At 34.2% G+C, this 56,186-nt stretch carries 63 protein-coding genes, 7 tRNA genes, 1 other RNA gene and 2 pseudogenes (2 of these 73 cut by a window edge); 19 read left to right on the top strand and 54 right to left on the bottom strand.

The annotated features are described in order from the left end of the window. A protein-coding gene (locus MG290_RS04685; protein ID WP_264562725.1) for a DUF5004 domain-containing protein crosses the window boundary here: on the top strand, positions 1-207 show its 3' end. 243 nt of this gene lie to the left of the window's left edge; only the last 207 of its 450 coding nucleotides appear in the window; the start codon falls outside the window, past its left edge; its stop codon occupies positions 205-207. Positions 208-256: 49 nt separating this feature from the next. On the opposite strand, the gene MG290_RS04680 is transcribed toward MG290_RS04685, so the two are convergent. Continuing rightward, entirely contained in the window at positions 257-700 is a 444-nt protein-coding gene (locus MG290_RS04680; RefSeq protein WP_257498531.1) for a hypothetical protein, read from the bottom strand. Positions 701-715: 15 nt separating this feature from the next. Continuing rightward, the gene (locus MG290_RS04675) at positions 716-2,230 is read right to left on the bottom strand and encodes a GH3 auxin-responsive promoter family protein (RefSeq protein WP_264562724.1); all 1,515 of its coding nucleotides are present in this window, start codon (positions 2,228-2,230) and stop codon (positions 716-718) included. A gap of 79 nt (positions 2,231-2,309) precedes the next feature. Between MG290_RS04675 and MG290_RS04670 the strand changes: the two genes are divergently transcribed. The 5 genes from MG290_RS04670 to gcvT all read left to right on the top strand — a co-directional run bounded on the left by MG290_RS04670 (position 2,310) and on the right by gcvT (position 8,437). Further along, on the top strand, positions 2,310-3,107 hold the full coding sequence (locus tag MG290_RS04670; protein WP_264562723.1) for a DUF2797 domain-containing protein: 798 nt from the start codon (positions 2,310-2,312) through the stop codon (positions 3,105-3,107). A gap of 129 nt (positions 3,108-3,236) precedes the next feature. Then, positions 3,237-3,965, top strand: a complete 729-nt coding sequence (ubiE, locus tag MG290_RS04665) for a bifunctional demethylmenaquinone methyltransferase/2-methoxy-6-polyprenyl-1,4-benzoquinol methylase UbiE (RefSeq protein WP_264562722.1) — start codon at positions 3,237-3,239, stop codon at positions 3,963-3,965. Between the two features lie 3 nt (positions 3,966-3,968). Beyond that, complete coding sequence (gene porT / locus MG290_RS04660; protein WP_257498527.1) at positions 3,969-4,682, top strand: type IX secretion/gliding motility protein PorT/SprT; 714 nt, start codon at positions 3,969-3,971, stop codon at positions 4,680-4,682. 197 nt (positions 4,683-4,879) lie between these two features. After that, the gene (locus tag MG290_RS04655; RefSeq protein WP_272586191.1) at positions 4,880-7,282 is read left to right on the top strand and encodes a heavy metal translocating P-type ATPase; all 2,403 of its coding nucleotides are present in this window, start codon (positions 4,880-4,882) and stop codon (positions 7,280-7,282) included. Positions 7,283-7,354: 72 nt separating this feature from the next. Next, positions 7,355-8,437 (top strand): glycine cleavage system aminomethyltransferase GcvT, encoded by a 1,083-nt coding sequence (gcvT, locus tag MG290_RS04650; RefSeq protein ID WP_264562720.1) that lies wholly within the window; start codon positions 7,355-7,357, stop codon positions 8,435-8,437. Positions 8,438-8,501: 64 nt separating this feature from the next. Here gcvT and secA read toward each other — a convergent pair whose 3' ends face one another. The 3 genes from secA to MG290_RS04635 form a co-directional block, all read right to left on the bottom strand. After that, positions 8,502-11,627 (bottom strand): preprotein translocase subunit SecA, encoded by a 3,126-nt coding sequence (gene secA / locus MG290_RS04645; protein WP_264562719.1) that lies wholly within the window; start codon positions 11,625-11,627, stop codon positions 8,502-8,504. Between the two features lie 88 nt (positions 11,628-11,715). Then, complete coding sequence (locus tag MG290_RS04640; RefSeq protein WP_014166495.1) at positions 11,716-11,937, bottom strand: DUF2795 domain-containing protein; 222 nt, start codon at positions 11,935-11,937, stop codon at positions 11,716-11,718. Positions 11,938-12,046: 109 nt separating this feature from the next. Then, positions 12,047-12,619 (bottom strand): cob(I)yrinic acid a,c-diamide adenosyltransferase, encoded by a 573-nt coding sequence (locus MG290_RS04635; RefSeq protein WP_264562718.1) that lies wholly within the window; start codon positions 12,617-12,619, stop codon positions 12,047-12,049. Between the two features lie 155 nt (positions 12,620-12,774). Between MG290_RS04635 and MG290_RS04630 the strand changes: the two genes are divergently transcribed. Next, positions 12,775-13,200: a DoxX family protein gene (locus MG290_RS04630; protein ID WP_264562717.1), complete on the top strand. Its 426-nt coding sequence runs from the start codon at positions 12,775-12,777 to the stop codon at positions 13,198-13,200. On the opposite strand, the gene MG290_RS04625 is transcribed toward MG290_RS04630, so the two are convergent. Beyond that, complete coding sequence (locus tag MG290_RS04625) at positions 13,197-13,670, bottom strand: hypothetical protein (protein ID WP_264562716.1); 474 nt, start codon at positions 13,668-13,670, stop codon at positions 13,197-13,199. The genes MG290_RS04630 and MG290_RS04625 overlap by 4 nt on opposite strands. A gap of 204 nt (positions 13,671-13,874) precedes the next feature. Further along, positions 13,875-15,230, bottom strand: coding sequence for a T9SS type A sorting domain-containing protein (locus MG290_RS04620; RefSeq protein WP_264562715.1), 1,356 nt, complete (start codon positions 15,228-15,230; stop codon positions 13,875-13,877). Between the two features lie 238 nt (positions 15,231-15,468). Between MG290_RS04620 and MG290_RS04615 the strand changes: the two genes are divergently transcribed. Continuing rightward, a tRNA-Arg gene (locus MG290_RS04615) sits at positions 15,469-15,542 on the top strand. A gap of 24 nt (positions 15,543-15,566) precedes the next feature. Then, a tRNA-Arg gene (locus tag MG290_RS04610) sits at positions 15,567-15,640 on the top strand. A gap of 149 nt (positions 15,641-15,789) precedes the next feature. On the opposite strand, the gene MG290_RS04605 is transcribed toward MG290_RS04610, so the two are convergent. After that, on the bottom strand, positions 15,790-16,230 hold the full coding sequence (locus tag MG290_RS04605; RefSeq protein ID WP_264562714.1) for an FKBP-type peptidyl-prolyl cis-trans isomerase: 441 nt from the start codon (positions 16,228-16,230) through the stop codon (positions 15,790-15,792). A 3-nt stretch (positions 16,231-16,233) separates the two neighbouring features. Beyond that, complete coding sequence (locus MG290_RS04600; protein ID WP_264562713.1) at positions 16,234-16,524, bottom strand: DUF202 domain-containing protein; 291 nt, start codon at positions 16,522-16,524, stop codon at positions 16,234-16,236. 118 nt (positions 16,525-16,642) lie between these two features. Between MG290_RS04600 and MG290_RS04595 the strand changes: the two genes are divergently transcribed. Then, a complete protein-coding gene (locus tag MG290_RS04595) occupies positions 16,643-17,179 on the top strand; it encodes a lipocalin family protein (protein WP_264562712.1) in 537 nt (178 codons plus the stop codon). Between the two features lie 499 nt (positions 17,180-17,678). On the opposite strand, the gene MG290_RS04590 is transcribed toward MG290_RS04595, so the two are convergent. Beyond that, complete coding sequence (locus tag MG290_RS04590) at positions 17,679-18,089, bottom strand: DUF4293 domain-containing protein (protein ID WP_257499510.1); 411 nt, start codon at positions 18,087-18,089, stop codon at positions 17,679-17,681. 218 nt (positions 18,090-18,307) lie between these two features. Between MG290_RS04590 and rho the strand changes: the two genes are divergently transcribed. Both rho and MG290_RS04580 read left to right on the top strand, forming a co-directional pair. After that, positions 18,308-19,945: a transcription termination factor Rho gene (gene rho, locus MG290_RS04585; RefSeq protein WP_413614616.1), complete on the top strand. Its 1,638-nt coding sequence runs from the start codon at positions 18,308-18,310 to the stop codon at positions 19,943-19,945. A gap of 17 nt (positions 19,946-19,962) precedes the next feature. Then, positions 19,963-20,391, top strand: a complete 429-nt coding sequence (locus MG290_RS04580) for a rhodanese-like domain-containing protein (RefSeq protein ID WP_264562710.1) — start codon at positions 19,963-19,965, stop codon at positions 20,389-20,391. A gap of 48 nt (positions 20,392-20,439) precedes the next feature. Here the strand turns inward: MG290_RS04580 and scpA are convergent, their stop codons facing one another. From scpA to MG290_RS04465, 23 genes and pseudogenes are all read right to left on the bottom strand, one after another. Continuing rightward, the gene (scpA, locus tag MG290_RS04575; protein WP_264562709.1) at positions 20,440-22,566 is read right to left on the bottom strand and encodes a methylmalonyl-CoA mutase; all 2,127 of its coding nucleotides are present in this window, start codon (positions 22,564-22,566) and stop codon (positions 20,440-20,442) included. A gap of 28 nt (positions 22,567-22,594) precedes the next feature. After that, the gene (locus MG290_RS04570) at positions 22,595-23,248 is read right to left on the bottom strand and encodes a hypothetical protein (RefSeq protein ID WP_264562708.1); all 654 of its coding nucleotides are present in this window, start codon (positions 23,246-23,248) and stop codon (positions 22,595-22,597) included. A gap of 124 nt (positions 23,249-23,372) precedes the next feature. Continuing rightward, positions 23,373-23,666, bottom strand: coding sequence for a type II toxin-antitoxin system RelE/ParE family toxin (locus tag MG290_RS04565; RefSeq protein ID WP_264562707.1), 294 nt, complete (start codon positions 23,664-23,666; stop codon positions 23,373-23,375). Next, positions 23,656-23,886, bottom strand: a complete 231-nt coding sequence (locus tag MG290_RS04560) for a hypothetical protein (RefSeq protein WP_264562706.1) — start codon at positions 23,884-23,886, stop codon at positions 23,656-23,658. The genes MG290_RS04565 and MG290_RS04560 overlap by 11 nt, the downstream gene beginning before the upstream one ends. 28 nt (positions 23,887-23,914) lie before the next feature. After that, positions 23,915-25,267 (bottom strand): methylmalonyl-CoA mutase subunit beta, encoded by a 1,353-nt coding sequence (locus MG290_RS04555; protein ID WP_264562705.1) that lies wholly within the window; start codon positions 25,265-25,267, stop codon positions 23,915-23,917. A gap of 17 nt (positions 25,268-25,284) precedes the next feature. Continuing rightward, positions 25,285-25,626 (bottom strand): FtsB family cell division protein, encoded by a 342-nt coding sequence (locus MG290_RS04550; RefSeq protein ID WP_264562704.1) that lies wholly within the window; start codon positions 25,624-25,626, stop codon positions 25,285-25,287. Between the two features lie 2 nt (positions 25,627-25,628). After that, positions 25,629-26,240, bottom strand: coding sequence for a uridine kinase (udk, locus tag MG290_RS04545; protein WP_264562703.1), 612 nt, complete (start codon positions 26,238-26,240; stop codon positions 25,629-25,631). Between the two features lie 418 nt (positions 26,241-26,658). After that, a complete protein-coding gene (gene trxA / locus MG290_RS04540; protein ID WP_264562702.1) occupies positions 26,659-26,952 on the bottom strand; it encodes a thioredoxin in 294 nt (97 codons plus the stop codon). Positions 26,953-26,954: 2 nt separating this feature from the next. Next, the gene (locus MG290_RS04535) at positions 26,955-27,155 is read right to left on the bottom strand and encodes a DUF6132 family protein (protein ID WP_264562701.1); all 201 of its coding nucleotides are present in this window, start codon (positions 27,153-27,155) and stop codon (positions 26,955-26,957) included. A 10-nt stretch (positions 27,156-27,165) separates the two neighbouring features. After that, positions 27,166-27,483: a rhodanese-like domain-containing protein gene (locus tag MG290_RS04530; RefSeq protein WP_264562700.1), complete on the bottom strand. Its 318-nt coding sequence runs from the start codon at positions 27,481-27,483 to the stop codon at positions 27,166-27,168. Between the two features lie 278 nt (positions 27,484-27,761). Then, positions 27,762-29,180, bottom strand: a complete 1,419-nt coding sequence (locus tag MG290_RS04525) for an MBL fold metallo-hydrolase (protein WP_264562699.1) — start codon at positions 29,178-29,180, stop codon at positions 27,762-27,764. An 82-nt stretch (positions 29,181-29,262) separates the two neighbouring features. Then, complete coding sequence (locus MG290_RS04520; RefSeq protein ID WP_264562698.1) at positions 29,263-30,066, bottom strand: sulfite exporter TauE/SafE family protein; 804 nt, start codon at positions 30,064-30,066, stop codon at positions 29,263-29,265. A 280-nt stretch (positions 30,067-30,346) separates the two neighbouring features. Next, on the bottom strand, positions 30,347-30,622 hold the full coding sequence (locus MG290_RS04515; protein WP_264562697.1) for a hypothetical protein: 276 nt from the start codon (positions 30,620-30,622) through the stop codon (positions 30,347-30,349). Between the two features lie 2 nt (positions 30,623-30,624). After that, positions 30,625-31,353 (bottom strand): CFI-box-CTERM domain-containing protein, encoded by a 729-nt coding sequence (locus MG290_RS04510; RefSeq protein ID WP_264562696.1) that lies wholly within the window; start codon positions 31,351-31,353, stop codon positions 30,625-30,627. Between the two features lie 3 nt (positions 31,354-31,356). After that, positions 31,357-31,776 carry a hypothetical protein gene (locus MG290_RS04505; protein WP_264562695.1) on the bottom strand — a complete coding sequence of 140 codons (420 nt, stop codon included), beginning with the start codon at positions 31,774-31,776 and terminating at the stop codon, positions 31,357-31,359. 375 nt (positions 31,777-32,151) lie between these two features. Beyond that, positions 32,152-32,613: a hypothetical protein gene (locus MG290_RS04500; protein ID WP_264562694.1), complete on the bottom strand. Its 462-nt coding sequence runs from the start codon at positions 32,611-32,613 to the stop codon at positions 32,152-32,154. A gap of 656 nt (positions 32,614-33,269) precedes the next feature. Next, complete coding sequence (locus MG290_RS04495) at positions 33,270-33,899, bottom strand: Crp/Fnr family transcriptional regulator (protein ID WP_264562693.1); 630 nt, start codon at positions 33,897-33,899, stop codon at positions 33,270-33,272. Positions 33,900-33,909: 10 nt separating this feature from the next. Beyond that, positions 33,910-34,323, bottom strand: a complete 414-nt coding sequence (locus MG290_RS04490) for a YeeE/YedE family protein (protein ID WP_257499494.1) — start codon at positions 34,321-34,323, stop codon at positions 33,910-33,912. A gap of 17 nt (positions 34,324-34,340) precedes the next feature. Further along, complete coding sequence (locus MG290_RS04485; protein ID WP_264562692.1) at positions 34,341-34,898, bottom strand: YeeE/YedE family protein; 558 nt, start codon at positions 34,896-34,898, stop codon at positions 34,341-34,343. A 168-nt stretch (positions 34,899-35,066) separates the two neighbouring features. Continuing rightward, on the bottom strand, positions 35,067-35,333 hold the full coding sequence (locus MG290_RS04480) for a hypothetical protein (protein WP_264562691.1): 267 nt from the start codon (positions 35,331-35,333) through the stop codon (positions 35,067-35,069). 28 nt (positions 35,334-35,361) lie between these two features. Then, positions 35,362-35,745 (bottom strand): FAD-binding domain-containing protein, encoded by a 384-nt coding sequence (locus MG290_RS04475; RefSeq protein ID WP_264562690.1) that lies wholly within the window; start codon positions 35,743-35,745, stop codon positions 35,362-35,364. A gap of 478 nt (positions 35,746-36,223) precedes the next feature. Next, positions 36,224-37,123 (bottom strand): annotated as a pseudogene (locus tag MG290_RS04470) (ABC1 kinase family protein); the annotation flags it as partial. 25 nt (positions 37,124-37,148) lie between these two features. Beyond that, positions 37,149-37,610 (bottom strand): TetR family transcriptional regulator C-terminal domain-containing protein, encoded by a 462-nt coding sequence (locus MG290_RS04465; protein WP_264562689.1) that lies wholly within the window; start codon positions 37,608-37,610, stop codon positions 37,149-37,151. Between the two features lie 454 nt (positions 37,611-38,064). Here MG290_RS04465 and rnpB point away from each other — a divergent pair. Further along, an RNA gene (gene rnpB, locus MG290_RS04460) (RNase P RNA component class A) lies at positions 38,065-38,367 on the top strand. A 90-nt stretch (positions 38,368-38,457) separates the two neighbouring features. Here rnpB and MG290_RS04455 read toward each other — a convergent pair. The 8 genes from MG290_RS04455 to tamL all read right to left on the bottom strand — a co-directional run bounded on the left by MG290_RS04455 (position 38,458) and on the right by tamL (position 43,812). Further along, positions 38,458-38,543 (bottom strand) — tRNA-Leu (locus MG290_RS04455). A gap of 16 nt (positions 38,544-38,559) precedes the next feature. After that, positions 38,560-38,632, bottom strand: a tRNA-Gly gene (locus MG290_RS04450). Between the two features lie 21 nt (positions 38,633-38,653). Then, positions 38,654-38,739, bottom strand: a tRNA-Leu gene (locus MG290_RS04445). A 16-nt stretch (positions 38,740-38,755) separates the two neighbouring features. Further along, positions 38,756-38,828 (bottom strand) — tRNA-Gly (locus MG290_RS04440). 72 nt (positions 38,829-38,900) lie between these two features. Then, a tRNA-Leu gene (locus tag MG290_RS04435) sits at positions 38,901-38,986 on the bottom strand. 223 nt (positions 38,987-39,209) lie between these two features. Further along, positions 39,210-40,064 carry an acetyl-CoA carboxylase, carboxyltransferase subunit beta gene (accD, locus tag MG290_RS04430; RefSeq protein ID WP_257498523.1) on the bottom strand — a complete coding sequence of 285 codons (855 nt, stop codon included), beginning with the start codon at positions 40,062-40,064 and terminating at the stop codon, positions 39,210-39,212. Between the two features lie 67 nt (positions 40,065-40,131). Further along, positions 40,132-41,199, bottom strand: coding sequence for a class II fructose-bisphosphate aldolase (gene fbaA, locus MG290_RS04425; protein ID WP_257498524.1), 1,068 nt, complete (start codon positions 41,197-41,199; stop codon positions 40,132-40,134). Between the two features lie 60 nt (positions 41,200-41,259). Then, a complete protein-coding gene (gene tamL / locus MG290_RS04420; protein ID WP_442900782.1) occupies positions 41,260-43,812 on the bottom strand; it encodes a translocation and assembly module lipoprotein TamL in 2,553 nt (850 codons plus the stop codon). Positions 43,813-43,854: 42 nt separating this feature from the next. Here tamL and MG290_RS04415 point away from each other — a divergent pair, with 42 nt between their 5' ends. Next, the gene (locus MG290_RS04415; RefSeq protein ID WP_264562687.1) at positions 43,855-44,580 is read left to right on the top strand and encodes a TrmH family RNA methyltransferase; all 726 of its coding nucleotides are present in this window, start codon (positions 43,855-43,857) and stop codon (positions 44,578-44,580) included. A 407-nt stretch (positions 44,581-44,987) separates the two neighbouring features. On the opposite strand, the gene MG290_RS04410 is transcribed toward MG290_RS04415, so the two are convergent. The 11 genes from MG290_RS04410 to MG290_RS04360 all read right to left on the bottom strand — a co-directional run bounded on the left by MG290_RS04410 (position 44,988) and on the right by MG290_RS04360 (position 51,241). Beyond that, positions 44,988-45,371, bottom strand: a complete 384-nt coding sequence (locus MG290_RS04410) for a hypothetical protein (RefSeq protein ID WP_264562686.1) — start codon at positions 45,369-45,371, stop codon at positions 44,988-44,990. Between the two features lie 86 nt (positions 45,372-45,457). After that, the gene (locus tag MG290_RS04405; RefSeq protein ID WP_264562685.1) at positions 45,458-45,832 is read right to left on the bottom strand and encodes a DNA topoisomerase IV; all 375 of its coding nucleotides are present in this window, start codon (positions 45,830-45,832) and stop codon (positions 45,458-45,460) included. A 2-nt stretch (positions 45,833-45,834) separates the two neighbouring features. After that, positions 45,835-46,065, bottom strand: coding sequence for a DUF6095 family protein (locus MG290_RS04400; protein WP_257498521.1), 231 nt, complete (start codon positions 46,063-46,065; stop codon positions 45,835-45,837). After that, positions 46,065-46,877 carry an N-acetylmuramic acid 6-phosphate etherase gene (gene murQ / locus MG290_RS04395; protein WP_264562684.1) on the bottom strand — a complete coding sequence of 271 codons (813 nt, stop codon included), beginning with the start codon at positions 46,875-46,877 and terminating at the stop codon, positions 46,065-46,067. The genes MG290_RS04400 and murQ overlap by 1 nt, the downstream gene beginning before the upstream one ends. Before the next feature lie 314 nt (positions 46,878-47,191). Continuing rightward, positions 47,192-47,548 carry a 50S ribosomal protein L19 gene (gene rplS / locus MG290_RS04390; protein WP_257499461.1) on the bottom strand — a complete coding sequence of 119 codons (357 nt, stop codon included), beginning with the start codon at positions 47,546-47,548 and terminating at the stop codon, positions 47,192-47,194. Between the two features lie 153 nt (positions 47,549-47,701). Continuing rightward, positions 47,702-48,370: a DUF4184 family protein gene (locus MG290_RS04385; RefSeq protein WP_264562683.1), complete on the bottom strand. Its 669-nt coding sequence runs from the start codon at positions 48,368-48,370 to the stop codon at positions 47,702-47,704. A 78-nt stretch (positions 48,371-48,448) separates the two neighbouring features. After that, on the bottom strand, positions 48,449-48,892 hold the full coding sequence (locus MG290_RS04380) for a hypothetical protein (RefSeq protein ID WP_264562682.1): 444 nt from the start codon (positions 48,890-48,892) through the stop codon (positions 48,449-48,451). A 20-nt stretch (positions 48,893-48,912) separates the two neighbouring features. Continuing rightward, positions 48,913-49,563, bottom strand: a complete 651-nt coding sequence (locus tag MG290_RS04375; protein ID WP_264562681.1) for a hypothetical protein — start codon at positions 49,561-49,563, stop codon at positions 48,913-48,915. 12 nt (positions 49,564-49,575) lie between these two features. Continuing rightward, positions 49,576-49,803 carry a hypothetical protein gene (locus MG290_RS04370; protein WP_264562680.1) on the bottom strand — a complete coding sequence of 76 codons (228 nt, stop codon included), beginning with the start codon at positions 49,801-49,803 and terminating at the stop codon, positions 49,576-49,578. Positions 49,804-49,806: 3 nt separating this feature from the next. After that, positions 49,807-50,193, bottom strand: a complete 387-nt coding sequence (locus MG290_RS04365; protein WP_264562679.1) for a hypothetical protein — start codon at positions 50,191-50,193, stop codon at positions 49,807-49,809. Positions 50,194-50,398: 205 nt separating this feature from the next. Continuing rightward, positions 50,399-51,241: a hypothetical protein gene (locus MG290_RS04360; protein WP_264562678.1), complete on the bottom strand. Its 843-nt coding sequence runs from the start codon at positions 51,239-51,241 to the stop codon at positions 50,399-50,401. 366 nt (positions 51,242-51,607) lie between these two features. On the opposite strand from MG290_RS04360, the pseudogene MG290_RS04355 reads away from it, so the two are divergent. Further along, positions 51,608-53,119 (top strand): annotated as a pseudogene (locus MG290_RS04355) (IS1182 family transposase); the annotation flags it as partial. A 196-nt stretch (positions 53,120-53,315) separates the two neighbouring features. Here MG290_RS04355 and MG290_RS04350 read toward each other — a convergent pair. Together MG290_RS04350 and trmD are read right to left on the bottom strand one after the other, a co-directional pair. Next, positions 53,316-53,513, bottom strand: a complete 198-nt coding sequence (locus MG290_RS04350; RefSeq protein WP_264562677.1) for a DUF4184 family protein — start codon at positions 53,511-53,513, stop codon at positions 53,316-53,318. 24 nt (positions 53,514-53,537) lie between these two features. Beyond that, complete coding sequence (trmD, locus tag MG290_RS04345) at positions 53,538-54,218, bottom strand: tRNA (guanosine(37)-N1)-methyltransferase TrmD (protein ID WP_264562676.1); 681 nt, start codon at positions 54,216-54,218, stop codon at positions 53,538-53,540. A gap of 73 nt (positions 54,219-54,291) precedes the next feature. Here trmD and MG290_RS04340 point away from each other — a divergent pair, with 73 nt between their 5' ends. The 4 genes from MG290_RS04340 to MG290_RS04325 form a co-directional block, all read left to right on the top strand. Next, on the top strand, positions 54,292-54,660 hold the full coding sequence (locus MG290_RS04340; protein ID WP_264562675.1) for a hypothetical protein: 369 nt from the start codon (positions 54,292-54,294) through the stop codon (positions 54,658-54,660). A gap of 47 nt (positions 54,661-54,707) precedes the next feature. After that, positions 54,708-55,565, top strand: a complete 858-nt coding sequence (locus tag MG290_RS04335; protein ID WP_264562674.1) for a helix-turn-helix domain-containing protein — start codon at positions 54,708-54,710, stop codon at positions 55,563-55,565. Between the two features lie 112 nt (positions 55,566-55,677). Next, a complete protein-coding gene (locus MG290_RS04330; RefSeq protein ID WP_413614620.1) occupies positions 55,678-56,019 on the top strand; it encodes a hypothetical protein in 342 nt (113 codons plus the stop codon). Positions 56,020-56,157: 138 nt separating this feature from the next. Beyond that, positions 56,158-56,186: the 5' end (the start) of an MbnP family protein gene (locus MG290_RS04325; protein WP_264562672.1), read on the top strand. It continues 838 nt past the right edge of the window; 29 of the gene's 867 nt are visible here — the first part of the coding sequence; its start codon is at positions 56,158-56,160; its stop codon lies beyond the right edge, outside the window.

Genomic DNA, 56,186 nt, shown 5'->3' with positions numbered 1-56,186 from the left:
GAAGATTGTTCAACAGAAAATTGGCCAGGAACGTGGTCTTATAATGAGTCTAACAAATATGTAACTTTGATTGATTCAGATGACGATTATACAATAGTTTTCCAAGTAATTTCGTTAACAACTACCGATTTAAAAGTAAAAATGATTTCAGATGACGGAGACACACCGCCACAAGGAACAGAAATTTACGCTTATTTAAAACGATAATCTAAATAAAAATCCGTCTTAAAATTTATTAAGACGGATTTTTAATTTTTTAGTTAACCGTTGTTGGATTTAACGGAATTGCTAAATCTTGCTTTATAAATTCGCCGCCAATCATTGGTATAAATAAGCGGTTGTATTTATGACCTTCTGTTTTTGAATGCAATACTCCGCGAGTGGTGTGCATGGTAAACATTGCCAATTCTTGCAATAATCCTTTAGGTAAAATTAATTGTTCGCCTTTAACAAAAAACTGCCATCCGGTTGGTTCAAATTCAAATTCGCAAGAAACAGCCACATCCATCACTTCTACTTTATCTAATAAAAATTTGAACTTAGCAATGGTTTTCACAAAGTGTTTTTCATTATTAACGCCAAATTGAAAATCAAAATTCAAATCTAAAGTTCCGTTTTCTGTTTCTGTTTCATTTACTTTAAACTCTTCTGTTGTAATATTAATTAATCTGAAATTAATATTTACTGGTTGTTCATTCATATTATTTATTTACTATTAATTATTCAATGTTTTTAATTGTTCCAAATAAGAGCGATCGTTTGACAAACGGGGAATTTTATTTTGTCCGCCCAACTTGTCTTGTTTGCTTAACCACAAATGAAAAAGGTTTGGCTTTGCCACGTTTAACTTTAACTCATTAAGTGTCATGCTGTTGTAACGCTTGGCTTCGTAATCAGAATTAATGTTTTGTATGTTTTCATCTAATCGTTTTGCAAATGCTTTTAAATCAGATGGATCCTTTTTAAACTCAATCATCCATTCATGCGCTCCTTTTTCTTTTCCTTCCATAAAAACCGGTGCAACCGTGTACTCTACAATATCAACCTGAAATTCGTTTGCGGTTATTGCAAGCGCTTTGTCGGTGTTTTCAATCATTAATTCTTCGCCAAAAACATTAATGTAATGCTTGGTGCGCCCCGTGATTTTTATTCGATACGGATTTAATGAAGTAAACCGAACAGTATCTCCTATCAAATAGCGCCATAAACCCGAATTGGTTGTAATAACCACCGCATAGCTTTTATTCATTTGAACATCGGCTAAAGATACAGTTTTTTGGTGAGATGTTGCAAATGTATCCATTGGAATAAATTCATAGAAAATACCATAATCTAACATGAGCAGCATATCATTTGCATTATTGCGGTCTTGAATGGCAAAAAATCCTTCGGAAGCATTATAGTTTTCATAAAAACGAAAATTTTCTTTAGGAAAAAGTTTTTGGTACTGTTCGCGATAGGGTTCAAAACTGATTCCCCCGTGAAAATACACTTCGGCATTGGGCCAAATTTCAAGCAAACTAGATTTGTTAACGTCTTGCATCACATTGTTCAGTAAAACCAATAGCCACGAAGGTACGCCTAATAAACTGGTAACATTCTCGTTTTTGGTTTCTTTTACAATGGCTTTCATTTTTTCGTTCCATTCGCTCATTAATGAAACTTTGCTGTTTGGTGTTGAACTCAATTCTGCCCAAAAAGGTAAATTATCAATTAAAATAGCCGAAAGATCACCAAAAATTGTGTTATTGTCCGCATAAAGCTGTTTACTTCCGCCCAAACGAAGACTTTTCCCTGTAAAAAGTTGCGAATCTTCGTTATTGTTTAAATACAAACACAGCATATCTTTCCCCGCTTTGTAATGGCAATTTTCTAAAGCGTCGGTACTAACAGGTATAAATTTACTTTTAGCATTGGTGGTACCGCTCGATTTTGCGAAATACTTAATTGGTTCGGGCCAATAAATATTACTTTCACCTTTTCTACTGCGTTCTATAAGCGGTTCCACTTCTTCATAGGTTGAAACCGGAACACGCTCAGCAAATTGGCTGTAGCTGAAAATCGAAGAAAAATCGTACTTCTTCCCTATTTCGGTAAATTTTGCCCGTTGAATTAGTTGCAACAGCAATTCGTTTTGCACATCGTGGGGATACTTAATAAATAGTTCTATTTGATGTATCCGTTTTTTTAAAATCCACGAAACAATAGAGTTGATAATTGATAATGCCATGATTTTTTAATTGCGCAAACTGCAAAGTGTTCTATTTACTTTGTACTTTTACAATTCATTCAAAAATATAAAAAATCTTATGCAATACGAAGGAGTTTTGAATAAAATGCATACCGAATTAGCAAATCCTATACAATATTACTTGGTTTTTGATCAGGCTTTTATTCATATCAATCAAATTATTTATAAAGACATTGAAATTCAACATGTTGGCTACCAATGTTTGAATTGCAAAAAAGAGAAGAAAATTTTTAGACAAGGTTTTTGTTATGATTGTTTTATGAAAAGTGCTGCAGCAGGAGATTGGATTATGCGGCCAGAACTAAGCACAGCCCATTTAGACATTGAAGATCGCGACTTAGAATATGAAAAAAAGGTTCAATTGCAACCACATATTGTATATTTGGCTGTGGCAAGTGATGTAAAAATTGGTGTGACTCGAAAAACGCAAGTGCCCACCAGATGGATTGACCAAGGCGCATCGGCTGCGATTCCTGTGGTTGAAGTTCCCAACAGGTATTTAGCCGGAATTACCGAAGTAGCCCTAAAAAAACATTATACCGATAAAACCAACTGGCGAAAAATGGTGCTTAACCAAATTGTTTCTGTGGATTTAGATCAAGAAGTAAAGAAAATAGAAGCCCTTTTGCCTGAAGAAGTACATGCTTATTTCCGAAACACTGCGCACACTGTCTATGAATTAGCGTATCCGGTGGAGCAATACCTGACATCGTGCACTAGTTTAAATATAGACAAAACACCAAATTTTAAGGGCAAACTTATTGGAGTAAAAGGGCAGTATTTAATGTTTGAAGACGGTACGGTTTTCAACCTTCGCAGTTATGAGGGGTATAAGGTTATCCTTAATATCGAATAGCTGCAACATATTGCTGCATTCAACAATTCTTTTGTGTAAATTTTAGTAGTCCTTTTCACTATTAATTGATACCATACGTTTATATACTATTTTTATTATAAGTATATTTGTAAAAATTTCAATTTAAAAATGGCCGATCAAATCAATCCATATAAAGATTCTAATCTTGGTAAAAAACAGCAAGTTGAGCAAATGTTTGATACAATTTCTGGAAATTACGATAGTTTAAACCGAATGATTTCCATGGGAACTGATCAAGGTTGGAGAAGAAATGTACTGAAAATGGTTTCTGAAACCAATCCCGAATCAATCCTAGATATCGCCACCGGAACAGGTGATTTGGCAATTTTACTTTCAAAATCGAATGCAAAACGCATTGTTGGCTTAGACCTTTCTGCAGGAATGCTAGAAATTGGAAAAGAAAAAGTAAAAGCTTTGGCCTTACATCACAAAATTGAAATGATACAAGGCGATTCTGAAAATTTACCATTTGAGGACAATACTTTTGATGCAATTACCGTTGCTTTTGGAGTACGCAATTTTGAAAATTTGGAAAAAGGCTTGTCTGAAATTGCTCGCGTTTTAAAACCTAACGGAATTTTTGTTATCTTAGAAACCTCGGTTCCTACAAAATTTCCGTTTAAACAAGGGTACAATTTTTATATGAAAACCTTTATGCCGCTAATGGGTAAAATGTTTTCTAAAGACAAAAAAGCCTACGAATATTTATCAGAATCGGCAAAAAACTTTCCTTATGGCGAAGAATTAAATGCCATTTTACGGAAAGTTGGTTTTAAAAATGTAAAGCACACTCCACAAACAATGGGTGTTGCAACTATTTATTCAGCATCAAAATAAAATATGAAAAATTTATTTATTGCCATTTGTTTATTTGCTTCGGTTCAGTTATCTGCACAAGGCATGTTTGGGAAAAATCCCTACAAAAACCAGCAAACATGGGATCAACAAAGGGTTCATTACGGATATTATTTAGGATTTAGCTCGTACAATTTTAAGTTTGATTATTCTAAAAGTTTTCTCGATAAAAATGGAAGCAACGAAATTTTAGTTGAACCAACAACTGGTTTTAATGTAGGTTTGGTGGGAAACTTACGTTTAATGGAATATCTAGATTTGCGATTTGAACCAGGATTGTATTACACCCGCAGAAAATTGATTTTTCCGCACATTACCAACCCTGATCAAAATACGCGCGATGTAGCTTCAACTTATATACATTTTCCTATATTGCTGAAGTTTTCTGCATTGAGAGCCGGAAATATTCGTCCGTATATCTTAACAGGTATTTCGCAATCATTAAACTTAAGCAGCAATGAAACCTCTAAAGACGATAACTATCAAGGACGTTTTAGAATGAAAAAATGGACTGCAAACTACGAACTAGGTTTAGGAGTTGATTTATACTTTGAACATTTTAAATTTACACCTTCCATCCGTGGCGTATTTGGTTTACAAGACGAACTTATTCGCGACAAAAATCCAAACAGCCCCTGGACAGGTGATATAGAATCTATGAAAACACGTGGGTTGTTTATTAACTTTACGTTTCACTAAAAGATTAATAATCTATCTGTTTATTATTCTATTTGGTTGGAATTCTAAATTCTAAATTTTACATTTTTTCACTTAAATTGAAAGTGTTGTGTTATCCAAAGATATGAATCCCCAAATAAAATTATACAAACCTTTTTTATAATTATGTAAGTCGGTTTTTGGGTATTGGTCGTAATTTTACAAAAAAAAGTAAAATGATGAAAACCCGATATAAAATCAACGAAATGACGTGTAGCGGCTGCCAAGCCAAAGTTACCGAAGCGTTACAAACCGTTGCCGATTGCGTAGAAGTAAGTCTGCATCCTGCGGAAGCTGTTATAGAATCGAACAAACGAATTGCTTTAGAAGATTTACAGCACGCACTTTCAAACAAAGGTCCATATACCATTCAGGAAATTACTGTGAATAATGACGGATCTGAAGAACTTTCAGAAATTGCCCATCATGCGGTTCACAACCACAACAATCATAACGAACCACCAAAACAGTTAGAACATTTAGCTGGCAAATATTATTGTCCCATGTTATGCGAAGGCGATAAAGTTTATGATAGTAATGTAGGTTGCCCCGTTTGCGGAATGGATTTGGTTCAAATTGGCGGTTCAACCAATAATAATGATGAACTGATCCATCTAAAAAAGCTGTTGATACAATCGGCAGCTATAACAATTCCTGTGTTTTTTATTGCCATGTTTGGCATGAGCCACGATAGTTTTATCTATAAAATAATCCCCTTCAACGTTGCACTTTGGTCACAATTTATTGGTACAACCGCTGTGTTGTTTTTGGGAAGAAAATATTTGAAACGTGCGTATATTTCCTTTAAAATGTGGAATTTAAACATGTTTAGTTTAATTGGTTTAGGAGCAATTGCGGCTTATTTATTCTCGGTTTACGTACTTTTTAATCCGCATGCATTTCATACAAACGATCATTTGCCAATTTATTTTGAAAGTGTCGCCGTGATTTTTACTTTGATGATTTTAGGACAATGGTTAGAAGCCCGAGCGCATCAAAAAACAAAATCGTCTTTAGAACATTTATTGAATTTGGTTCCGCAGAAAGCAACCATTTTAATCAACGGAAATTCAACAGAAATTGATATTGACAAAGTTCAGATTAGCGATGAATTATTGGTTAAACCAGGCGAAAAAATCCCTGTTGATGGTATTATATTATCCGGAAAAACATCTGTAAACGAAGCATTGCTAACGGGCGAACCTTTGCCTATAAATAAAAAAGAAAATGATGAGGTTTTGGCAGGAAGCGTTAATACCGATCAATCTTTTACAATGAAAGCAACCCGAATTGGCCAAACAACAACCATTGCGCAGATTGTTGAAATGGTGAACAAAGCCAGTCTTTCGCGTGCACCGATTCAACGTTTAGCCGATAAAATTTCGGGTTATTTTGTACCAATCGTCGTTTTAATTGCACTGTTAACTTTTATCTATTGGGGATTTGTTTCAACCGAAGCATCACTTTTATTCGGTCTGCAAAATGCTATTGCTGTATTAATCATTGCGTGTCCGTGTGCATTGGGATTGGCTACGCCCGTTTCCATTTCGGTTGGAATTGGCAAAGGAGCCGAATACGGAATCTTGATAAAAAAAGCAGAAGCTTTGGAATTGCTACAGAAAACAAATGTAATTATTACCGATAAAACCGGAACGCTTACCGAAGGAAAACCGTCGTTGGAACAAATTATTCCTTTGAAAGATTTTTCAGAAGATGAATTGATTAAGATTACTGCCGATTTAAATGCAAGCAGCGAACACCCAATTGCCAAAGCATTTACCGATAAAGCAAAAGAACGAAAGATCGATTTTAAACCGACAAAAATGGTAGCGAATATTCAAGGTAAAGGTATACAGGGAATGATAAACGGCAAAAAAATCTTATTAGGAAACGAAGCATTGCTGAATCAAAATCAGTTGGAAGTAGCAACAGAAATAAAATCGAAAGTAACTGAAATTCAAAATCAAGGAAAAACGATTTCGTACATCGCTATAAATAATGAAGTGGTTGGTTTGGCAGTCATTCACGATGCGTTAAAACCCGAAGTGAAAGAAACCATAGCCTATCTTCATTCTAAAAACATAAAAATCATTATGCTAACGGGCGATCATCAGCTAACAGCAAACGCTATTGCACATCAAGTGGGAATTGATGAAGTTTTTGCACAACAGCTTCCTCAAGATAAATTAGCAATGATAGAATCGATCCAAAAAGAAGGAAAAATCATCACCATGATTGGCGACGGAATTAACGATTCCCCCGCTCTTGCAAAAGCCGATGTGGGAATTGCAATGGGCAACGGATCAGATTTGGCACAAGATTTTGCTAAAATCACGCTGTTAAACAATTCCTTTTCAAATTTAAAAAAAGCATATAACCTTAGTACACACGTTATGAAAAACATTCAGCAAAACCTGTTTTTTGCCTTTGTTTACAATGTTATTGGTATTGCAGTTGCTGCCGGAGTTTTGTATCACGCAACAGGAATGCTGCTTTCTCCCATGATTGCTGCCTTGGCAATGTGTTTAAGTTCGGTTTCGGTAATTACAAATGCGTTGCGTTTGCGAAATGTGAAATTATAAAATCAATAAAATTGTTAATCGTTTAAAATTGATGTAATTTCGCTCAATAAAAAATAATATCAGTCAAAAAATATGAAACAAGTACCTTTAAACGACGTTCACTTAGCTTTAGGAGCAAAAATGGTTCCTTTCGCAGGATTTAATATGCCGGTTCAATACGAAGGCGTTAATATTGAGCATGAAACGGTAAGAAACAATGTGGGTGTTTTTGATGTATCGCACATGGGATTATTTAAAATTTCGGGAGATAAAGCTTTAGATTTGGTTCAAAGAGTAACAAGTAACGACGCTGCTGTTTTGATTCCTGGAAAAGCGCAATACAGCTATCTACCAAATGATAAAGGGGGAATTGTTGACGATATTATCACTTATAAAGTGAGCGATACGGAATATTTAATGGTTGTAAATGCATCCAATATTAATAAAGATTTTGAATGGATTTCTTCTCAAAACACAATGAATGCTGCATTTGAAAATTTATCAGACCAATATTCTTTATTGGCAATTCAAGGTCCCAAAGCAAACGAAGCAATGCAAAGTTTAACAAATGTTGATTTAGCGAACTTGAAGTTTTATACGTTTGAAGTTGGAACTTTTGCAGGAAAAGAAAATGTGATTGTTTCGGCAACAGGTTACACAGGATCGGGCGGCATTGAAATTTATGCTAAAAACGAGGATATTGTGCATATTTGGAATGAAGTATTGAAAGCAGGCGAACAATTCGGAATTAAACCAATTGGTTTAGCAGCACGCGATACCTTGCGTTTAGAAATGGGATATTGTTTGTACGGAAACGAAATTAATGATACTACTTCGCCAATTGCAGCTGGTTTAGGTTGGGTTACCAAATTCACCAAAGATTTTGTAAACAGTGAAAACATTAAAGCCGATAAAGAAAACGGTGTAGCTACAAAACTAATCGGTTTTGAATTGATCGATCGCGGAATTCCACGTCACGATTACGAAATTGTTGATGCAGAAGGAAACGTTATTGGTCATGTTACATCGGGAACACAATCTCCATCTTTAAACAAAGGGATTGGTATGGGGTATGTAAACAAAGAATTTGCAAAAGAAGGATCAGAAATTTTTATCCGCATTCGTAAAAACGATGTAAAAGCACAAGTTGTTAAAACGCCTTTTTATAAGAAATAATCATATTTAAATACAGATATAAAAAACTCCAACTAGTTAAAGTTGGAGTTTTTTTATTACAACATTAAATCGTAAATGAACCGTTTGTTCTTATTTGGGGTTCGTTATTTGTTGGTTCTTGCTCTGGTTGTTTTGGCAAATCACCTTTCATTAAGAACGAAATGACATCTTTATTGATACTTTGCATGGTATCTTTAAATAAATTGAACGCTTCGAACTTATAAACCAATAAAGGATCTTTTTGCTCATGAACAGCTAATTGAACCGATTGTTTTAATTCATCCATTTTGCGCAGGTGTTTTTTCCACGCTTCGTCCACAATAGAAAGTACAATGTTTTTCTCAAAATCGTTGATAAGGGTTTTACCTTCGCTTTCGTACGCTTTGTTTAAATCGGTAACTACGTTTATGGTTTTTAGACCATCTGTAAAAGGTACAACCATGCGCTCGTAACCACCGTTTTCATGTACGCCTTTGATTACTTTAAAAGCTTCAATAGCGCTTTCTTCGCATTTTGCAAGATATCTTTTATAAACAACTTCGTATAATTTATCGGTTAGCTCTGCATCGCTTAACTTGTTGAACTCATCAACTGTAAACGGAGATTCCATTCCGAAAATCTTAATTAAATCGTATTCGAAATTTTTGAAATCGCTACCTACTTTGTTTCCTTCTACCAGATAATCGCACAAATCGAACATCATGTTAGCAATATCAACTTTTAAACGATCACCGTGAAGTGCGTGGCGGCGTCGTTTATAAACCACTTCGCGCTGTGCATTCATCACATCGTCATATTCTAACAAACGCTTACGAACACCAAAGTTGTTTTCTTCTACTCGTTTTTGCGCACGTTCGATAGATTTGGTCATCCAAGAGTGCTGAATTACTTCGCCTTCTTTTAAGCCCATTCCGTCCATAATTTTTGCAACACGTTCTGATCCAAATAAACGCATTAAATTATCTTCTAATGAAACATAGAATTGAGAAGATCCCACATCACCTTGACGACCTGCACGACCACGTAACTGGCGGTCCACACGTCGAGAATCGTGACGTTCTGTACCAATGATTGCTAAACCACCAGCGTCTTTAACTTCTTGAGCTAGTTTAATGTCGGTACCACGACCTGCCATGTTGGTTGCAATGGTTACAACTCCAGGATTTCCTGCTTCTTCTACAATTTGTGCTTCTTGTTTGTGTAATTTTGCGTTCAACACGTTGTGTTTGATACCGCGCATTTTTAACATTCGGCTTAACAATTCAGAGTTTTCTACCGATGTGGTTCCGATTAATACCGGACGACCTGCTTGTGATAACTCTACAACATCATCGATCACCGCATTGAATTTTTCACGGATAGAGCGGTAGATTTTATCTTCGCGGTCTTCACGTGCCATAGGGCGGTTGGTAGGTATCTCTACTACGTCTAATTTATAAATTTCCCAAAACTCTCCCGCTTCTGTAATCGCTGTACCAGTCATACCAGCCAATTTGCTGTACATACGGAAATAGTTTTGCAAGGTTACGGTTGCAAATGTTTGGGTAGCCGCTTCGATTTTTACGTTTTCTTTAGCTTCGATCGCTTGGTGTAATCCGTCTGAATAACGACGACCATCCATGATACGACCTGTTTGTTCATCAACAATCATAACTTTGTTATCAACCACCACGTATTCCGAATCTTTTTCGAACAAGGCGTATGCTTTTAACAATTGAGTTAATGTGTGGATACGTTCTGATTTTACTCCGAAATCTTGGAATAAAATTTCTTTTTTCTCTGACATTTCTTCAGCAGAAATGTTTAATTTTTCAATCTTGGCAATTTCGGTTCCGATATCTGGTAAAATGAAAAAGTTTTCATCCATACCTTGCGAAAGTGCTTTGATACCGTTGTCTGTCAATTCAACTTGATTATTTTTTTCGTTGATTACAAACAATAAACCTTCGTCAACCTTTTTCATTTCACGGCTGTTGTCTTGCATGAAATGGTTTTCGGTTTTTTGAAGGATTTGTTTCACACCTTCTTCAGACAAAAATTTAATTAAAGCTTTGTTTTTTGGCAATGCACGATAAGCGCGCAATAAATTGAAACCACCTTGTTTGGTGTCGCCTGCTTTGATTAAACGTTTTGCTTCGGTTAAAAATCCGTTTGATAATTGGCGTTGTTGTGCTACCAATGCATCAACTTTTGGTTTCAATTCTAAAAATTCATGACGATCGCCCATTGGGACAGGTCCTGAAATAATCAAAGGTGTACGTGCATCATCAACCAAAACAGAATCAACCTCATCCACAATTGCGAAGTTGTGTTTGCGTTGCACCAATTCTTCTGGTGTATGTGCCATATTATCACGCAAATAATCAAAACCAAATTCATTGTTTGTTCCGTAAGTAACATCGGCTTGATAAGCTTTTCTGCGACCTTCAGAGTTGGGTTGATGGTTATCGATACAATCAACCTTTAATCCATGAAATTCAAACAAAGGAGCATTCCATTGGCAGTCACGTTTTGCTAAATAATCGTTCACTGTTACTACGTGTACACCATTTCCTGTTAATGCATTCAGGTATATAGGTGAGGTTGATACCAATGTTTTACCTTCACCTGTTTGCATTTCTGCTATTTTTCCTTGATGAATCACGCTACCACCAATCATTTGCACATCGTAATGTATCATGTTCCAGCTTAGCATTTTGCCTGCTACTTCCCATGTATTAGACCATATTGCTTTATCGCCTTCAATGCGAACATGACCTTTTGTTTCTGCAAACAATTTGTCTTGTTCGGTAGCTGTAACAATCAGTTCGCTGTTGTTTGTAAAACGGCGTGCTGTTTCTTTTACCACAGCAAAAGCTTCTGGTAAAATATCGAACAAAGCTTTTTCCGATAGGGTATAAGCTTCTTTTTCTAAAGTGTCGATTGAAGCGTAGATTGTTTCGCGTTTGTCGATATCAGAGGTTTTTTCTAATTCATCGCGGTATGATGCAATTTTAGCATCTTGATCAGCTCGCGATTGTTTGATTTTTTCTTTAAAAGAAATGGTTTTCGCTCTTAATTCGTCGTTTGTTAAACTTTCAAACGAATTATAGTATTGATTGATCTTATCAACAATTGGGCGGATCGCTTTTACGTCTTTCTGCGACTTATCGCCAACAAATGCTTTTAAGATACTATTTATGATACTCATAAATAAGTTGTTTTAATATTAATATTCCGTGCTATTTAGTAACAAAAAAAGTCTCCTAATTACCGAGACCTTTTTTTGCTATATATTTCTAATATTCATCCTCGTTCCAAAGATAATCTTCATCCGAAGGATAGTCTGGCCAAATTTCTTCCATAGACTCATAGATTTCACCTTCGTCTTCGATTGACTGCAAGTTTTCTACAACTTCTAAAGGCGCACCAGTTCTGATAGCATAATCTATAAGCTCATCTTTCGTAGCTGGCCATGGGGCATCACTTAAATACGATGCTAATTCTAATGTCCAATACATCTTTGTATATTTTTAGTAATTCTGTGCAAAAATAAATTTTATAATGAAAAAAGCAATTCTTTTTTCATTAAATATTTCTAAATAAAAGAACGTTGTGTTTTTTAATCGCCTAATTTTTTTCGGGGATCCATTTCACCTCTTCGGCTTTTAGGTCAAAGGTCAACTTCCGTGCCAATACAAATAAATAGTCAGAAAGTCGGTTTAAATATTTTAAAACCATTGCATCTGTCGGTTCCATGTCATTCAAATGGGTTGATAAACGCTCTGCTCTTCTACAAACGCAACGCGCAATATGACAATATGACACGGTTGTATGACCGCCGGGTAATACAAAGTGCGTCATTTGTGGCAATTCGGTTTCCATTTCGTCTATTGCTTGTTCTAAAAAAGCCACATCTTCTTCTGAAATTTTTGGAATATTCAGTCGTTCTTTTCCGTTTTTTAAAATTGCTTTTTCAGGATCGGTTGCCAAAATAGCACCAACCGTAAACAAGCGGTCTTGAATGCGAATAAGTTGTTCTTTATAAATTGTTTGCATTTCTTGGTCGCGAATAAGCCCAATATACGAGTTTAATTCATCAACCGTTCCGTAACTTTCTATGCGTATGTGGTATTTGGGTACGCGTGTTCCTCCAAATAGAGCGGTGGTTCCTTTGTCGCCAGTTTTTGTATAAACTTTCATAAAAAATTCTTTTGCGTAAAGATACACTAAAAAAATAAGTTGTGCGTTTAACTTTAATTGAGTAAATTGTAATTTATTTAATTAGAAATCTATTTTGTTGAAGTATTTGCTGGTTTAAAAAAGCGCAAAACAACTTCAGCAAACATAAAAATTGCATGAAAAGTATGAAATTTAGTGCTACAAAAACAGCTCCTAAACTTTTGAGTTTTGGTTTGTTATTGTTACGCCTTTGTTTAGGAGGATTAATGATTAGTAATCACGGTTGGATTAAGATTGTTCACTTTGAAACGCTAAAAACCCAATTTCTAAGTATTTTAGGTTTGGGATCGCATGTATCATTAATTTTGGCAATTATTGCTGAAATTTTATGTTCGATATTATTAATTTTTGGATTATACACCAGATGGGCATTGATTCCGCTTATAATAACTATGTTGGTAGCCACAACTGTGCACGGTTGGCAAATATTTGGTGAAGCAGAAATGAGCTTTTTATATTTAATAGGTTTTGTGTTTTTAATGATTGCTGGTCCCGGAGATAACAGTATTGATGCTAGAATGGAGAAGCGAACCTATTTTTAATACCTAATAAAAAAATTTTGTTTCGGTTGTTCGGTTCGTTTTGAAACCAAGCAACCGTAATAAAAATCGATAACCAGAGTAATCTCGGGGTTTTGTCGTAATGCATCAAAGAAAGATTTTGGATATTTTTTGTACGAAGCAATCAACAAAAGTTGTGAATTGTCCATGTTTCCTATTGTTTGAAGTATGCGTGCGTGATTTTTAGTTTCATAGCGATCTAAAATTAAATCTGCTTCGGTTAATTCAACAATTTTAATAGTATCTACTTTGCAAGCCACTACTGACAAACCTTCATCAAAAAAACAAATTTTTGTTGGTTTAAAGTATTGTATTGATTGCAATAGCCATTGATTGGTTTTATGGGATATGTTGGCATCTTTTTTCACCTCATACAAACCTTTAGTAATGTAATTGTAAACAAAAGGCGAATGAACACCATGCTGATTGGTAGATTTTAATAAAAATTGCAAATACGAAAACACTGAATTATAGAGTTGTTTTATTGTTGAATCGTTGATTTGTCGAACGTCCGATAATTATGACTTAATTTTAATTGTTTAATCGTTTATTCGCTAATTGTTTAATTGTTGATGTAAAGATAATGGTTTAAAACAAAAAAACACTTCTGAAAAAATCAGAAATGTTTTTTTTACTTTGCGAATTTAAAAAAGAACTTAATCTTTAATAAACTTCACCGAACCGCCTTCTTCGGTTTTGATGAAATAAACGCCATTGGCAAAACTACTTATATTAATGGTATTGTTACCTGTTTTTAAGGTTCGTTCCACAAGGGATTTACCAGCTATATCAACAATTGTGATTTTTATATTTTCTTGTATGTTACTATTAATATTCAGAATACTGTTAGCTGGATTTGGATAAACAGCAAAGTTTTGTATATTTATTTTATCAATACCTACTGATGTATTATCCAACGCGAAACTAAAATTAAACCCTGTACTTATCTTTGCCCAGTTGGTAGCTGTGCCTATCTGCACAGGAGAGAATTGGTAAGTCCCGTCGGCTATTCCCCAAGCCCAAAGTGTTCCGTCTGATTTAATAGCAACAGAATGTATCCCCCCTGCACTCACCTGCGACCAGTTGGTAGCTGTACCTACCTGTACGGGGCTGATTTGTTGTGTGGAATTTCCTGTACCTAATTGTGCGGCACTATTACGTCCCCAAGCCCAAAGTGTTCCGTCTGATTTAATAGCAAGGGAATGGTTCGCTCCTGCACTTATCGATACCCAAGTAGCTGTACCTATCTGTACGGGACTGGTTCGGTCAGTTGTATTTCCAGTACCCAATTGTCCGTCACTATTATTTCCCCAAGCCCAAAGCGTACCGTTTGATTTAATAGCAAGGGAATAGTTCGCTCCTGCACTTATCTGCGACCAGTTGGTAGCTGTGCCTATCTGCACGGGAGAGAGTTGATTAGTAGTATTTCCCGTACCTAATTGTCCGTTACTATTATTTCCCCAAGCCCAAAGCGTACCGTTTGATTTAAGAGCAAGAGAATGATCACTTCCTACCGCACTTATCTGCGACCAGTTGCTAGCTATACCTATCTGCACGGGGGTGTATTGGACAGTGGTATTTCCTATACCTAATTGTCCAGAACTGTTCCAACCCCAAGCCCAAAGCGTACCGTTTGATTTGATAGCAAGAGAATGTATATGTCCAGCACTTATCTTTGCCCAGTTGGTGTCTGTACCTATCTGCACAGGAGAGTGTTCATTAGTATTATTTCCTGTACCCAATTGCCCGAATACTCCCATACCCCAAGCCCAAAGTGTTCCGTTTGACTTCAAGGCAAGAGAATATGCATTCCCTGAACTTACCTGCGACCAGTTGGTAGCTGTACCTACCTGCACGGGGCTGTTTTGGTTAGTAGTATTTCCTGTACCCAATTGTCCGTTGTCTCCATAACCCCAAGCCCAAAGGCTACCTTGTGCCTGTATTGTTGTTCCTGTAAATAATGATACAACAATTACTGTTGCTTTTCCGATTTTTTTGTAAAAATTTACCATTTGTTGATTTTATTAAATGCTTTAATGTTGAACGTCCGATATATTAAGACTTATTATTTATCATATATAAAAGATATTTTAAGTATTAAAATAATGTAAACACAATTTTTAATAACCACAAGTTATTAAAAATAAATAACTTATAAAACACATTTGTTTTTTATTCAAAAAAATGAGTAAAATTTTTGGTTTGTGTATTAAAAACGCCCTATATTTGCACCGTTCAAAAACAGAACAAGGCGATGTGGCGCAACTGAATAGCGCATCTGATTACGGCTCAGAAGGTTGCAGGTTTGAATCCTGCCATCGTCACAAAAAAAATAATTAAAGCATCATGGCGATGTGGCGCAACTGAATAGCGCATCTGATTACGGCTCAGAAGGTTGCAGGTTTGAATCCTGCCATCGTCACAAAAGCAACTCTTCAAAAAGGGTTGCTTTTTTTGCTTTAAATGAATCTTATCTTAGTTTTTTAAGATAACCTTAGGAAGCTAAGCTATAAATTAATTTAGGCATTTGAAAATGCACTTACTAATAGATTTTTTATAACTCATTTATTTTTATAAAATTAAAATATCGATTAATTCTACTTGAAAAACCAGCGTACTATTTGGTCCTATTTCTTTTGAAATTTGTTCTTCGCCGTATGCACTTTCGGCCGGGATTACTATTTCAGCTTTAGAACCTACTTTCAGTAAAGGCATTACTTCCTGCCAACCTTTTATTAATTTATTAATTTGAAAATCGGCGGGTTTTCCTCTTTCAACGGAACTGTCAAATACTTCGCCATACACATTGGTTCCGTGGTAATGGCAACGCACTTTGCTTTCAAGAGTGGGGTAAATTCCCGTTCCTTCTTCTGTTATTCGGTATAAAACACCACTTGGAAGCGCGATTACTCCTTCTTGCTGGCTAAAAGTTTCTCGATAAACATTGCCTTCGCGTTTATTTTTTTCTGCTAATTCTTGTTTACGCTTTAATAATAATGCTGCTACACTCATAATTTACTCTTTTTCGTATGCTAATTTATAATCGCCAATGTGCATTTCATGCTCCGAAATCCATTTGCGTTGTTTCACAAAACTAATTCCTCCATAAAAAAGTATGAGCAACGAAAATACATACATACCCATTGCAACTAAATGATTTTTATCAAAAATTAAAAATTCATTGATTGATAAGCCTGCTACAAAGAAATACATTGCGGTTCGCAGAAAAGCAAGTAATGTGGTTTGATTGGCTAAATGCGTGCGTTTAATGGCTAATTTTTCTCGTAAAATTAAATCTTTTTTCATGGTTCGATTTTGTACAAATTTATGTTTTTTTGAAGAAAAAAGCCGCAACCTATCAGCTCAATTTCAAAACAACATTTTGATTTGGCGTTTTATATTTGTACTTTTAAAAGAAAAAATTATGCAAAAAAAGAAAATTTTATTAACAGCAGGTGCATTAGGCATTGGATCTATTGCTTATTTGGCGCTCAAAAATAAAAAGAAAAAAAGTGATATTACGGTGGTGACCCCGTTTGACTTGAAACGATATTTGGGTAGATGGTACGAAATTGCCCGGTTAGATTTTCGTCATGAAAAAAACTTGAACAATACCACTGCGCATTACAGCTTAAACAAAGATAATTCTATCAAAGTGGTAAACCAAGGGTGGAATTACATAAAAGAAGAATGGGAAGTTGCTGAAGGAAAAGCAAAACCTGCTAAAAAGAACACAGGTGCTTTAAAAGTATCATTCTGGGGACCATTCTATGATGAATACAACGTGGTTGAAATTACAAACGATTATCAGTATGCGTTGGTTTTTGGACGCAATACCGATTATATGTGGATTTTGTCTCGCGAAAAAACAATTCCAGATGTTATTAGGCAATATTTTGTTTTAAAAGCGCAAAGTTTTGGATACAGCACCGATAAATTAGTTTGGCCGGAACATGATTAAGCAAGAAGAAGCTGTCTCACAATTTGAGACAGTTTTCTTATGTAAAAGTTCTTTTTTTGTTATTTCTTGATTTACAGATCGTTAAAAATGGCTTTTAAGTGATAAAATTGACACAATATAGAGTTGTGCCCTATTTGTTTTGGCGATTTTATTTCAGAGAAATACCTTACTCCTGTAGTTGACCAAGATCTAATATCTATTAATATTCAACTATTGACAAAAATATATAGCAATAATGATTATCCTATCCTTAATCCAAAAGTTCAATCAAAATGAAACTGTATAGCATCAAATCAATATTTCTATTCCGAAAAGTAAAATTACACATAGAGAAAACATTAAATTAATTTGTTATTGGGATGACTATTGTTAATCATTAACAAAGGATAAGTCGTATTTATGGTTTGAATCCGCCTTTAGTAAATATAAATATTTAATAAACTAAAAAATCCGACCACTGGTCGGATTTTTAACGCACTAATAAACTAAGATGAAAGGTTTATCGTATACGATCGGCAGATTTTACAAGATCTTCGTCCTTCTTAATGGCTTTATTGGCTAATACCAACAAAATGATAGAAATAATAGGAAGAAACATCCCAATACCCTTCTCAGAAACCAAAGTTTCTCCAGATAAATTTAGCGATTGATACACAAATAATCCTAGTAATATAAAGTTCAATATCATGTTCAATCTGTTATACACAAATTGAGTTTGTCTTTTTTTATACGAGAAAATCGAAATAATACTCAATGCCGCAGCTAAACCAAACAATAAGGTGTACCACGTGTTTTGCCCCACAAAATAGTCCATTCCCTTAAAATCTTTCCACAACGGAAAAACCAAAGATAAAACACCCGAAACAATAAAAGCCAACGCTAAATAGATAGTTTGTATTCTTTGAATCATTATTTATTGATTTGTTTACAAAAGTAACACTAAATTTCTTTAAAAATAGTTCATATTAAAAAAAATATTGTAATATTGCATAAGAAAATCGTAACTTCTTCATTGTTCGACCTTTCTATAAAACTTATTAGAAAAACTTTCTTTTAAGCACAATACCACAAAAAATTAATATCAATTCAACGTCATAATTTATGTTTGACAAAAACGTGTTAAAGGGTATGAAATTACCCGAAATAAAAGAAATAGCAAAAACAATTGGTATCGCTAAGACCACTCTTAAAAAAGACGAATTGATTGATGCTATTTTAAAAATGCAAGAAACTTTTCAGCAAGAAAAGCCTGCTACTGAAAATGCAAGTATGCCAGAACAGGCAGCTCATTCAAAAAAAGAAAAACGAAAAAGAATACATACAACTGCAGACGATGCTGCAACGGAATCAACTACTCAGAAGACACACAATTCGTCTAAAAAAAATGATGAGGAAGCAGTTGAAAATACAAGCGATATTCCGCAACAAAACAATCAGCATAAAAATCAAAAGCAGCGCAAAAAAGCAGTATCAACCAATGAAAAGCAAGAGCAACAGCCTTCATCAATAACTACTCAAGATTCTGCAAAAGAAAATGTGCAACCAGAAGCACCCGAAAACGAAAAACAGAATAACACCCAAAACCGAAATAAAAATCAAAACCAGAATCAGAAAAAGCAAAATTACCGCGACCCTGATTATGAATTTGAAGGAATTATTGAATGCGAAGGTGTTCTTGAAGTTCCAAAAGACGGTGGTTCGCATGGTTATTTGCGATCATCGGACTATAATTACCGCAAGTCACCAGACGATATTTATATTTCACAATCACAAATTCGTTTGTTTGGCTTAAAAAAAGGCGACACTATAAAAGGAATTGTGCGTCCGCCCAAAGGCAATGAACAGCATTTTCCGTTGGTTCGTATTACAAAAATCAATGGTCATGAGCCAGATGAGGTTCGCGATCGTCCTTCTTTTGAACATTTAACGCCCCTTTTTCCTAAAGAAAAATTCAATCTATCAGGGAATAACTCCAAATTATCTACCCGCATTATTGATTTATTTGCACCAATAGGTAAAGGGCAACGCGGTATGATTGTAGCTCAGCCCAAAACGGGTAAAACAATGATGCTAAAAGAAATAGCCAATGCCATTGCAGATAACCATCCAGAAGTCTATCAAATTGTTTTATTGATCGATGAACGCCCTGAAGAGGTAACCGATATGCAGCGAAATGTTCGTGCAGAAGTTGTAGCTTCTACCTTTGACGAAGAAGCGCGCTACCATGTAGAATTAGCTGATATGGTGTTAGAAAAAGCAAAACGATTGGTAGAATGTGGACACGATGTAGTGATTTTACTTGATTCAATCACCCGCTTGGCACGCGCGTACAATACCGTTCAACCAGCCTCGGGAAGAGTGTTATCGGGTGGTGTTGATGCCAATGCTTTGCAAAAACCAAAGCGCTTTTTTGGAGCGGCACGAAATATAGAAAATGGTGGGTCATTAACCATAATTGCAACTGCTTTAACCGATACAGGTTCTAAAATGGACGATGTGATTTTTGAAGAATTTAAGGGAACAGGTAATATGGAATTACAATTAGACCGTAAAATTGCAAACAAACGCATTTTCCCAGCAGTTGATTTAACGTCTTCATCAACTCGTCGAGATGATTTATTACAAGATCGATACACCAACAGTAAAATGGTTGTTTTGCGTAATATTCTCGCGGATATGAACCCGGTAGAGGCAATTACGTTTATTCACGACCGCATCAAAAATACCAAATCAAACGATGAATTTTTTGACAGCATGCGCGACTAATTTTTAATGGATTGTTTATGAGAAAGTATATTTTATTACTTATTTGTTTTTTAGGGATGTTTGGAATGAATGCCCAAAGTTTTACAGACCCATGGACGCCGCAGCAACTTTTAAGCACCAAAGTTTTGTCAACAAGAATCACTCAAAACAAAATGGATCAAACTATTTTAATTAATATTGGTCCTGATGCGGTGATTAAAAATTCGTTCAATTTGGGACCGATTCAAAACAAAGGCAATCAAGAAAAACTGCAAAAATATCTTAAAAAAGTTTCTAAAGACAAAGAAGTGGTTTTGTATTGCGGTTGTTGCCCATTTGAAAAATGTCCCAACATTCGTCCTGCATTTAAAAGCTTAATTGCTATGGGATATAAAAACACAAAACTTTTAAATATTCCTAAAAACATAAAAGTAGATTGGATTGATAAAGGCTATCCAATAAATTAAAATAAAAAATCTCCTAAAAGACAATATGCCTTTTAGGAGATTTTTTAATTACTCTATATCCATCAATACATTTAAAATAGTAATGGCAGCATCGGCAATTCTGGTTCCGGGACCAAAAACTGCTACTGCACCAGCATCGAACAAATACTGATAATCTTGTGCAGGAATCACACCGCCAACAATTACCATAATATCTTCACGACCATATTTCTTTAACTCTTCAATAACTTGTGGCACCAATGTTTTGTGACCAGCAGCTAATGACGAAACACCTAAAACATGCACGTCGTTTTCAACGGCTTGTTTGGCAGCCTCGGCAGGTGTTTGGAACAACGGCCCCATATCCACATCAAATCCTACATCAGCATACCCCGTGGCAACTACTTTTGCACCACGATCGTGCCCGTCTTGTCCCATTTTTGCAATCATAATACGTGGACGGCGTCCTTCTTGCTTAGCAAAATCGTCGGCCAATTGTTTTGCTTTTGCAAAATTTTCGTCGGTTTTAATTTCTTTGTTATACACGCCACTAATGGTTTTAATTTGTGCTTTGTATCTGCCAAAAACGGTTTCTAAGGCATCGGATATTTCGCCTAAAGTAGCACGATTTTCTGCGGCTTCAACAGCTAATGCCAGTAAATTACCTTCGCCTGTTTTCGCTGCATTTGTCAAAGCGGCTAAGCTTTGTTTTACTTTATCGTTGTTTCGAGTAGCTTTAATGCGATTCAACCGTTCAATTTGTTGCTGACGCACCACTTGGTTGTCCACTTCCAAAATCTGTAACGGATCTTCTTTTTCCAAACGATACTTATTCACACCCACAATAATATCCTGACCAGAATCGATACGAGCCTGTTTACGAGCCGCAGCTTCTTCGATACGCATTTTTGGAATTCCGGCTTCAATTGCTTTGGTCATTCCGCCATACGATTCTACTTCTTCAATCAGTTTCCAAGCTTTTTCAGCGATTTCGGCTGTTAAACTTTCTACATAATAACTTCCTGCCCATGGATCAACTGTTTTACAAATCTTGGTTTCTTCTTGTAAGAAAATCTGCGTATTACGGGCAATGCGAGCTGAAAAATCGGTTGGTAAGGCAATTGCTTCATCTAACGCATTGGTGTGTAACGATTGTGTTCCACCAAAAGCAGCAGCAGCAGCTTCAATCGCCGTACGAGCCACATTGTTAAAAGGATCTTGCTCTGTTAAACTCCAACCCGAAGTTTGACAATGTGTACGCAATGCCAATGATTTATCTGATTCCGGATTGAATTGTTTTATCAATTTCGCCCAAATCATTCTACCGGCACGCATTTTAGCAATTTCCATAAAATGATTCATACCAATTGCCCAGAAAAACGAAAGGCGAGGAGCAAATTCATCTACTTTCATTCCGGCAGCCAATCCGGTGCGAACATATTCCAAACCATCTGCAATGGTGTAAGCCAATTCAATATCAGCAGTAGCGCCGGCTTCTTGCATGTGGTAACCCGAAATAGAAATCGAGTTGAATTTGGGCATTTTTTTACTGGTATATTCAAAAATATCAGCAATAATTTTCATTGATGGAGTAGGTGGGTAGATGTAGGTGTTACGCACCATAAACTCTTTTAAAATATCGTTTTGAATGGTTCCCGAAAGTAATTTTTCATCGACACCTTGTTCTTTTGCAGCCACAATATAAAATGCCATAATTGGTAAAACGGCACCGTTCATGGTCATAGAAACCGACATTTCATCTAACGGAATCTGATCGAACAAAATTTTCATGTCTTCCACCGAATCAATTGCAACACCGGCTTTACCAACATCGCCCACCACGCGTTCGTGATCGGAATCGTAGCCGCGGTGCGTTGCCAAATCAAAAGCAACTGAAAGTCCTTTTTGCCCGGCTGCTAAATTTCTGCGGTAAAAAGCATTACTTTCTTCGGCAGTTGAAAAACCAGCATATTGACGAACGGTCCATGGACGGCGAACGTACATGGTGGCATAAGGTCCGCGAAGATTGGGTGCAAAGCCTGCGCCAAAACCTATATGTTCGAGGGTTTCTATATCGGCTACCGTATAAGTTGGTTTTACTTTGATACCTTCGGCTGTTTCAAAAGAATTTGGAATATCTGTAACCGTTTTCTTTTGATGTGGTAATTGTATGTTTTGTATGTTTTTTCTATTCATTAGAAAATGAATTTTATTATTTTAAATTTTAATAAAAGGGTAATCTTCTTGATTTTTCTCGTTCAATTTTTAATGTAGTAGATAATTTATGTAAATTTTGAATAAATTCTAATCTTTCTGTTTCTTGTCTGAATAATTCGATGTTAATTTCATAAACTCTCAATCCTTCTATACAAACTCTCCAAATATCCTTGAATAACATTCGAATTTTTTCGTCTTTTTCCCAATATACCATTTCATGTGAATATTTATTCCAATATTCTTTCATTTGTTCTATATTTCGAAGTAATTTATTTTCCGATTTAGGAACGTCTTTAAAATTATCGAAAGCTAAATTATGGGCAAAATCATTTCGAATATTTTTTATTAGATTAATCATTTCAAGAAATTGAGAGGGAATTAAATTGAAAGCTTTGATTATTCTAATTTTTGTATTTAAGGCTGTATTATTGTCTACAAGAACTTCATGTTTTGGAATTATTATTTTTAAAAATCTATCGATTTGATATTCTAAAACAGTTGTTGCAAGTATTACAAAAGAACGGTCATCATCAATATTATTCAATCTTTCAAAGTATTGTGGTAAATCATTATTCCATTCTACTTCTTTCCAAAAATCAAATTGACTTTTAAATAAGCAATCATCCTCTGTTTCTGCAATAAATACACTAACCTCTTTCATTTTTTTCTATGTTTTTTCTTCTGTTAACTACAAATTGTAGCCATCTGAAATTTAAACTGTCCGAAAAAAGCGGACATTCTAATTTGTGAAAATTTGTCACCATTCTATATATCTTGGTTCAAATTTATTCAGGATATTTTTTGGTACTTCGTGAGGTATGTAAAACAGCTTTTACAACAATTTCACTATTCATTATTTCATAATGAATTAAATATGGAAATGCTTTTACTAAAACCGTCTTATTGTTGTCGTATTTTGTTTGAAAAATAAGCGGATTCTTTTGTACAAGAGCCATTTCTGTTTTTACAGAAGATAGAAATCTTTTTCCAAGTCCTTTTTGAACTTCTTCTTCGTACCAAATCGCAATTTCTTTTAAATCAAGCTTGGCTTTAGGAAGAATTTTCAACTTATAATTCATTCTCAATATCTTTGATTGCTTCGTCAAAATCTAAAGCTATATCCGGATTTTTTAAATATTCTGAATTTCTTTCACGAACCTCATCAATGTGCCACTGTGGAATTTCATTTTCAATTGTTTTTAATACAATTACTTCCACTTCATCGGCATTAAAATCATCGGGTAAATTAATGATTACCTGACGATTTTTTACTTTCACTATTTCTCTGATCGCTTCCATGATTTTCTTTTTCTGAAAGTTACAAAAATTATTCTTTAGCTAAACGTTCTTGTTCCAAAGTTGCTGCCAAACGTTTTTCAATAATCGGAGTAATTAATGTTTTACGCGGATTTTGTTTTACAAAAGGATACAATTCTAAATCGTGTGCCATTTTATCTTGTGCATTTGGATATTTGTTTGTTCCTAATAAAACTTCCTTGCCCGAATTGAACAATTCTTGTTCTTTTGTAGCAGCTTCATTTATTTTTCGCTGAATGGTTCCTTCAATTAATTGTGAAATTAATCCACCGTTTTTTTCGATATCCTTAAAAAGTTCCAAGCCTTTTTCTGCTAACTGCTGCGTTAAACTTTCAATGTAATACGCTCCGTCTGCCGGATTGTTCACTTTATCAAAATAACTTTCTTCTTTTAAAATCAACAACTGATTTCTAGAAATGCGGTCACTAAATTCATTTGTTTTATGGTAAACAGCATCGTAGGCAATATTTTCAACCGCATCGGCTCCACCCAAAACAGCACTCATACATTCGGTTGTGGTACGTAGCATGTTTACGTTATAATCGTAAATAGTTTTGTTGCGAAGGGTTGGTTTTGCAATAATATGAAATGTGATTTTTGGCGAATAAGCTTCTGCCAACGCATTTAACGACAAACGCAAAGCACGCAATTTTGCAATTTCAAAAAAATAATTTCCGCCAACAGCAACTTCAATTGTAATGTTTTTATTGAAATTTTCAATTCGGTTTAAATATTCGTTGGTATGTGCCAAAGTATAAGCAATTTGCTGCACCATATTGGCACCCGCATTTTGATATGTTGTTGCTTTTACTGTTAACCAGTTGATGTTATTGCCTTTTTGGTTGATTTTATTCAGTGCTTCAAAATCTGAAGTTCCGTCTTTATAAAAATTTCCATCGAATGCTAACTGATGAATTGGATCAATCAAAACAAAAACTTCAAACTGCAATTTGGCAGCTTCGTTATTTATCTCTTCCACAAGATCGGCATCTAAAAACAATAATTGTAAGTAAACCGCTTTTGGTTGTTGTTGTAATTGATTGATGATGTTTACAACGTTTATTTCTTTTGATGGAATAATGAAACGAATGCTTTCTGCACCACGTTTTAAAACTTCGTTCGCTTTTGTTATTGATTTTTCTGTGTCGAAAACATAAATTTCTTGAACAATAGAAAAATTGGTGTTTTGTGTAGCAACGGCTGTGGTTACAGCGTCTTCATCATTGTGATAGAAAGGTTTAACCTTAATACCTTCTAAACTTTCCCAAACCAATGTATCGTTATAATCGGCACCTTTTAATTCGTACTGAATTTGATTTTTCCATTGTTTTGATGATACTTTTTCAAAATCGTTAAATAACATATTGCTGTATTGATTTGTTAGTTAGTTTCTTCTGTTGGATATTCTTTGTCGCTGTCAATAATATAAATGTCTTCGTTTTCACGCTTCATATAATATTTTTCACGCGCATATCTTTCCACCTCTTCTTGGCGGTATAATTTTTTTATGTTTTTATCGTCGCTATTAATTTCGGCCTTAAAATAATCTCGATTTTCTTCTAATTTTTCAATTTCGTTATCAATCGTTTGGTGGTCGTAAAAAGCATAGGTGTCAAAAAACAAAAGCCAAACAATAAAAAACAGGGTAACCAACACAAAACGGTTTGTTGCCCATTTCAAAAAAGGGTATTTAACGAGTAAAGCGGCGAATTTTTGTTTCATTTTTAATCGTTTATTTTTTTGTTGATAACCGTTCGCACAATATCGATAGCTACTGTGTTGTATTTATCGTTTGGAATAATAATATCTGCAAAAGCCTTTGATGGTTCAATAAACTGTTCATGCATCGGTTTCAATGTGGTTTGATAACGGTTTAAAACCTCATTCATATCCCGGCCACGGTCTGCAATATCGCGTTTTAATCTGCGAATTAACCGTTCGTCTGAATCGGCATGAACAAAAATTTTAATATCGAATAAATTGCGTAATTCCGGATTGGTTAAAATTAAAATTCCTTCCACAATCATTACTTTTCGCGGATGTGTTAAGATATAATCATCGGTGCGGTTGTGATGCACAAACGAATACACTGGTTGATTGATGCTTTTACCAGCTTTTAAATCTTGCAAGTGGTTGCATAGCAAATCAAAATCAATTGCGCGAGGATGGTCAAAATTTATCAAAGCACGTTCATCCATACTTAAATGATCGTTTGCTTTGTAATATGAATCCTGCGAAATAATTCCCACTTCGGTTTCGGGCAATTCATTCATAATTTGGTGGACAACAGTTGTTTTTCCGCTACCTGTGCCACCTGCAATACCAATTATCAGCATTTTATTAATGTTTTTACAAATGTACTTAAATTTATAAATACATTAAAAAGTAGTTTGCATTTACTTTTTGTTTTTTTGTGAAAAATATCTACACTCATTTGTGCGTTTTTCTACACAATTTGTTGATATTTTATTAAAAATAGTGTATTTTTGGGTGATTTAGGTGCTGGTATGTAATTTGTTTTATTACAAGCAAAATAATTATGAAAAAGAAGTTTGTTGGGTACTGATACTTCATTTTTATAAATGAACGTATCAACGCCTAACGAATGATAAAAAAATCGATTGGAGTAATTTAATAATAAAGTAGTTTTTTTGAATGTTTTTAGTTAAGTGAATGAGTTTTTCTTTTTAGAAAAATTCGTGTAATGAAGAAAGGGAAGTGTGCACTTCCCTTTCTTTATTTTCAACAACATTTCTAAGCATTTTCATTTAATAAACGCTCTAATTCGTTTGCAGAAAACACACCCGATTGACGCCATTTTACAGCGCTGTTTTTAAATATAATCATGGTGGGCACACTGCGGATTTGATATTGAGCAGCTACTTGCTGGTTTTTATCCACATCGATTTTTATAATAGCGGCTTTTTCACCCATTCGCTGTTTTAATTCTTCTAAAATAGGAGCTTGCATTTTGCACGGTCCGCACCATTCAGCAAAAAAATCTACTAAAATGGGTTTGTCTTGATTAATGATTTCTTGAAAAGTCATATTTATTTTACTTTTTTAGGTTTAAGGATTGATGCTAATAAACCACCCATCACCATTCCGTAAATAGTACTATTTGTGGGATTTGATGTAATGGCACATGTACCTGAAAGGCAACCGATGTATTTCCAATATAAATACCCTAAAACAGCACCAATTGCAATGCCAAAAAGTTCCAAAACATATTTTTTAAAGAAGTTTCTCATGTTTTATTTTTTACGATTCGATATACTTCTGCATATTTTGTAAACTGCCCCCATTGGTTACATCGTTTATGCCGTTTTTTTCTAAAATATTTTTTGCCATGCTGCTTCGGTTACCGCTTCTGCAAAATACAACAATATTTTTTTTGTTTTTAAGTTTTGAAATTTGAGGACCTATTTGATCTAAAGGAATGTTAACTGCATTTTTTACACTACCCGAAGCAAATTCGGCAGCTGAACGCACATCGACCAAAAACACATCTTTTGACGCAAATAGATCTTTTAAATCTGAATTGTTGTTTCCCAACAAACTTTTAAATATAGTGAACATTTTTTTATTTTTTATTTAATTGAACTTCCTCATAAATTACAGGTTTTTCTGCGGCTTCCTTTTTGTTAATTCTGTGCTTGATTCCGCATTGTTGGTTTCCGCAACATCCTATATTGAACAAAGCCAAAAGTGAAAACACAACCCCAATGAACACCGCAAACCATGTTTTCGAAGCAATACCCATTGCAAGAAAGTAGATTCCAAAGCTCAAACGAATAATCCGCATGGTATTCCAATTTTCAAGATGTTTTGTAACATATTGTTGATTTTATTGAAAATTAAAGCATAGTGCTTGGACAAACATAATTGCTCACAGCGAATTTTCCGGAAGCTTTAATAGCAGAAAAACCACCTTGTATATCGATTAATTGCTCATATCCACGCGCTTTTAGTATCGAAATAAAAATCATGGAACGGTAACCGCCCGCACAATGCACATAATAGGTTTTGTTTTTATCAACTTCCGAAATGTGCTGGTTGATGTAATCTAAAGCAATGTTTTCCGACCCAATTACGTGTTCTGAATAATGTTCGCTGATTTTACGAACATCTAAAATTTTTAAATCAGGATTTTGAGCAAGTCTGTTTTCCAATTCATCTACCGAAATAGATGTAATGTGATCGGTTTCTTTACCTGCATTTTTCCATGCATCGAATCCACCTTTTAAAAAGCCAATGGTATTGTCGTAGCCTACACGAGCCAAACGGGTAACAATTTCTTCCTCACGACCTTCATCGGCAATCAGTAAAATAGCTTGTTGAATATTCGGAATCAAAGCTCCAGCCCAAGGCGCAAAATTGCCATCAATGCCAATATTTATCGAGTTCGGAATAAATCCTTTTGCAAAAGTTTGTGCATCGCGGGTATCCAATAGTAGGGCATCGGTTTCGTTTGCAATCGTTTCAAATGCTTCTGGCGAAAGCGCTTTTGTTCCTTTATCTAAAACGCGGTCAATACTTTCGTATCCTTTAATGTTCATTAATACATTTTCAGGAAAATAAGCAGGAGGCGGCATTAATCCATCTAAAACTTTTTCAATAAAAGCCTCTTTTGTCATGGGTTGCAATGCATAATTTGTTTGTTTTTGGTTGCCCAAAGTGTCAAAAGTTTCTTTGCTCATGTTTTTTCCACAAGCCGAACCCGCTCCGTGTGCCGGATATACAATGATGTCATCGGCCAAAGGCATAATTTTGTGGTGAAGCGAATCATACAAATGTGCGGCTAATTTTTCTTGAGTTAAATCGGCCACAACTTTCTGAGCCAAATCGGGTCTTCCCACATCGCCAATAAACAATGTATCGCCAGTAAACAAGCTGGTTTCTTTACCATTTTCATCGATTAACAAATAACAAGTGCTTTCCATGGTGTGCCCAGGCGTGTGGATGACTTTTATTTTGATGTTTCCAACAGTTAGCATTTCATCGTCGGTAGCAATATGAGCCTTAAAATTAGGTTTGGCAGTTGGTCCAAAAACAATGGTAGCGCCGGTTTTTTCGGCTAAATCGAGATGTCCGCTCACAAAATCGGCATGAAAATGGGTTTCTAAAACATATTTAATTGTTGCCCCATCTTTTGTTGCTTTTTCGATATATGGTTGCACTTCACGCAATGGATCAATAACTACTGCTTCGCCATTGCTTTCAATATAATAAGCACCTTGTGCTAAACATCCTGTATAAATTTGTTCTATTTTCATGATTGATTGATTTTTAATATTTATAGTAAAGGTATTACTTGTTGATTTCGTGTACAGTAACAAAAGTTACACAATGATAATTTTATAGAAATAATTCTTTGAACAGTATATAAACGCCCATTGCCAATACAAACCATCCGAAAGCTATTTTTAATTTATTTCCTTCGATTTTTTTAGAAAGATACATTCCTATAAATATACCTATCACGGCAGAAGTTGTAAAAGCAAGTAGCACATACCAATTGATGGGTTGCCCATTTATAAGATCGCCCGAAAATCCCAAAAGAGAATTGAATGCAATGATAAAAAGCGAGGTGCCTATTGCCATTTTCATTGGCATTTTAGCCAACAGAACCAATGCAGGAATAATTAAAAAGCCACCGCCGGCACCTACCAAACCTGTTAATGTACCAACCAAAGTGCCTTGAAGCAAAATCATTGGATAATTATATTTCAAAGTACTATCGTTTGATTCTTTACAATGCGGACAAGGGCGAATCATAGATACAGAGGCTAGAATCATTACAATTGCAAACAACACCATAAGTGCAATAGGCTTTGTAAATTGAAAATTGTTTACCGTGAAAAGAATATCCGGAATTACAGGTAATACAAACGATCGAACAATATAAACAACCACAATAGACGGAATTCCAAAAATGAAAACTGTTTTAAAGTCCACCTTTTTTTTTAAGGCATTTTTTGTTCCGCCCACCAAAGCAGAACTGCCCACCACAAAAAGCGAATACGCAGTTGCCAAAACCGGATGAATTCCCATGATATAGACTAGAATTGGAACCGTTAGAATAGATCCGCCGCTGCCAATTAATCCCAGCGAAATACCTACAAGAATTGCTAATAAATAGCCCATTAAATCTGCTGCCATATCTTTTTGAATGATTTATACAGCAAAGGTAGATCAGCCTAAAAAGTTGTGCAGTAACAATTGTTACACATCATAAAATAAAAGGGTAACTATATACAACAATACACAAATGAGATGAAAGAGAAAAATAAAAAACACTCACCACATTTAAATGATGAGTGTGGAATTAATCGGGATTTTATAATCCAAGTTTTAAATTATATTTCAAAAACAAATTTTGAATTTAAGAAAAAAGATTTGCCATTCGAGATTCGTATAAAATATTTAGGGGGGAGGGGACTTACAAAGATTTATTACTTTTCACAAGACACTCTGATATTTCCAGATAAGCAGAAATTCCCTTATCTATACATATCCCTGAAAAATATACATCAGTTACAAGCACGTCAGGTACACTAAGTAAATACTCATTACGGAAAGGATAAAGAAATTTTTCATCTAATGCTAATAAATCAGTATTTGATAAATCACTACTTCTAATTTCTTTTATAATTTGTTCTTTCTCTAATGTCATTTTATCTAAAAAACGATTTAATATTTCTTGATTCTGATTCATAGTTATAGATTTTTATTGATTTGTGAATGTATATAAATAAATGTATTTAAACAATACTTGATTAGTACGTTCATCTTTTTAAAAGACTTTATTTTATAAACTAACTTTGGTGAATTTTTGTAATAAAACTTAATAAATTCCTTGCCGAGGATTGTTTTATTTAGAGTATTATCTCTGTATTTTCTTAAGTACTCTACTTGAGGATGGTTTATATCTTCATAAGCGAGGGTTGCTATATAACATGCTTTTTGTTGTGGAACAGATGTTGATTTTACATTGTAATCTATGTAACTATCAACTTTATAAGGTACAATTTTCATTGATTTACATTCAAAAAGTGTAATGACAATATTTTCAAATTGAAATAGTGTCTGCATTGTAGCAGGTTTATTCCTAATTTGTTGTTCAAATCTAATGAATTTGTCTGTTATAGTGACATTACAAGTATTGTGAGAAGGTCTTTGATAAATCATCTTTTTAATTGTGATTTCATCTTTCTCATATTCCATATTAATCATGTTTGTTCCATAATCTGCATATACATGATTGTCAATTGTAAGAGTTACTCTTATCTGTTCTCCCAAAACAGAAATCAATACTTTAAAAACGTTAAATTTATTAAAGATCGGTTTGCTGCTTTTTTCTGAATAAATATCTATATCACTAAATATTAGCTGAAGATGTTTTTCGTAATTCAGATCACTTATTATGTTTTTTATTTTTGCTAACATAACCTATTGTTTTTTAAGTATATTACCACTAATTCCACCAGGTTCTTGTAATATTTTAATTGTCGTTGGACTTAGTTTTTGAAAATGATAAGTAGCAGTTTGCATTGATACTGTAATAGAGCATTTATACTCTGTATCTGAAATTGACTGCGCTACATTTATAGCGACATCTTTGTCTTTGTATAGGTTAATATATTCTTTTTGACAAAATGTTGTACCGCTAACAAAGTTACAAATATCATCAGAGCTGAGAGTGTACCCAATACTTGAAACATCTTCTCTAACCCAAGTACCTTGAATCCAAGCAGGGGGAGTGATTTTTGAAGAAGAGTTGTTGTTAGAATTGTTAGATGATGAATCATCAGATGTTCCGCAAGAAAGTGTTAATAACACCGAGCTTGCCATAAGTAGTAATTTTTTCATTTTGTAAAAGATTTGATTTCATTCAGTCCCAAAATGAAAATTTGTAAATAAAAAAGAGCGTGGGACTTACTACTATTTATTCTTGCGGGGCTCTGGTAAGCCTATAGGTAATAAATAGAGAAGCCCACGCCGAAACGTGAGCGTTCTGCTTATTTATCCTACACCTATGATTGAATTTACCAGATTCCGCAAGGTAGAATAACAGCTAACGCTTTATGATTTTGTTCGATATGTAATTGTGCAAATATTAGCAAAAAATAATGAAAATTCCAAATTATTATGTATGATTTTTTAGTAAATGTTATGTTAGTATTATGTATACTATTACTTATAATATTACTCCCAACTTTGATTATTTTATTGTATCGTTGGTATTTAATTCCCTTTTTGAGGAATGGAAATGGTTTCGATTTTATAAATATAATTTGAAGACTTATTGGAGCGAAAGAGCATGGTGGTTGTAAATGCAATTGCTGATATGACAACAGCAACAATGCTACATATCCATGCACTTCTCTGGAGTATTATATTCAGTCTCTTATTGTCTATTTCCTGTTGAAATGTTTCTGTCTTAAACTTAACAAACCCTTTGGCAGTTATACAGTATAATTTATTCACATTAACATAAACCAAGCCTTCATTACTTAAAAATTTCAGCAAAGATTCAACATATTCAGTATTTAAACTGTAGACCATTTGTTGCTCTATTTCATTATGTTTTATATATCTTTCTTTAAGTACAGTTTCTGTTATTTCTAAAATTGAAAATTGTTTAGTAAAGTCTGTAATTAGAAGATTCAAGATTTTATCTAAATCTGCTTGTAAAGTATGTTTCATGTTAATTAAATTAAAAAGTAGTGCTGTGGAAACACTACTTAGGTCTTGTTACTGTTATTCGCAAGAACCACAATGATAGCATTCAACTTCTTCAATAGGAATTATAAAAGGTTTGCCACTCTCTGAGCGTTTTCCTTTTCTCGTACTACTGAAAATCCACAAGTAACAAATGCCATCTTTAGTTTTATAAAATTCTCTCATAATGTTTAAAAGAGGTGTTAGTTCCTCCTTGTCCATTAAGGAACTATTCTCATAAAACTTCTGCGCGGATAACATAACAAGATTATAAAAATAGTTAAAAATTTTGTTTTTCTAAAATATTTTTCGTAATTTAAAGGAGTAAACATTAAATACTTCATGCTATGTTTAACACTAATATAAAATCAGTTAAAGACTTAATTATTAATTGTTTAAGATATAAACATCTTGAGGAGACTTATAAGATATGAAAAACTTCTCAGTTGACACTGTGAAGTTAAAATATTGTGATATTACAATTGAAACGGTTATAAATATTTAAGCTAGGAAATATTTAATTTCGGAAAATGTTGAGAAATACACAGGGTTTTATAAGAGTATAAAGAAAATTTTACAAAATAAAAAATAGACCGCAGTGAAAAAAAACTGGGTCTATTATCTTTTAATCGGTAATATAGTTATTTTATTAATTCAATGGTGTTTCTGTTAAGTTTAATGTGTCCTTCGTTTTCCAAAGCTTTTAACAACCTTGAAACCACCACGCGCGAACTGTTTAATTCATAAGCAATTTCTTGATGTGTTTTTGAAATAATATTCGATTGGTTTATTTTGCTTTTTTCATGCAGATAATTCAGTAAACGTTCGTTCATATTCATAAAAGCAATATTGTCTATGGCAGCCAACATTTCATTGAAACGGTTGTTGTAGCTTTCAAAAACATACGCGCGCCAACTTTTGTATTTTGCCAGCCATTCTTCCATTTTGTTTACAGGAATCATTGCCACCATACCGTTGTTTTCGGCTACTGCTCTAATTTCACTTTTTTTATCGCCCAAGCAACAGTTTAACGTCATGGAACACGTGTCGCCTTTTTCAATAAAATACAAGAGAAGCTCGCCGGTATCGAAATCTTCGCGCATAATTTTAATGGCACCCCGAATTAAAAGCGGCATGGTTTTAATGTATTTGCCAATATCAATCAATACATCACCTTCGTTAAATTCCACTAATTGCGCAACCGACACAATTTCATCTAATAAATCCTTTTCAAAAACATTTCCGTAGGTTTCTTTTATAACATCTTCCATTGTAAAAAAATTAATGAGGCAGTTTGTTTTTTAATAAACCATAAAACCATGTGCCCAATACTGCACCTAAAATTACAATTAAAATTGGAAAATATCCAGCACCTGTTAAAACAAACATCGGCCCGGGACAAGCACCAGCTAACGCCCATCCCAAACCAAACAAAATCCCACCAATTAAATAACGAGCGATGCTTTTTTCTTTATCGGCAATAGTGATTTGATTTCCAGTAATATCTTTTATTTTTTTGGATTTAATGTACTGAACAAGCACAATTCCCACAGCTAAAGCACTGCCCATGAGCCCATACATATGGATGGATTGAAAGTTAAACATTTCGTATATTCTAAACCATGAGGCAGCTTCGGATTTATACATTACAATTCCAAAGAAAGTTCCGATGATTAAATAGATTACATTTTTCATTTGAGGGTGCATTTAAGTTAAAAAATAAACGGAAAAATGATATGTACCATAAGCAATCCGCCAATAAAAAATCCAATGGTAGCTATTAATGAAGGCAGTTGTAAATTACTGATGCCCGAAATAGAATGACCAGAAGTGCAACCGCCTGCATAGCGAGCTCCAAAACCTACTAAAACACCACCAATAAGCAATATTGCCAATGTTTTTGGGTTGGATAATGCTTCTGAACCAAAAAGTTCGGTAGGCACGTATGAGGTACCAGCACTTTTTATCCCCATTTGCTGTAATTGCTCGATGGTTTGTGGATGAATGTTAGGTGTTTGATTTTCAGAAAGATAATTAGCAGCGACAAAACCGCCGATAACAGCACCTAGCATTACCAATAAATTCCAACGTTGATTTTTCCAGTCAAAGCAAAAGAAATCACATGTTTTGTCGGCTCCACACATGGTGCAAAGTGTTCGAAGGTTTGATGACATTCCAAAGTTTTTACCCACATACAGCAAAGCAAACATGGTTAAAGCAATTAAAGGACCACTTACATACCACGGCCAAGGTTCTAAAATCCATTCCATAATATTATTTAGTTTATTTTCGGAACAAATTTCAGAATTATATCTCACAAATTATGTAACAAATGTTACTGAGAAGTCTTTTTTTGATGTGCTAAAGGTATAATAATCGTTTGCATAACGGGTTAAAACCCATTCCTATTGATATTAAATTATTTTATGTTTAAAAAATCATTTCATATTCACAATTACTTCCTTCGCTGTTCTCAAATGCTGTTTTCGTTTTTCTTCCGGCATTTTCTCCAATGTTTTCAACATCATTCCCAATCTTGGATTTTTAGCAAAAAATTCTTTGTTGTCGTTGATAAAATTCCAAAACAGCGCATCCCACTTTTCATTCCATTCTCCATCGGGATAATCGCTCATTTTTTTAATATAATTACTTCCGCTGATGTAGGGTTTCTTGCTCATCTTTCCGCCGTCCGAAAAACTGCTCATTCCATACACATTCGGAACCATTACCCAATCAAGAATCGATGAACATTTCCATAAACAATTGATAGACCTCATCCGGATTGAATCGAGCAAGATTCATAAAGTTGGCAAAAATCATCAGTCGTTCGATGTGATGGGCATAGCCGGTTTTCAGGATTTTCCGGAGCGAACTGTCAATCAGGCGGATTCCTGTTTTGGCGGTGTAAAAAGATTCCGGCAGTTTTTTGTTGTGTTTCCAGTAATTTTTATTCCGCTGATACATTCCCTGATACACATAAACCCCGCAAACAAATTCTCTCCAACCCAAAATCTGGCGGACAAAACCTTCTAGAGAATTCACCGGAATATCATTGTTTTTTGCAAATGAAATCGCTTTTTCCAACACATTTTCAGGCGTTAAAAGTCCGACGTTCATCAACGGAGAAAGCACACTGTGATGCAGAAAATGTTCTTTTTCGACGATGCTGTCTTCGTAAACGCCAAATTCCAGAAAACGGTTTTCCAGAAACTGTTCCAGCCATTTTTTGGCTTTCTGAAAAGTAGTCGGGTAGAGCTGTTCATCCGTAAGCGTTCCATAATTCTTCGCAAAATGCTTTTCGGTGTATTGTTGGGCTTCATCGTAAAATTCATTATTTCTCGGAAAATGAATGGGAGGTGCTTGTTTATTTTTCAGGTATTTTTTCCGGTTTTCGGTGTCGTACGTCTATTTTCCGCCCAAAGGTTTTCAGGCTTTCATCAGGATATTCGGGTAATTTTCTGCTGCTTATTAAAATCAGTCTGATGATAGGCTTTTTTACCCTCAAAATAATCTTTCAGTTCATCTTTGGTATTGATGAAAAGCGGACTGTCCAATATTTCGAGTTCTAATTTCGTTTCCTTTAATCTTTTTTTCAGCCAAAATCGATAAACAATAATTCCTTGTTTTCCGAAATCAGGAAATTTCCCGGTTGCGGGTCGGCGTGAATTTTTTTCAGAATATGCATCTGATACATATAAAAATCCCAAAGCGTCTGTCCGATTTTATTCAAATCCTCCTGTGAATTCTGTTTTTTGGTAAACTCCGAAAAATGAATTCCCAACATCCAGTCCATCGTAATGATTTTCTCAAACGAAAATTCAGGATAATAAAGCGGAAAATTTACATTCGGAAGATGACTGCATTCTTCTGCAAAGTGTTGATTGCGTTTGAGTTCCAGATTATAATCAGTTTCCTCAAACAATTTGTCCTCCACTTCCTGAAAATATGATTTCGAACCTTCTTTTTTAATGTTGAACATCTTCATCGCAATTGGTTTTACCATTTTCAGGTCACTCGAAATACTTTCTCTTACACCGGGATATTGGATTTTAACAGCTAGTTTTTTACCGTCTTTTTTTGTGGTATGAACCTGTCCGATACTCTCAGCATTAACTGATTCGGCAGAAAATTCATCAAAAATATCTTCCTGATTTTTCCCAAAATATTTTCTGAAGGTTTTCTTCACCAAAGCACCCGACAAAGGCGGAACTAAAAACAGCGAAAGCGAGAACTTCTCCACATATTCCACCGGAAGAATATTTTTTTCCATACTCAGCATTTGAGCAACTTTGAGCGCAGAACCTTTCAATTCTTTCAATGAATCGTAAATGTCTGTTGCATTGTCCTCATTCAGAATTTTGCGGGCTTCATCTTTATCTTTCGTTATTTTATTTCCGTAATATTTCAGGTAATTGACACCGACTTTTGCTCTGGCTTTGAGCAGGCTGCTTGTCCGTTCCAATTCTCCTGTTGGAATTTTATCTAATGTTTTCATTTTAACTTCTATTAAATTTTTCTTTTCAAAGAAATTTACCACGATCAAATACTTTTCGCAACGGTTCGTTGTCCATCAATTCAAAACCAGTGTCAATGGTTTTTTCAATGAAAATATCGGTCTTTTCAAATGCAGGGGAACTATCATTCTTCCAAAATTCTATGGCGGATACAAGATGTAACCACAATACATTTTCACGTATTTGCTCATGGGTGTTTTTAATGTTCTCTTTAGCGTTCTCTAAAATTTCCCAAGAACTAAAATCCAATGTTTTTATATATTCCAGATGGATTTTTTTCAGAGATAGCAAATTTTTAGAGAGAGGTAATTTGTGGTTACCCAAAATCATCATTAAGAGCGAACGGTTCATGGTAAGGTTTTCAAAAAAGATATAGTAAACATCCAAAAGTTTTTCTTTTAAAGTCATTCCATCTGCATTGTTTACTTCTTCTGCTAATTCTATAGATTTACTAAAAAGTTTGACCAAAATTTGTTTTTTAAGTTGATCAAAACTTGTAAAGAAGTCGTAGAATTTTTACTCTTCAAACTTATTTTCTTTTGCAAATTGATAAATACTTTTGCGTTGTTCACCATGGCTTAGTATGTAATCTGCATATAATTAGAAAATTTTGTCTTCTCTGATTGGAATTTCTTTTTTCATGAGAATGATTGTTTATTCAAACTCATAAAATATATTACTTGTTTTTGTGTTTTAGTAAAACATTTAACTTTATTAAGAATATTCTATCACGATAAAATTCAATCAATAACATCTTGGAGGGATTTTTTTTGAGATTTATTCGTTAAATAGAGATAAGAATTTGAAAAAAAAATATAGATTAAGCTGATTTTGATTGCGAAAGATTCTAAGGAGATTTATTAAGAAAAATAGATTGTTAATTAGATAAGGATAAAACAAATATTCGTAGTATTTTTGCAAACAAGTAGACCACCTTATCGCTGGCTTTGGTCAGAGGAAAGTCTGGGCACCATAGAGCAGAATAGCGGGTAACGCCCGTCCGCCGTGAGGTGAGGACAAGTGCAACAGAAAGTATGTACAGTTCGGCTGTAGTGAAACCAGGTAAACTCTATTCGGTGAAATGCCATGTAAACCAACATTAAGTGCTGCTCGCGCAAGTTGGAGGGTAGGCAGATAGAACTTTTGAGTAATTGAAAGTGTAGATAAATGATAAGGACATGCTTTGAGCGATGTACAGAACCCGGCTTATAGGTCTACTTTATTTAGATATTTACTATTTTATATAAACAAAAAAATCTGAAGCGAACACTTCAGATTTTTTGTTTATCTATTTATTGCTGTAATTTTCGTTTTGTACTCAAGGCGGGACTTGAACCCGCACGAACATTACTGTTCACTGGATTTTAAGTCCAGCGTGTCTACCAATTCCACCACTCGAGCAGATAAATAGATTTTGAGCGAAAAACGGGGTTCGAACCCGCGACCTCAACCTTGGCAAGGTTGCGCTCTACCAACTGAGCTATTTTCGCATACATTAAAAAAAACGTTAGTACTCAAGGCGGGACTTGAACCCGCACGAACATTACTGTTCACTGGATTTTAAGTCCAGCGTGTCTACCAATTCCACCACTCGAGCAATTGTATCAACGTTGAGCGAAAAACGGGGTTCGAACCCGCGACCTCAACCTTGGCAAGGTTGCGCTCTACCAACTGAGCTATTTTCGCGTCTGTATTTTTAGTTTAAAAAGAACTTGGATTGCAAATTTATAAATAATTTTATTATTTGCAAAAAAAAAGTACTCAAGGCGGGACTTGAACCCGCACGAACATTACTGTTCACTGGATTTTAAGTCCAGCGTGTCTACCAATTCCACCACTCGAGCAAAGAACTTACAAAGAGCATTTTTATGTGCTGTATTGCGAGTGCAAATATAATAGGTTTATTTTATTTTGCAAGGCTTTTAAATAACTTATTTGTAATTATTTTTTAATGGTTTGATACTCTTTAATCTAACTTTTGCTTTTTTTTGATTCGAAAGAGGTTGCGATATGTAATATAGTAATGAATATAAAAAAAAGCATTGCGTTTAGGCAATGCTTTGTTATTTATCGTAAAGGTTGATTTAAAACCAAATCGATGTATTGATTCACTTTGTCTTTTAATTGTTTTCTGTGCACTACAAAGTCTAAGAAACCGTGTTCTAATAAAAATTCAGATGTTTGAAAGCCATCAGGAAGGTCTTTTCCAGTAGTGTCTTTAACGATTCTTGGCCCTGCGAAACCAATCAATGCACCTGGTTCGGCAATGTTTATATCGCCCAACATGGCATAGGAAGCAGTGGTTCCGCCGGTTGTTGGATCAGTACATAAAGAAATATATGGAATTTTAGCATCTGCCAAAAGTGCCAATTTTGCCGATGTTTTTGCCATTTGCATCAACGAATATGCAGCTTCCATCATACGTGCACCTCCTGATTTTGAAATCATCATAAAAGGAATGTTGTGTTTGATGGAATGATCAATTCCGCGTGCAATTTTTTCTCCTACCACCGAACCCATTGATCCACCGATAAAAGCAAAATCCATACATGCTACCACTAAATCTGCTCCTTTTGATTTTCCTACGGCTACCCGAACAGCATCTTTCAATTTGGTTTTGTCTTTTGCTTCTTTTAGACGGTCGCTGTATTTTTTTGTATCAACAAACTTTAAAGGGTCTTTTGCAGTAATTGACCCAAACAATTCTTTGTATTGATTGTCATCAAATAAAATTTCGAAATATTCTTTGCTACCAATTCGCACATGGTAATCATCTTCTGGCGAAATCCACAAGTTTCGTGCTAATTCGTCTGATTCTATGATTTTTCCCGTAGGTGATTTATACCACAAGCCTTTGGGTGTGTCTTTTTTATCTTCGGTAGGTGTTGTAATTCCTTTTTCTTTTCTTTTAAACCAAGCCATAGTCTATAAATTATGAATTATAAATTATGAATTGTGAACTTTATTGTAATTCGCAATTCGCAATTAATTATAATGTGTTTACATTGTTTAGATCTGCAAAAGCTTGTTCTAAACGTTTATTGAATGTTAACTCTGCTTCGCGCATCCATTTGCGTGGATCGTAATATTTTTTGTTGGGAACGTCGTCGCCTTCAGGATTTCCAATTTGTGTCATTAAATATTCTTTTTTAGAAAGGATATAATCACGTGCACCTTCGGTGAATGCAAATTGCAAATCAGTATCGATATTCATTTTAATAACTCCGTATGATATTGCTTCGCGAATTTCTTCTAATGTTGATCCAGAACCACCGTGGAATACAAAGTCAACTGGATTGTTTTTGGTATTGAATTTTTCTTGAACGAATTTTTGTGAATTATCTAAAATTTTCGGGGTCAATTTCACGTTTCCTGGTTTGTAAACACCGTGTACATTACCAAATGCTGCTGCGATGGTGAAACGTGGCGATATTTTCATTAATTCTTCGTAGGCATAAGCCACTTCTTCTGGTTGCGTGTATAGTTTTGATGAATCCACATTCGTGTTGTCAACGCCGTCTTCTTCACCGCCTGTTATGCCTAATTCAATTTCTAAAGTCATACCAATTTTGCTCATGCGCTCTAGGTATTTTTTAGATATTTCAATATTTTCTTCGATTGGTTCTTCCGATAAATCAATCATGTGGGATGAAAACAAAGGTTTTCCTTTTTCAGCATAAAATGCTTCGCTGGCTTCTAGCAATCCATCAATCCAAGGTAATAATTTCTTTGCACAATGGTCTGTGTGTATAATTACCGTTGCACCGTATAATTCTGCTAATTCGTGAATTTGTTTTGCTCCAGCAATAGATCCAGCTATGGCAGCACGTTCGTTTTCATTGCTTAATCCTTTTCCTGCCATATACAAACCACCGCCATTTGAAAACTGAATGATTACGGGTGCTTTTAATTTTGCAGCTGTTTCTAATACACCGTTTATAGTGCTAGACGATGTTACGTTTACTGCGGGTAATGCAAACCCTTTTTCTTTTGCGTAATTGAATATTTCTTGTACTTGATCGCCGGTTGCCACGCCTGGCTTAATATTGTGTGCCATATTTATAGGTTGTGTGTTTTTAAAATTTGTGTGTATTAGCTTACAAAAATAGTAATTTTATTAAAACGGATAATTAATTCCTACATTTAAAACGGTTTTACTTAAATTCCATTCTTTAAACCATTTGTTTCCAGGCTCGTTTGCGGGGTTGTAGGTTTTGAAACCCAAATCGCATCGAACCACAAAAAAAGAAAAATCATAGCGAATTCCCAACCCTGTTCCCAAGGCAATATCTTTCAATGATTCTAATCCGGTAAAGGTCATTTCTTCGTCTTCAATATCATCTAAAGCGTTCCAAATGTTTCCTGCGTCGGCAAAAAGGGCTAAATTCCATGGACCAGAAACATTGAAGCGGTATTCTGCATTGAAAGCTAGTTTCATGTTTGCTTCGTTAAAATCTAGGATACTGCCGCTGCGCCCAGGACCTAAGCGGTAGGACTGCCAAGCACGGTTGTCGTTGGTTCCACCCGCAAAATAGCTTCGCGAAAAGGGTATGTTGTCTGAATTGCCAAAGGGAACCGCAATACCGGCAAATGCCCGCAATGCCAACACGTTTTGATTGCCTAAATCGATATATTTTACAAAATCTACTTCTCCTTTAATATATTGGGAATATGCCACATCTAAAATAGTGTTTTTGTCTGATGTATTGACTTTGTTATTCGATTTAGCCAATAGATTTAATAGACTTCCTGCCGATTCTAACTTGGTGCGGAATGTGAAAAAATCTTGATCTTTAATATTGAATCGGTTGGAATAAGTATAAACAATATTACTTGCTAAGATAAGGTTGTTTTCGGTTAATCGAACCTTTCGTTCAGCAATACTTAAAATGGTTCTGATGTCTTCTTCATTAGCATTAGTGTTTCCACTTAAAACATCTATCATAAACAAATCGGCGCCGCTGTTGGCAATATTCAAATTGCCGTTTTGGTCTAAATAATCGGGATTAGTATTGGTGGTTTGCGCAATTTCGTTCAATCTATTATAGGAAGATCGATACACATTGAAATAGTTTCCAGGATTCATGTTTCGAACAAATTGCAAATTAAAAACATCGAAACTAATGGTGTTTCTGCGTTTGTACGACCAACTGTAATTATAAATTCCGGTAAGATTTTGCTTGTCTAAACCAATGTTTTGCTGATTGAAAAATCCTAAACTTAATGAAGTATTAGGAAAAGAGGTGCGATCGATGATTTTATCGATTTGGTTTGAAAAAAATACAAATCGCGGAAAAGTAAGTTTTACATCGGCACCATATTCTAAAATATCAAAAAAGGTGTTTTGAACACTGCGGTATCTCGATGCAGATGATCCAATGTTTCCACGAAAGCTTACATCTAAAATTTCGGCTCCTTTAAACAAATTTCGAAACATAAAACCAATACTTCCTTCAATACCAAAATCTTGAATGTTTGAATGGCTTACATCGATTGATGGATTAAAAGTAATTCTTTTACGAGGATTTAGGGTAATATTGGCAATAAGGCTTTTTCCTAAGCTATCTTTCGGATCGGGAATGTATTCAATAGTAGGATAATTAAAAACTTTTAGATTACTCAATGAACGTGAAGTGATTAACCTTCGGGTATCAGAAAAATAGGTGTCTTTGTCAATAAAAACAGCATTCCGCAACACTTTTGGTTTATAGCTCAATGGTCCTTTGCTATAAATATTTAGGTCTTTATACGCTATCGAATCTGTAATCACTTGCGATTCTGCCGATGTATTGCTTGTGAAAATATTCACCTTGCTTATTTTATACAATTTAAAAGGTTCGGTAGTAAGGGTGTCGCCTTGTTTAATGCTTTTATTATCAATGTTTAAATAGATATCAGCCGTGTGATTTTGCTTTAAAGTGTCCATCACATAGTTGATGTAGGTTTTCTGAAAATCGTAAGCCCCATTATTTCTAAAGAAAGAAGTAATGCGATCGCGTTCTTCGTCTAATTTTGCTGCGTTGTACTGAGCTCCTTTTTTAATAATGCTGGCACGTCTATTGGTTTTATAAAGCGAATCTAATTCGGTTGATTGCACCATCACAGCAATACTGTCATACACATAAGCTTTGCCGGTATCAACCTTGTATAAAGCACTTATTTTTTTTGGTTTGATGCTGTCTAATTCATAAGAAACCTTAGTGTTGAAATATCCTTGGTTAAAATAATGATTTTTTAAACGAATTACAGATTTATTAGTTCGCTCTTGGTTAAATATTACCGGCGCTTCGCCTAGTTCTTTCAAGGTTTTTCCTAAACCCGAAACAAAAAACGAAGTACCCAAACGATCTACTTGCTTCGCAGAAAGCAATTTAGTTAAAAAACGTTCGGTTTTTCGGTGCTTGTCTAACCACGCTTGATAGCTAGAATCGGGGTTCACCTTAGCCATATTATACATTTGTAAACGCAGGCGATAACCCAACAGATTGCTGTTTGGTTGCTGGTATAAAAGCTGTGTTACGGTTTCGCTTTTCTCTTTTTTATTATTCACCACAATTTCGTTTTCCATTAACAGGCGTTCTTCATTATCAACACGCTTAGTTAAAGAACATGCTAAAAAAAAGCTGGATATTACAGTGATAAATAGTATTTTTGATAAATTATTTTTCAAGATCAAATCAATTTCAACTGGTAAAATTACAATTTTTTACGAATGCTTACTAAGAACCAAATCAAATATATAACGCAATTAAAGCAAAAAAAATTTCGCGACACCCATCGTGTTTTTGTAGCTGAAGGATTCAAGGTTATTACCGAATTGTTGCATTCCAACATAGAATTGGAACAGATTTATACAACGCAACCATTAAAAATCGATGTTTCAAAAGAATTAGTTACCGAAATATCGGAAGCAGAATTGAAAAAAATATCGTTTTTAACCACACCCAACGAATGCTTGGCTGTTTTTAAAATGAAGAAAGAGGTGTTGCCAGAAACCAATGGGTTAAAAATAGCTTTAGACGATGTGCGCGATCCTGGAAATTTAGGAACCATTATTCGTTTGTGTGATTGGTTTGGTATCACTGACCTAATTTGTAGCAATGAAACAGTAGATTTTTACAATCCAAAAGTAGTACAAGCAACCATGGGATCGCTCACGCGTGTAAATATTCACTACGTCAATTTGGCGAGCTACTTAAAGCAAGCCCACACAGCTGTTTATGGAACGTTTATGGATGGAACCAATATCTATAAAACCGATTTGCCTACCAACGGAATTATTGTCATGGGCAACGAAGCAAACGGAATATCTAAAGAAATTGAGGCCTTGGTGACGGCTAAAATTGCTATTCCACGTTTTGGCGATTTGCAACAAACCGAAAGTTTAAATGTGGCAACCGCAACTGCTATTGTTTTGAGTGAATTTAAACGGAATTAGATATTTGTTTTATTTTTAATCAATTGAAATAGTGTAATTTATGGGTAAAAGTTTGCTTTTATTGTTGATGTTATTCTAACAAGTGCGTCGAGTATTCAATACAGAGAATGTTTGAGGGATTATTTGTTGGAAACCGAAGAGGCTTATGGTTTATATTTGTAATCAACCAGATTATTAATTAATATTTTATAAAAATTGTTACTTATAAATAATCAAAGAAGCAGCTCAACACGAACTGCTTTTTTGATTATTATAGTCTTGGAAATTCTAGTAAATTATCACTAAATGATTATAATCTCAACACCTGATAAAATAATCATATCTTTAGTTTAAACAGAAAAATTCTTATCGATTAACACCAATATTTCTTATTTCAACACATTACTAAAGGCTTGTACAAAAAGCGATCAATCCACATTGCTGCCTTGTTGTTCATCTTCTATAAAAAGTTGCACTTTGCTAACAATGCTGCGGAGGATTTCTTCTCGTTTGTTTGCTGTTCCAATTTCCTGAATAGACAGTTTATTTGGTAAGGTGGCAATGTCATTCGTAAGTTGTTTTGCCATGATATTTACTCTAATACCCACAATTGCATCTTCGGGAACATCTTTAAAAACATTGGTTAAATTGGTTCGCCAATCAAAATCCTTTAAATCTTGAAAGCGATCCGCATTTATGGTCATAAAAACCGTTTTCACTTTGTCAACAATCTCAATTTCGGTTTTAACCTCTTGTGCATGAACAGCAGGAATTCCTGCTAAAAAAAGTGCCAATACTATTAATTTTTTCATTATTCAATTCTTTTTTTATTAAAGGTATAAAAAAAAGATGAAAAAACCGCATAAATATGCTAGTGTTAATAATCCAATAACAAAATTTATTGTTGAATCTTTGTAATTGTTCCTTTTTGTTTGTTAACATCGCCCACAATACTATATTCAAAGGTATAGCCGTTAGCAGTTGTCGTCAAAATTTTCATTTGAACAGCTTTTTGTTCAGACATATTTTTTGGATTGATTTTTTGCAATACATATTCGCAATCATTAACCCAGCGAATACTTGCCGTATCGGTTCTTCCGTTATATGTTTCAATTTCATACATATCTGTGCGAACAAAAGTAGAAGTGTGTTTTTCGCCATTGATTTCTTGTTCAAACAAAAAAGTTCCGGTTTTAAAGTCGGTGCAATTTCTTTCTTGATTGTAGCAACTTGCCATAAAAACCGAACATATTAATATACATAATTTTTTCATAACTAATCGTTGAATAGACCGTTAACAATAGTTCTTAATCCTTTAAAAAATAAATACATCGCATATAAACAAATCAAACACCCCAAGATTAATACAGGATAGTAAAGCAGGTGTTCTTTATTTTTGAAAGACGAATAGATGATAATTGGACCAACAAACATGAGTGGAATGGCAATAAAGACTTTTTGCAGACCTTTGTAAATACGCGTTTTATCAGCTTTTGGTGTTTCCATTATTTTGTGTAATTAACAATTGCATTGCGCACATTTCCGTGCAAAGAAATAAGCTCTGTTGCTTGTTCTTTTGAAACATGCAGTTCATTCATCACCATTTCTATGGCTCTGTTTACTAGTTTATCGTTTGATAATTTCATATCAACCATTTTGTTGCCTTTCACATGTCCAAGTTGAATCATTGTTGCAGTAGAAATCATGTTCAACACCAACTTTTGAGCAGTACCGGCTTTCATGCGGGAACTTCCGGTTACAAATTCCGGTCCTACTGTTACCACAATCGGAAAATGAGCTAATAGAGCCAAAGGGCTGCCTTCATTGCATGTGATGCCTCCGGTAGGAATTTCATTTTCGATACAAAATTTTAAACCACCTAACACATACGGGGTTGTTCCTGATGCCGCAATACCAATAACAAAATCGTTGCTATTGATTTGGTATGATTTTAGGTCGATTTCGGCTTGGTGGATATTGTCTTCTGCGTTTTCAACTGCTTTTCTTATTGCATCATCGCCTCCGGCAATTAAACCGATTACCTTGTCATAAGCCACTCCAAAAGTAGGCGGACATTCCGATGCATCAACTACACCCAATCTGCCCGATGTTCCTGCACCAATATAAAACAAACGACCGCCTTTTTTTAATTGCGAAACAATGGCATGAACCGTTTTTTCGATTTGGGGAATAGCTTTTTGAACAGCAAGCGGAACGGTTTGGTCTTCTTTATTGATGTTTGAAAGCAAATCTGCAACACTCATTTGTTCTAAATGGTTGTAATTCGATTCGGATTCGGTGATTTTATCAAAAAGCATAATGTACGTATTTTATACAAATTTACAAAAATTTAATAAGCGTGGGTATTATTAGTTGAATCTAATTACAATCTAACCTATCCCCACACGTAGCAAAAAGTAAATACGGCGTTATTCTTAAAATTATATGGAATTGGTTAAGAAACAGTAGTTTTAGAATGTAAAAAGTATGTTGTATAAATGTATATTGTAAAATTAATCTGTGAGAATTTGTGAAATCTGTGGTTAAATAGATAAGAAAATTCTGAAAGAAACAATAAAACAAAAAAACACCATTCAAACGAATGGTGTTTTTTATGATCTTAATTAAAAGATTACTTTCTACGTAATTCTTTAATTTTAGCTTTTTTACCTGTAAGTTCTCTAAAGTAGAAAATACGTGCTCTACGAACTTTACCTCTTTGGTTCAATTCAACTTTTTGCAAAGCCGGCATGTTCATTGGGAAAATACGCTCAACACCAACGTTACCAGACATTTTACGGATTGTAAAAGTTTCAGTAGCGCCAGATCCTCTTCTTTGGATTACTACACCTTTAAAGAACTGCGTTCTTGTTTTTTCACCCTCTTTAATTTCATAATACACAGTAATAGTATCACCTGCACTGAAATTAGGAAAATCTTTTTTTGTAACAAACTCGTCTTGTACGAACTTTACTAAATCTAAAGACATTGTATAAATTTTTTAAGTTAATTCAAACCAACATGCACGGTTTTCGCCAGAGGTTGATCCAAAAGTGGGGCAAATATAAGAAATTTTATTTATTCAAAACAAAAATACTTTACGAAATATATAATAAGAGTACGTTTGTAAGTTGTTTTTGTGTTATTCGAATTTTTTAGGTTTTGTTTTAGTTACCAGCGATGTTACTATTAACGCTAGCATACTTAAAGAAATTATTGAAACTATTAAATTTCCAATAGCGTATTGTGTACATGAAACAGTTAGAAAAATAAAAGCTAATACAACAATAAGTCCGAAAAATGTTAGCCAGTAATTTAGGTTCATACTTTTACTATCTGCTGCGTGTCTTGGAAGTTTGTATAAAGAAAAACCTATTACAAATGCACCAATAAATGTGCTTAAATGTTGAAGGATTTTTAGAATAGGAATCTGTTTATCAAACAATTCAACAGATTGATTTAGAACTTCAAATTTTTGAACAAAATATCCAGTATCATGAGTAAAACTATCCCATAAAATATGAGAGAAAGTTCCAATGATTACAGAAAAAATAACAACTAACCAATTCTTTTTAAAATAAGTATTCCAATTGAAATTTTTGAATATTATAACGCGCGATTTTAAGATATACGGTAAATTATCGAACAAATTATTTCGCACAATGTTGTGAAAAACGAAAGCTGTTAATATTCCTAAAGGTAAATCAAACAAAAAAACACCTTCAAACGTGTAACTAAAATCACTTCTTATTTTCATTCTTAAAAAGTATTCAAAATCTGGCATTAAGCTACCAATTATAAGACCTGTCAACGAAAACCATCGTTAAAATAAACATAAAAGGCTTCCCTATTTGGGAAGCCTTTTATCATTAACTTAAAAATAATATATTTATTTAGCTGCAATTGTAGCTTTGTCTAATCTCTCTCCAAATTCCTTTGAAAAGATTTCATTGAATTGTTCGCGATCAGCATATTGTTTTATAACACGATCTTGTTCTGCATCTAATTCCGAAAATTTATCATCAAATTTACCATGAGCAGCTTTTAATCTATCATATAAATTTACTGCTTCATCAACCGATTTAAAATGAGTTTTTGACAAGTTAGCGGTAACCCATTCCTTAAAGTCGTTTTTATGACAACTGAATGATGTTTCAACAGGAATTTTTTCTGCAAATTCTCTATCCAACTTTCTATACTCTTTATATTCATCTCCTGCATAAAGAGCGACATTTTTGTCAACTAGAGCACTCATTTCAGGTGTTATCTGACTTTTCTGTGAAAATCCTTTTAAACTAAAAAGAATCATCATTATAAAAAATAAATTCTTCATAATATAATTAGTTTTTAAAATTATCCTCTTTTGTTAATACAAGCTGTATAAGAATCAGAACACAATCTACTATCTCTTTCATATTTTGATCTAGCATTATCCATAGTCTGATTATTACCTCCATTATCTACAATTGCATACTTAGCTACCTGATAATAGTTATTTGCAGCAGTTTGTGAGCTAGCTGTTAATTTCTCTTCATAAGATTTAGCAGTAGATGTTACTGGTGATTGCCCCATCCAAATAGCTATTTTAGTGATAACAATTTCTTCAGGTGCATCTGCAATAAATTGATAAACTGGTGCAAAAGTAGATCTTTCAATAAGTAACTTTGAACGATAATTATTCCATCTTGATGTAGCTTCTGAAATACTAGTAAATGAAGTAGTAGATAAATTTGCAGAAATCCAAGAAAACATTTCATCAGTTGAACTAAAGTCTATATCAGTATTTAAATCATCATTAAAATCTGAAATTAAACCTTGAACTTCAAGATAAATATCCGAAGTAACATACTCTCTGAACATTTCATCAGTAGCGTCTTCTACTGGTGGTAATGGTCTTGAAGCTGTTGTTGATTGAACATTTGATGTTTCATTAACTAATGTTTCGCTTTCGTTAGAGCATGCAAACATTAATGCGATACTACTTAATAATAGGATTTTTTTCATAATATAATTATTTTATTTTGGGTTTAAACAAGCATCTAGGTTTCTCTGACATTGAGACATTTCTGCTTGATAACATTTAGCAACATCATCAAGATAAGATTGCTTATCTCCATTATCAGAAGCCATAATAGCTTTTGAAAAATAAGCCAAATTATCCGCAGCAGTTTTTGAACAATCTAAAAATTTGGTTTGACAAGTACTATTTGTTGTATTAGATTGAGGAAACCATTTATGAATCATTCCTCAAATTTCAGCAAGTGGTGCAGTTTTTATAAATTCATAAACAGGTGCAAAAGAACTAATTTCTACTCTTTTACGAGCTAAAATATGATTGTATCGAGTTTCAGCTTCTTCAACACTACTAAAATTAGTAGTTGACAAGTTTGCTGCAATCCACGATAACATTTGGTCAGTACCTCTAATATCATCGACTGAGCCTTCATAATTCATATCGTCAACGAACTCACGTGTTAAATCATGAACTTCAATAAAAATATCGGAAGTAACATAATCTCTGAACATTTCATCAGTAGCATTTTCTACTGGTGGTAATGGTCGTGATGCCGTTGTTGTTACGTTCTGATTTTCGGGAGTGTTTGTTGTTTCTGCATCGTTTGAACATGAAACCATAAATGCAATACTGCATAACATAAGAATTTTTCTCATAGTGTAATAATTATTAATTAATATGTTAAATATAATACAATTAAACAAATAACCAAACATAAAACACAAAACATATTAAAAAAATCATTTATCTTAAACTTGGAAATGTATAAAAAATGTCGCCAAACGTTGGTACTGTTGGCGACAAGTAAAAAAATATAAAAAAAAATTATTCTTCTTTTTTTGCAAAAGGGTTTTTATCTAATCTAAATGAAATACCTACAAACGGGTTAAACCTATATTGGGATTCATTCAAATTATCGTTTGTAACAGCACTATCAATGATCTGACCTATTTTATAACTAGAATTAGGTCTAACTTGTTTATTTACTGCAACCCCACCAGTAATCATAATGTTTTGCCCTATTCCCCATGAACCTCCTGCAAAAAGTGCTATCTCTTCAAAGTTTATACCTAAACCACCACTAATGCCAAAAGTATTGTTGCCATTGTAATTATTTAAAAAAGTAAACATAACGACAGGAAGAACATCCATTTGCTTACGATCTTGTACTTCAACAACAGAAAAAGTATCATCATCATTTTTTTGCGAAATAAATTTATTTCTGTTTGTGAAAATAATAGAATTTGCCCCAAATGTTGTTGTCCAACTCCAATTAGTTTTAGTTCGTATTTTATAAACTTTCGTTTCTGATCCACCTTTAGACAAGGTAATTAAATACTCTGTATTCTTATTAAAGATGAAAGTTCCAGTATGTACGTTGTTTCCATTGTGGTTTTTATTAGCAGAAAGTTCAAATTTTGGTTGTGGAGTTGCTTGTTTTACTATTGACAACTTGTATCCATCTGGAGCAATGATTTCACAATCGAATTGTAAAGAAGAAGTCGAACCTTTCTCACTTCTACAAGTTTTAAAATCTATTTCATATTCATAATCAATAGGCACACTTGCATCAATTGTAATTTTTTGATTAAGGCAATCAACAGTAACCTGTCCCGAAGCAATTCCCGCTAACAGTAGAAATTGCAATAATAGTAGTTTTGCTTTCATAATATAAGGTTTTAAATTTTAACATAAATTAACAAAAAATAATTTAACTTTTCACAAATGAGCAACTATTTATATAATATATAAAGAAGTAGTAGTCAACGTTGGCACGCTACAAAATAACGAGGGAACTCGATGATAAAAATAGATTAACAAAATGGAACTAACAGTTGCAATTGTACTATTCTTAATTGCACCGCTATACCAAGAGTTTTGGAACTGGTTAAAGAATAGAAGAAAGTAGATTACACAACGGCATCGTTAATGATAAACGATGAAAAAAAGAAGCTGTCCGAAAAGTCGGACAGCTTTTTTTTGTTGTATTTTTTCTCCAAAATAATTATCTTAGAGTTGCACAAAAAACCAACAATGGCTAAGGTAGTTTTTAAAAATCAAACAGGCAATAGTCCTGAACTTTTTCCGATTAATATTTTTGATAAAATCCCTAATAATCACCCTGTTCGATTAATCGAAGAGGTCGTTAACTCGTTGGATATTAGCAATATAATTAAGTTGTACAAAGGAGGTGGTACCTCTGCATATCATCCAAGAATGATGATTAAAGTGTTGTTTTACAGCTATTTGTCAAACGTTTATTCTTGCCGGAAAATAGCTAAAGCACTCACCGAAAACATCTATTTCATGTACATTTCGGGCAACTCTACGCCCGATTTCCGAACCATTAACGACTTTCGAGGGAAAATATTAAAAAATCATATTCAACAACTATTTGCCGAAGTAGTGAAAATGCTGGTTGAAATGGGCTATGTAAGTCTTGATATTCAGTACATTGATGGAACAAAAATCGAAGCCAAATCGAATCGTTATACTTTTGTTTGGAGAGGTTCGATTGAAAAATACAAGGAAAAATTAGAAGTTAAAATCAACACGATTATTTCAGATATCGAAAGTGCTATTCAGTCTGATAATCAAGAAATTAACAAAGAAGAATTACCTAAAAGCATCAATTCGGAAGAACTTCGGGAGAAGCTATCGATCTTGAATAAAAAGCTGAAAGAACCCACTAAAAAACAGGCAAAAGAGCTACAAAAACTTCAGGATGAGCATCTTCCAAAATTAGAAAAATACGAAAAAGACCTAGAAACTTTAGGCGATAGGAATTCTTACAGCAAAACCGACCCTGGCGCTACTTTTATGCGGATGAAGGAAGATCACATGAAAAACGGACAGCTTAAACCGGCTTATAATACGCAGATTTCAACTGAAAATCAGTTTATTACCCACGTTTCCATCCATCAAAAACCGGGGGATACCACGACTTTGGAATCGCATCTCGATGGTTTTGAAAATCTCTATGGAAAACAAAGCAAAGATGTGGTTGCCGATGCAGGTTATGGAAGCGAAGAAAATTACGAAATGCTTGAAAATAAAAGCATTAAAGCCTACGTGAAGTACAATTATTTTCACAAAGAAGCGAAACGGACGATGAAAAATAATCCGTTTTTGGTTCAGAATTTATTCTACAACAAAGAACAAGATTTTTACGTTTGTCCGATGGGGCAACGAATGGAAAATGTTGGCAAAGGAAAACGAATTTCGAGCAACGGACACGAATCGAAAGTGTCTTATTATCAATCAAAAAACTGTAATAATTGTCCGCTTCGAGAGGAATGTTTCAATGCAAAAGGTAATCGCAGAATAGAAGTCAATCACCGTTTGAATGAGCTTAAAGAAAGAGCGAGAAATTTATTAACGAGCGAGAAAGGGCTGGAACATCGCAGTAGACGCCCTATAGAAGTAGAGGCTGTTTTTGGGCAACTCAAGTACAATAATGATTTTAATAGATTTACATTCAAAGGCTTAGAGAAAGTAGAATTAGAATTTCTACTGATGGCTCTTGGACATAATTTTAGAAAAATGGTGGCTGTAGCAGTTGCGGGAAGAAAAACGGTATTCAAACGCCGTATTTTTGGTTCTAAACTTGTCATTTTTGTCGAATTTAGATGCTATCAGCGGTCTTTATTTCAAAAAAAGCAAGAAATTAACTTTAGTGATGATGTTGAAAAGTTAGTAGTATAACAAAGAGGCTATCCTTTTTGGACAGCCTCTTTTTGCATCAATGTATTATCAGATAATACAAGTATTTAAGTAGTTCATATAACAAAATTATTACGAACACTAACAATACAAATCTAACAGTATAAGGTGGAACTTTCGAATGATCTGTTTCTCCATCGCCCCAATACGAAAACCATCGTTTAGGTAAATAGGTGAGCGGTAGAATTATTGCTGGATGTGAAAATGTAAAAGGCACGTTTAGATAATTTAATCTTTAAAATTAATCTCTATCTAACAAATCGGGTCTGCGGTTTTGCGTGTGTTCGTAGGCTTTATCTTCACGCCATTTTTCAATTTCAGGGAAATTTCCACTTAACAAGATATCAGGCACTTTCCATCCGTTGTATTCAGCCGGACGTGTGTAAATGGGCGGAGCCAGTAAATTATCCTGAAAACTGTCGGTTAGGGCAGAGGTTTCGTTTGATAAAACACCGGGTATCAATCTAATAATGGTATCGCACAAAACGGCAGCACCCAATTCACCGCCCGAAAGTACATAATCGCCAATCGATATTTCTCTTGTAATAAAATGATCGCGCACACGTTGGTCAACGCCTTTGTAATGGCCACAAAGAATAATAATGTTTTCAACCATAGATAGGCTGTTGGCAATTTGCTGGTTCAACGTTTCGCCATCGGGTGTCATGTAAATAATTTCATCGTACGTACGTTCGGCTTTCAGTTTGGTAATGCATTTATCAATCGGTTCAATGCTCATCACCATTCCTGCACCGCCGCCAAACTGGTAATCGTCAACATTTTTATGCTTATTGGTACTGTAATCTCGTAAATTATGAAAATGCACTTCTACCAAACCTTTCGCAATGGCTCTTTTTAAAATCGATGCTTCAAACGGACTTTTAATTAATTCGGGTAAAACAGTTATAATATCAATACGCATAAAAAAATATTTGCTGCAAAATTACACAACATTATTTATATGTTTTGTTTTTTAAAAGAAGTATCTTTGCATTGTGAAAAAAATTATTGTACTATTTGCTTTTTTTATGTTGATAAAGCCCATAATTCCGGTAGTGGAATATGTGGTTTTTTACGACTATATTAAAAACGAACTTTGTATCAATAAAGAAAATAAAGCTTTGCAGTGCAATGGTAAATGTCATTTAAAAAAAGAATTGGCAAAAGCAGCAACCACGGAGGAGAAAAGCTCATCACACAGTTTTTCGATAGAAAACATACTTGTTTTTTGTGAAGAATTGCCTTTTCTACAATGGAATCATTTTTTTTCGGATGATTTGTTTCAAAACTATTTTGATCGCAGCAATTTATACCAAAGCACTTTTTATCAATTCCTTTTAAAACCGCCGGCTTCTTTAAGTTAAATATCGATTTAATCACATTTTATTTAACTTATAATATACATTTATACATGCAGATAGGTAATATACCCGTTTGTACTATTGACATGTTTGCTGGCAACGCCCACGATTTTTGGATGGGTTCTGTTGATGATGCACTAAAAAATCCGGTGTTTCGTTTGGCACATCAAGCTCGGTTTTATATGGTGTTTATCAACGAGAATGCCAGTGGAACAATTGCGATTAACAATCAATCGTATGTTTTAAGCGATTTTCAAATTGCCGTTGTAAAACCAAATAGTATCAACCAAATAGATTGTAAAACAACTTCAAATAGCCAAGTAATTTGTTTTACAGAAGCCTTTTTTTCGTTGCGTTATCACGAAAATATGTTGGATCAATTTTCTTTTCTAGAAAATGAAAACGCTGCATTTATCTCGGTTTCTAGTCAATGCTTTTATTCATTAAAAGAGATGGTTGGTCTTGCCGAAAAAGAATTTTTATCAAACAAAAAAGATGCTTTAAAAGCGTTGCGTTCATATCTCAATATCATTTTAATTGAAATCAACCGAAACTACAAACCTTTAAAAGTTTCTATATCTCAAGGTTTTGCCAAAGATAAGGCCTTAAAGTTTCAACAGTTAATAAAAATGCACGCTCATGAAAATGCGTTGCCATCGTTTTATGCCGATAAATTACATATAAGCACTAATTATTTAAACCGAATCAGCAAACAACATTTTGGCGTGTCGGCAGGTGCTTTTATCCGAAATCATATTATTTTAGAATCAAAACGAATTTTACACTTTACTAGTTTAACGGTTAGTGAAATAGCTTTTCAGTTAGGATTTGATCATGTTTCCTATTTCAGTGCCTTTTTTAAAAAGGAAACAGGAGAAACGCCAGAACAATTTAGAAAATCAAAGTAAGTTTTTGGTTTTCAATCCAATTGTTTAGATAATCGTGCCATAATTTGGAATAAAGAGAAACAAAAAGCAACTTTGCAACGTGAAAACAGCTACACTCATATTATCATTATTTATGCTGCTAAAGCCCGTGCTTCCGGTTTTAGAGTATGTGGTGCTGTATGACTATATTAAAAACGAACTTTGTGTAAATAAAGACAAACCCGAGCTAGAATGCAACGGAAAATGCCATCTTAAAAAAGAAATGGCAAAAACTGCTGCAACAGACTCATCAGAAGATAAAAGGCATTCTTTTTCGGTAGAAACATCTGTTGTTTTCTATCAAAACTTATCGGTTTTAGATTTTTTAATTCCTACAGAAATCATTGTACTTCAAAAAAATCTAGCAAACAATCAAGACCAATACCAATTCACTTTTCTTACACATATTTTTAAACCACCTATTTTTCATTTTTAAGATAAAAATACTTGTGTATCAAATACCTTTCTTCTAATTTTTTAGAAGGATATAGCTGTGTGTCAAATCGAATGTTTATTTCCTAAAACACAGCATTAATTCTATAGAAAAAAATATCTCTTAAAAATGAAATCAAAAATGAAAAATAATAAAAAAGCAATCATAGC

Origin of the sequence: Flavobacterium sp. CBA20B-1 (genome assembly GCF_028473145.1) — a bacterium.
Classification (GTDB): Bacteria; Bacteroidota; Bacteroidia; order Flavobacteriales; family Flavobacteriaceae; genus Flavobacterium.
The sequence above is the reverse complement of the archived record's forward strand: the minus strand, read 5'-3'. Positions and strand labels throughout refer to the sequence as shown.

Bases quoted from the DNA above. Each gene is read 5' to 3' on its own strand.
- MG290_RS04680 (WP_257498531.1), bottom strand. From the start codon at position 700: ATGAATGAACAACCAGTAAATATTAATTTCAGATTAATTAATATTACA.
- MG290_RS04675 (WP_264562724.1), bottom strand. From the start codon at position 2,230: ATGGCATTATCAATTATCAACTCTATTGTTTCGTGGATTTTAAAAAAA.
- MG290_RS04670 (WP_264562723.1), top strand. From the start codon at position 2,310: ATGCAATACGAAGGAGTTTTGAATAAAATGCATACCGAATTAGCAAAT.
- ubiE (WP_264562722.1), top strand. From the start codon at position 3,237: ATGGCCGATCAAATCAATCCATATAAAGATTCTAATCTTGGTAAAAAA.
- porT (WP_257498527.1), top strand. From the start codon at position 3,969: ATGAAAAATTTATTTATTGCCATTTGTTTATTTGCTTCGGTTCAGTTA.
- MG290_RS04655 (WP_272586191.1), top strand. From the start codon at position 4,880: ATGAAAACCCGATATAAAATCAACGAAATGACGTGTAGCGGCTGCCAA.
- gcvT (WP_264562720.1), top strand. From the start codon at position 7,355: ATGAAACAAGTACCTTTAAACGACGTTCACTTAGCTTTAGGAGCAAAA.
- secA (WP_264562719.1), bottom strand. From the start codon at position 11,627: ATGAGTATCATAAATAGTATCTTAAAAGCATTTGTTGGCGATAAGTCG.
- MG290_RS04640 (WP_014166495.1), bottom strand. From the start codon at position 11,937: ATGTATTGGACATTAGAATTAGCATCGTATTTAAGTGATGCCCCATGG.
- MG290_RS04635 (WP_264562718.1), bottom strand. From the start codon at position 12,619: ATGAAAGTTTATACAAAAACTGGCGACAAAGGAACCACCGCTCTATTT.
- MG290_RS04630 (WP_264562717.1), top strand. From the start codon at position 12,775: ATGAAAAGTATGAAATTTAGTGCTACAAAAACAGCTCCTAAACTTTTG.
- MG290_RS04620 (WP_264562715.1), bottom strand. From the start codon at position 15,230: ATGGTAAATTTTTACAAAAAAATCGGAAAAGCAACAGTAATTGTTGTA.
- MG290_RS04605 (WP_264562714.1), bottom strand. From the start codon at position 16,230: ATGAGTGTAGCAGCATTATTATTAAAGCGTAAACAAGAATTAGCAGAA.
- MG290_RS04600 (WP_264562713.1), bottom strand. From the start codon at position 16,524: ATGAAAAAAGATTTAATTTTACGAGAAAAATTAGCCATTAAACGCACG.
- MG290_RS04595 (WP_264562712.1), top strand. From the start codon at position 16,643: ATGCAAAAAAAGAAAATTTTATTAACAGCAGGTGCATTAGGCATTGGA.
- MG290_RS04590 (WP_257499510.1), bottom strand. From the start codon at position 18,089: ATGATTCAAAGAATACAAACTATCTATTTAGCGTTGGCTTTTATTGTT.
- rho (WP_413614616.1), top strand. From the start codon at position 18,308: ATGAAATTACCCGAAATAAAAGAAATAGCAAAAACAATTGGTATCGCT.
- MG290_RS04580 (WP_264562710.1), top strand. From the start codon at position 19,963: ATGAGAAAGTATATTTTATTACTTATTTGTTTTTTAGGGATGTTTGGA.
- scpA (WP_264562709.1), bottom strand. From the start codon at position 22,566: ATGAATAGAAAAAACATACAAAACATACAATTACCACATCAAAAGAAA.
- MG290_RS04570 (WP_264562708.1), bottom strand. From the start codon at position 23,248: ATGAAAGAGGTTAGTGTATTTATTGCAGAAACAGAGGATGATTGCTTA.
- MG290_RS04565 (WP_264562707.1), bottom strand. From the start codon at position 23,666: ATGAATTATAAGTTGAAAATTCTTCCTAAAGCCAAGCTTGATTTAAAA.
- MG290_RS04560 (WP_264562706.1), bottom strand. From the start codon at position 23,886: ATGGAAGCGATCAGAGAAATAGTGAAAGTAAAAAATCGTCAGGTAATC.
- MG290_RS04555 (WP_264562705.1), bottom strand. From the start codon at position 25,267: ATGTTATTTAACGATTTTGAAAAAGTATCATCAAAACAATGGAAAAAT.
- MG290_RS04550 (WP_264562704.1), bottom strand. From the start codon at position 25,626: ATGAAACAAAAATTCGCCGCTTTACTCGTTAAATACCCTTTTTTGAAA.
- udk (WP_264562703.1), bottom strand. From the start codon at position 26,240: ATGCTGATAATTGGTATTGCAGGTGGCACAGGTAGCGGAAAAACAACT.
- trxA (WP_264562702.1), bottom strand. From the start codon at position 26,952: ATGACTTTTCAAGAAATCATTAATCAAGACAAACCCATTTTAGTAGAT.
- MG290_RS04535 (WP_264562701.1), bottom strand. From the start codon at position 27,155: ATGAGAAACTTCTTTAAAAAATATGTTTTGGAACTTTTTGGCATTGCA.
- MG290_RS04530 (WP_264562700.1), bottom strand. From the start codon at position 27,483: ATGTTCACTATATTTAAAAGTTTGTTGGGAAACAACAATTCAGATTTA.
- MG290_RS04525 (WP_264562699.1), bottom strand. From the start codon at position 29,180: ATGAAAATAGAACAAATTTATACAGGATGTTTAGCACAAGGTGCTTAT.
- MG290_RS04520 (WP_264562698.1), bottom strand. From the start codon at position 30,066: ATGGCAGCAGATTTAATGGGCTATTTATTAGCAATTCTTGTAGGTATT.
- MG290_RS04515 (WP_264562697.1), bottom strand. From the start codon at position 30,622: ATGAATCAGAATCAAGAAATATTAAATCGTTTTTTAGATAAAATGACA.
- MG290_RS04510 (WP_264562696.1), bottom strand. From the start codon at position 31,353: ATGTTAGCAAAAATAAAAAACATAATAAGTGATCTGAATTACGAAAAA.
- MG290_RS04505 (WP_264562695.1), bottom strand. From the start codon at position 31,776: ATGAAAAAATTACTACTTATGGCAAGCTCGGTGTTATTAACACTTTCT.
- MG290_RS04500 (WP_264562694.1), bottom strand. From the start codon at position 32,613: ATGAAACATACTTTACAAGCAGATTTAGATAAAATCTTGAATCTTCTA.
- MG290_RS04495 (WP_264562693.1), bottom strand. From the start codon at position 33,899: ATGGAAGATGTTATAAAAGAAACCTACGGAAATGTTTTTGAAAAGGAT.
- MG290_RS04490 (WP_257499494.1), bottom strand. From the start codon at position 34,323: ATGAAAAATGTAATCTATTTAATCATCGGAACTTTCTTTGGAATTGTA.
- MG290_RS04485 (WP_264562692.1), bottom strand. From the start codon at position 34,898: ATGGAATGGATTTTAGAACCTTGGCCGTGGTATGTAAGTGGTCCTTTA.
- MG290_RS04480 (WP_264562691.1), bottom strand. From the start codon at position 35,333: ATGAGCAGTTTTTCGGACGGCGGAAAGATGAGCAAGAAACCCTACATC.
- MG290_RS04475 (WP_264562690.1), bottom strand. From the start codon at position 35,745: ATGAACGTCGGACTTTTAACGCCTGAAAATGTGTTGGAAAAAGCGATT.
- accD (WP_257498523.1), bottom strand. From the start codon at position 40,064: ATGGCTTGGTTTAAAAGAAAAGAAAAAGGAATTACAACACCTACCGAA.
- fbaA (WP_257498524.1), bottom strand. From the start codon at position 41,199: ATGGCACACAATATTAAGCCAGGCGTGGCAACCGGCGATCAAGTACAA.
- MG290_RS04415 (WP_264562687.1), top strand. From the start codon at position 43,855: ATGCTTACTAAGAACCAAATCAAATATATAACGCAATTAAAGCAAAAA.
- MG290_RS04410 (WP_264562686.1), bottom strand. From the start codon at position 45,371: ATGAAAAAATTAATAGTATTGGCACTTTTTTTAGCAGGAATTCCTGCT.
- MG290_RS04405 (WP_264562685.1), bottom strand. From the start codon at position 45,832: ATGAAAAAATTATGTATATTAATATGTTCGGTTTTTATGGCAAGTTGC.
- MG290_RS04400 (WP_257498521.1), bottom strand. From the start codon at position 46,065: ATGGAAACACCAAAAGCTGATAAAACGCGTATTTACAAAGGTCTGCAA.
- murQ (WP_264562684.1), bottom strand. From the start codon at position 46,877: ATGCTTTTTGATAAAATCACCGAATCCGAATCGAATTACAACCATTTA.
- rplS (WP_257499461.1), bottom strand. From the start codon at position 47,548: ATGTCTTTAGATTTAGTAAAGTTCGTACAAGACGAGTTTGTTACAAAA.
- MG290_RS04380 (WP_264562682.1), bottom strand. From the start codon at position 48,892: ATGAAGAATTTATTTTTTATAATGATGATTCTTTTTAGTTTAAAAGGA.
- MG290_RS04375 (WP_264562681.1), bottom strand. From the start codon at position 49,563: ATGAAAAAAATCCTATTATTAAGTAGTATCGCATTAATGTTTGCATGC.
- MG290_RS04370 (WP_264562680.1), bottom strand. From the start codon at position 49,803: ATGATTCATAAATGGTTTCCTCAATCTAATACAACAAATAGTACTTGT.
- MG290_RS04365 (WP_264562679.1), bottom strand. From the start codon at position 50,193: ATGGTTTCATGTTCAAACGATGCAGAAACAACAAACACTCCCGAAAAT.
- MG290_RS04360 (WP_264562678.1), bottom strand. From the start codon at position 51,241: ATGAAAGCAAAACTACTATTATTGCAATTTCTACTGTTAGCGGGAATT.
- trmD (WP_264562676.1), bottom strand. From the start codon at position 54,218: ATGCGTATTGATATTATAACTGTTTTACCCGAATTAATTAAAAGTCCG.
- MG290_RS04335 (WP_264562674.1), top strand. From the start codon at position 54,708: ATGCAGATAGGTAATATACCCGTTTGTACTATTGACATGTTTGCTGGC.
- MG290_RS04330 (WP_413614620.1), top strand. From the start codon at position 55,678: ATGCTGCTAAAGCCCGTGCTTCCGGTTTTAGAGTATGTGGTGCTGTAT.